Consider the following 57,671-nt stretch of genomic DNA (forward strand, 5'->3'; position numbering starts at 1 on the left):
GCTCCATATACTGCTGATACTATACCCCCTAATTGGTCTGAAGCGCCACGGCCACCTATTTCTTCATCATTTTCATATCCTTCATATGGATCAAAGCTCCAGTTACTTATATTTCCAATACCTACAGTATCTATATGTGCATCAAAAGCAACTAATTTTTCCCCATTTCCCATAAATCCAAGAATATTACCCATTGGATCTATATCAACCTTATCAAAATCAAGTGCTCTCATCTCTTCTGCAATTCTATTTATGACCTCTTTTTCTCCACAACTTTCTCCTGGAATTCTAATAAGGTCACGTAAAAATTTTGTCATTTGTGGTAAATAAGCTTCTGAAGCTGCTTTTATCTTATTAAAATCCATTTTTATCCCTCTTTCCTAAAATTATTATGATATATTTTAATATTATGTCTTTCTAATTAATATGATGGGTATTCTCCATCCCATACTATATGACGATATTTATCAGGATCAGTATCTCCTTCTGTACTGAATAGCAATATTTTTGAATTTTCATCAAGTTTTAACTCTCTTCTTAAATCTGAGTATTCTTCTCTTGTAAGAATAGCATTAAGTAATCCAATAGTTACTGCTCCTGATTCACCAGAAATTACTCTTTCATCTCCTCTAAGTGGATTTCCAAGTATCCTCATACCGCTAGCAGCTACCCAATCAGGACATGCTGCAAATACACTGCTGTAAGATTTCAATACTTCCCAGCCTATTATATTTGGTTCTCCACATGCAAGTCCCGCCATTATAGTTGGCATGTCCCCACCAACTGTTCTTGGATTTCCATCCCCTGCTTCAGCTGATTTATAGAAGCAAGCTGCTTCATCTGCTTCAGCAATTAATGTTATTGGCACATTATTCTCAAATACAGATGCAAAAAATCCCTGTACTGCACCAGCAAGGGAACCAACTCCAGCTTGAATAAATATATGTGTAGGCCTTTCTACTCCATATTCCTGTAATTGCTCTAGAGCCTCATATGCCATAGTCCCATATCCCTGCATTATCCATGTTGGTATTTCCTCATATCCTTCCCATGCAGTATCCTGAACTACAACCCATCCATACTTTTCAGCCTGCTCGGCAGTAAATCTAACAGCATCATCATAATTCATGTCTAAAATGGAAGCAGTTGCTCCTTCTTTTCTGATATTTTCAAGCCTTGTCTGTGATGATCCCTTTGGCATATATACCACAGACTTTTGTTTTAACTGATTTGCAGTCCATGCAACTCCTCTTCCATGATTACCATCCGTTGTAGTTGCAAAAGTAATCTCTCCTAATTCCTTTCTAACTTCCTCAGATGTCAACTTTTCAAAGCTAAGCTCAGAGATGTCTTTTCCTATTCTTTTAGCAAGATACTTTGACATTGCAAAGGAGCCTCCAAGTACCTTAAAAGCATTAAGTCCAAATCTATAGGACTCATCTTTTATATATATACCTCCAACTCCAAGCTTTTTTGATAAATTATCTAAACTCACTAAAGGTGTTCTTGAATACTGTGGAAAACTTTCATGAAATTTTTTTACTCTTCCTATTTCTTCCTTGCTTAAAAAAGATAGTTCTGCTTTTTTATCTACTTCTATTGTATTAGCTTTCCATTTTACCTTTTTGCTCATTGTTCTAATTTATTCCTCCTCTCGTAATTCATGTATATTTTCCGAAGCAACTAATGTGCCAAATTCATATCCATTTGAAAACTCTTATTTTTTATGCTAATACAATATACTTATAAACAGCAGAAAAGCAGGCGCATAGGCCTGCTTTTCTAGTATTATATAAAAATATAATGAAACTATGAAGTTGAAAAATTTTAAAATTATCACAGTTAAACAATTATCATAATGATATTTCTTATCATTATGATAATTGGAACCTTAGCAAACATTCTATATATATTATTTATAATTATCATTTTAATAATCAAAATTCATAAGATTATTTTTACAAGTTAGGTATTAATAAGAAAAGTAAACAATAATTTAAAAATATCTATAAAAAGTGATTTCACACTAAATTTTTATAATCCCCTGAAAGCTCAATACCAGCACAGGAGCATTCACCTTTAAAAATTATACAATCTTTTTTCTTATTATAAAGATTAACGATTAGACTTCCTTGTAAGCTTTCTCTTGCTATAGGCACCATACTATTATCACTCGGTGCGTATAGATCCATAAATGTTCCTTCTTTATTTAATACTTCAACTTTAAGAAAATAATCTTTATTACTGGCTTCTAAAAATAGCTTTTTTTCTTCAAATTTAATTGAAATAGTGCTTCTATTTATAGTGGTAAACTTATAGAACTCACCATTTACGTACATTCCTATTAAGAATCCTGTAAAACTAGTGAATAAAAACGGTACATGACCTATAGAACATGAAAGAGATACCTCTCCATCTTCAAAGCAGTTTCCTTGAATCCAAATATAAGAATACGGAAAAGCCTTTCCCCAGTTCTTCTCCACATATAGCTTTCCTCCCGTAAAATCCACTATCCTATGATTAATCCTAAGGCTTCCAACGATATTTCCATGAAGAGCACACACTTGGCTATAACATTGCATAAAGTTCAAATAGTTATAAAAGCCCATACTACCTGGATTAATAAAACTATCTGGCCATTTTACAATATCTTTAAAATATAAAGTTCCAAAAAAACTATCTTCTTTGCAATTTATATTTAACTTCATTAAAAGCGCCCCCCTCAGTAAATCCTAAAAACTATTTTTATCCCATTTCAAGGCTTTTATACTCTTAAATTTCTCATTCTCCACCTTTTTACTAAAAAATATACACCCTTAACCTTAACCGCTAAGAGTGTACATTTTTATAGGTGGTATAAAATTATTGTTGAATTTTGAATGAACTCTTTAAAGATACTGTTCTATTAAATACTAGTTTGTCTTCAGTAGTATACTTAGGATCTACATTGAAATATCCATGTCTAACTAATTGGAACTTATCATTAGGCTTTGCATTCTTCATAAATGGTTCAACAAATCCTTGAGTTATTTCTAAGGAATTTGGATTTATATTATCTAAGAATGTTTTTCCTTCTTCCTGTTCCTCATCTAAGATTAAGGAATCATACAATCTAAATTCTGCTGGAACTGCATGCTGTGCGCTAACCCAATGAATTGTACCTTTAACCTTTCTTCCAGTAAAGCCAGTTCCGCTCTTTGTTTCTGGATCATAGGTACAGTGAATTTCTTTAATGTTTCCATTTTCATCTTTTATAACTTCATTACATTTAATAAAGTAAGCATTCTTTAGTCTTACTTCATTACCTGGGAATAGTCTGTAATACTTCTTTGGAGGATTTTCCATAAAATCTTCAGCATCAATATACAATTCTCTTGAGAATGGAATTTGACGTTTTCCTAGTTCAGGATTATCTTGATTGTTTTCAGCTTCTAACATTTCAACCTTACCTTCTGGATAGTTAGTTATAACTACCTTTATTGGTCTTAATACTCCCATAGTTCTTGGTGCCTTAATTTTTAAATCCTCTCTTATAAAGTGCTCTAGCATAGCAACATCTACTAAGCTGTTGCTCTTTGACACCCCAATAGCTCTGCAAAAATTTCTGATAGCTTCTGGAGTATATCCCCTTCTTCTTAAGCCTGATATAGTAGGCATACGAGGGTCATCCCAAGCATCAACAATTCCCTCATCTACAAGCTGCTTTAATTTTCTCTTACTCATTACTGTATTAGTCAAGTTCAATCTTGCAAACTCGATTTGTTGAGGTTGGTTTTCCATCTCACATTCTCTCACTACCCAATCATAAAGAGGGCGATGGTCTTCAAATTCTAGTGTACAGATTGAATGAGTAATTCCTTCGATTGCATCTTCAAGAGGATGGGCAAAATCATACATTGGATATATACACCATTTGTCTCCTGTATTGTGATGAGTTGCATGAGCTATTCTATAAATTATAGGATCTCTCATGTTTATATTTGGAGATGCCATGTTTATTTTAGCTCTTAATACCTTTTCTCCATCTTTAAACTCACCATTTTTCATTCTTTCAAAAAGCTCTAAATTCTCTTCTACTGTTCTGTTTCTATAAGGACTTTCTTTTCCAGGTTCAGTTAAAGTACCTCTGTATTCTTTTATCTCTTCTGGTGATAAGTCACATACATAAGCTTTTCCCTTCTTTATTAAAAGAAGAGCTCTTTTATACATTTCTTCAAAATAATTTGAAGCAAAATATAGTCCATCCCACTCAAATCCTAGCCATTTAACGTCTTCTTTAATGGATTCTACATATTCTGTATCTTCCTTTACTGGGTTTGTATCATCAAATCTTAGATTTGTTTTTCCATTGAACTCATCAGCTAACTCAAAATTTAAAGTTATAGATTTTGCATGACCAATATGAAGATAACCATTTGGCTCTGGTGGGAAACGAGTAATCACTTCTTTTCTTTTTCCAGATTTTAAATCCTCCATAACAATATTTCTTATAAAGTTAGATGAAGCATTATTGTTTTCCATTTTTTCACCTTTCTTTCATTTGACTATCTTATGGTTTTTATGTACTTTTTATCGTATACATTTTAATTATATAAAATCATAACCCTATTAAAACACATTTCTTTTATTTTATATGTAAAATTGCACATTATATCTAATTATACAATAAAACTTAAATTATGGCACGTGATTTTACAAAAAAGATTTGGCTAATTATATATCTTTATAAGTATTTCCGTATTAATATGTATATATTTTATAAGACTTTTTTACAATAATTAAGGCTATGTTTTTAATTTTTTAAACATAGCCTATTTTCTTAGATTTTATTTTTTGTGACGCTGTTCAGTATAAGTGTAGTTTCCATTAGAAGCCTTACGTTCTATATCTTTTAATTTAGCTTTAACATCAGCTAATTCAGATTGTATATCAGATAATATCTTTTTCATTTCTTCCATATTTTTTTCTCCTTTCTTTTTAAAAAACTTGTTGTATTTAGTCTCTTTATTTTATTATATATTATTCATTATTTTAAATCAATAATAATTATTTGTTAGTATTTATTATTGACAATATGTATATTTTTATTTATAATAAAAGCATAAACTTATTGTTTAAGTTTATCTATTACAATATAATTATTCCCAATTTGAATCAATGCGCTTTATAAATTGAAGTATAATAATCCCCTTTAACCTTAATAAAAAAGTTAGGTATGCTTAATGCTGTACCTAACTTTTTTATCTTATTTACTCAACACCTCTATATATTTTTTCATATAAACTGGCAAATCCATAGGACGTCTACTTGAAACTATATTTCCATCTACAACTACAGGTTCATCTAGCCAAGTTGCTCCTGCATTTTCCATATCATCCTTAATTCCCGGCGTGCTAGTAACATTTTTTCTATTTAAAATCTTAGCTGAAATAGAAACCCATCCAGCATGACATATTTGCCCTATAACCTTGTTCTGTTCATTCATTTTGGCTACAATTTCTAGTACTTCTGGAAACCTTCTTAGCTTATCTGGTGCCCATCCCCCTGGAATTAAGATACCATCATACTCTTCCACATTTACCTCTGAAAAAGAACAATCTGAATATGCAGGAACTCCATATTTCCCAATATATTTCTCATTAGCTTTTTCTCCTGCAACAACAACTTTTACTCCTTCTTCTCTTAATCTTAAAATAGGATACCATAGTTCTAAATCCTCGAAATCATCATAAATAAGACTAAGTACCTTTTTGTTATCTAACATTTTCATTCCCCCTATGTTTATACATATCCTACAAGTCTTTATATTAAGCTTTTATTATTCAATATAATTATATCATACAAAGCTTTCTCTTACTATTTTTTACAGATGCAATACTCATTAATTTATGGTATAATATCGCGATGATTGTAAAATACAGTAGAAGGATGGTAATGACGTGATCACAGTAACTAATGTAAGCTTAAGATATGGCGAGAGAAAACTTTTTGAAGATGTAAATTTAAAGTTTACTCCTGGCAACTGCTATGGTGTCATAGGAGCTAATGGCGCTGGGAAAAGTACATTTTTAAAGATATTATCTGGAGAAATTGAACCAAATACAGGTGATGTAAGTATTCCAAATGAAATTAGAATGTCTGTTTTAAAACAGGATCATTATCAATATGATGATTATGAAGTTTTGGAAACAGTTATAATGGGAAATTCAAGACTCTATGAGATCATGAAAGAAAAAGAGGCCCTATACGCAAAGCCTGATTTTACAGATGAAGATGGAATAAAAGCTTCAGAGCTGGAATGTGAATTTGCAGAATTAGACGGTTGGGAAGCTGAAGCTGAAGCTTCTTCACTGCTTCAAGGATTAGGCATAGGAACAGACCTTCACTATAAAAAAGTTTCTGAATTGACAGGACCAGAAAAAGTTAAAGTACTTCTTGCACAGGCACTATTCGGAAAACCTGGAATATTAATATTAGATGAGCCTACTAACCACCTTGATATAAAGTCTATTAACTGGCTTGAGGAATTTTTAATCAATTTCGAAGGTACTGTTATAGTTGTATCTCACGATAGGCATTTTTTAAATAAAGTTTGTACTCATATGGCTGATGTTGATTTTGGTAAAATTAAACTGTATGTTGGAAACTATGACTTTTGGTATGAATCAAGCCAATTGGCTCTTCAAATGGCTAAGGATCAGAATAAGAAAAAGGAAGAAAAAATCAAAGAATTACAAGATTTTATTGCAAGATTTAGTGCCAATGCTTCTAAATCAAAACAAGCTACTTCACGTAAAAAGCTTTTAGAAAAGATTACCTTGGATGATATTCAACCATCTAGTAGAAGATATCCTTATGTGGGCTTTAAGCCAAATAGAGAAGTTGGAAATGATATTCTTATGGTAGATGGATTATCTAAAACCATAGATGGAGAAAAAGTTCTAGACAATGTTAGCTTTATGCTCTCCAAAGGTGATAAGGTTGCATTTATAGGAAATGAGCTTTCCATAACTACATTATTTAAAATTCTAACTGGTGAAATGGAACCAGATGAAGGAAAGTATAAATGGGGAATTACTATTTCTACTGCTTACTTCCCTAAAGATAACTCTGAATTCTTTAATAATGTAGATTTAACTTTAGTAGATTGGCTTCGTCAATTCTCCGAAGAAAAGTCAGAAAGTTACCTAAGAGGTTTTCTTGGAAGAATGCTTTTCTCTGGTGAAGAGGCTCTAAAGCAAGCTAAAGTTCTATCAGGCGGAGAAAAGGTAAGATGCATGCTTTCAAAGATGATGCTTACAAATGCTAATGTACTAATTCTCGATCAACCTACAAATCACCTTGATCTTGAATCCATAACAGCCTTAAACAATGGACTTCGTGATTATAACAGCAATATTTTATTTGCTTCTCACGACCATCAATTTATACAAACTATAGCAAATAGAATTATTTCTATTTCACCATCTGGAATTGTGGATAAGAGAATGACTTACGATGAATATCTTGAAAGTATAGTTTAAAAATGAAAGAACCCAATTTAGGGTTCTTCTTTTAAAATGCTAAAAACTTTTCATTTAACCAATATTCAATTTATTTTTAAATTCTTCAAAATGTATTTTCAATGAATCATAGTCGCCCTTTTCTATTAAGTCTCTTCTTATCAGAGCCGAGCCTACCCCTACTGCATTTACTCCTAGATTAATATATTTACTTGCATTTTCCATATCTACGCCGCCTACAGCCATAATCTTTACATTATCCAAAGGTCCTTTAATCTGTTTTATATATTTTTCACTTACTGCCGATACTGGAAATAATTTTACCATACTGCATCCTAAGTCCTGAGCAGTTATTATTTCTGTATTGGTTAATACTCCTGGAATAATTAAGACTCCTTCTGTATTAGCATACTCTATTGCATTTATTGAAAGATTAGGTGTTACTAAAAATCTTGCTCCAGCTTCTATAGCTTTTCTTGCATCCTCTTGATTTTTAATCGTACCAGCACCTATATTAGCTACCTTATCAAATTCCTTTACTGCTTCTTTAATATATTCTAGAGCATTCAAAGTACTCAAACTGATTTCTATATTAGTTATTCCGCTTTCAATCAAAGTCTCAATAGTTTTCATATTTTGTGAGAAGGAAAGTTCCTTAAGTATTGCTATTATTTTCTTTTCTTCAATTGATTGTAGTATGTCTTTATACATATAATTCTCCTCTTTTATTTCTGATTTTTACATATTATAAATCAACAGTAAGTTCATATTCAATATTTTTTTGTGATGTTGTATCGTATTATGAAACCAAGTTTCATAATATAATGCTTAAAAAATGCTTCATATAATGAAGTATTTTTATCAGGTTTTAAAAATCCTCTTATTTTCACACTGCAAGAACAGTGCAAGATATAATTTATATTCTAAAAATATTTTTATATTGGTATTATATATTTTTCTTCGAACTTTTTCTATATCTTTTATTTTTTTCATACTTTTCTGAATTTTATATTATTATTTATAACCTAAATTTATAACCTAGGCAAAACCTACCCTTTTAAAGTATGGTTTTCCCTAGGCTGCGCCATCCATCATTTTATTCAGAATTAATATAAAACTTTTACTTACTCTTTTCAATTTTCTCAGCTAGCTCGTTTAAATAAACCCATCTTTCCATTTTTTCTTCTAACTCTTTTTCCACTTCTTCTTTTTCCTTCAACAAGTCCTGTAAAGTTCCATAATCAGAACTCGCCTCATCAATTTTCTTTTCCAATTCCTCTATCTTTTCTTCTAGAGCAGCAATTACAGAATCTATTTCTTCGTACTCTTTTTGTTCCTTATAGGAAAATTTTAATGGTTTTTCCCTTTTTCTTTGAGAATTATTTTTATTTACATTCTTTGAAATTTTATTACCTTTATCTTCTTTTTGTTCAATTCTTGAGGCTGCACTTTCCTTAAAGTCAGAATAATTTCCTGTATACTGAACTATCTTTCCATTTCCTTCAAAAGCAAATATCTTTTCCGCCATTCTATCTAAGAAATATCTATCATGAGATACAGTGATAACTGCTCCTTGGAAGTTTTCAAGATAATCCTCTAAAATTGTAAGAGTCTCTATGTCCAAATCGTTGGTGGGCTCATCAAGAAAAAGCACGTTTGGTGCTTCCATTAAGACTCTTAATAGATATAATCTTCTTTTTTCTCCACCTGAAAGCTTAGATATAGGAGTCCATTGAGCAGACGGCGGGAATAAAAACCTCTCCAGCATTTGTGAAGCTGTTATCTTATCTCCATCAGCAGTTGTTAAAAACTCCGCAGCCTCTTTTATATATTCTATAACTCTTAAATTTTCATCCATATCTGAAGATTCTTGAGAATATAATCCTATCTTTACTGTTTCTCCTATTTCAATTTCTCCATTGTCTGGCTCTATTTTTCCACTTAATATATTTATAAGCGTAGATTTACCCATGCCATTTGGTCCTATTATACCTACTCTATCATTTCTCAAAACAATATAGCTGAAATCATCTATTAATTTCTTATTACCAAATGTTTTGCTTATATGACGAAGCTCAATTACCTTCTTGCCAAGACGACTGCTGCCAACTGATATATCAAGTTTTTCATTAGATATGTTTACTTCCTGCTCATTTAGCTTTTCAAAGCGTTCTATTCTTGCCTTTTGCTTTGTAGTTCTTGCTTTTGCTCCTCTTTTAATCCATGCTAATTCCTTTTTTAAAAGACTTTGTCTCTTTTTTTCATTAGCTGCTTCTATGCTCTCTCTTTCTAGCTTTTTCTCTAGGAAAATGCTATAGTTTCCTTTATAGGTATAAAGATTTCCATTGTCCAATTCTATGATTTCATTAACCACTCTATCTAGAAAATATCTATCATGAGTAATCATAAGGAGAGCACCTTTTCTTTTGTTAAGATACTGTTCCAGCCAATCAATAGTATCATTATCAAGATGATTTGTAGGCTCATCTAAAATCAGTAAGTCAGAAGGATTTATTAAAGCTGATGCTAAGGCTATTCTTTTTCTCTGTCCACCAGATAAAGTTCCTACCTTTGCTTTAAATTCTTTAATACCAAGCTGTGTAAGTACTGATTTTGCTTCACTTTCTAAGCTCCAAGCGTTGAGTGCATCCATGTTATGTGTAAGTTTCATTAATTTTTCACTTGATGTTTCTGGACTTTCAACAGCTTCTTCATACTCTCTTATGACTTTCATAATTGGAGAATTTCCTTTAAAGACTTGCTCTAAAACTGAAGCTTCGGGATCAAAATATGGATTTTGAGAAAGATACTCAATTCTTACAGAGTTTCCTTTGATTATCCTTCCCTCATCACTTTCCTCTACTCCTGCAATAACCTTAAGCAGTGTACTCTTTCCTGTACCATTTATCCCTATTAGTCCTATTTTATCTCCTTCATTAATTCCTAAACTTATATTATTAAACAGCTTTTTTTCACTATAACTTTTTGAAATATTTTCTGCACTTAAAAGATTCATAGTACTCCCTTTCTCTATACGAAATATACATTTTTTAAACATACATTTTATTTTATAACATATAGAGAAAAAATTAAACTGCTACTTTTCAATTATTTCAATGCTATCTCCCACTCTTACCTTTCCACCTTTTAGTACCCTTGTAAATATTCCTTCTCTTGGCATTATGCAATCTCCAACTAAATTTCTAATAGCACATCCTTTATGACATTCCTTACCTATCTGAGTAACTTCTTGAATTGTTTCTCCAATTTTAAGCTTAGTTCCTACAGGAAGTTTCCATAGATTTATTCCTTCAGTGGTCAGATTTTCAGCAAACTTTCCTGCATCTAAACCTTTTGCTCCCATTTCTTTCATCTTATTAATACTTTCAATTCCAAGTAAACTAACTTGTCTATGCCACTTTCCTGCATGAGCATCCCCTTCAATACCAAAATCCTCTATAAAATTTCCTTCTGGAATTCCTTCCTTTGGAACTCCCTTTTTCTTACTAATATTTACTGCTAATACCTTTGGCATTTATATTTCCTCCCCTTTCCTTATAAATTCTCCTGATTTGCCACCTGTCTTTTTAACAAGTCTTATATTATCAATAACCATTCCTTTATCAATGGCTTTACACATATCGTAAATAGTTAAAGCTGCTATAGAAACTGCTGTTAATGCCTCCATTTCCACCCCTGTCTTACCAGTGGTTCTCGCTTCTGCCTCTATGTTAATAGCTGAATTATCTTCATCTATTTTGAAATTCAAATCTACTCCATTTATAAGTATATTATGGCACATAGGAATTACATCACTCGTTCTCTTAGCTCCCATTATTCCAGCTACTTGAGCAACTGCTAATACGTCTCCTTTTTTCATCTGTCCTTCCTTAACCTTAATTAAGGTTTCTTTATTCATTCTTACAGTACCTCTTGCAACAGCAACACGCTTAGTATCATTTTTTTCTCCTACGTCCACCATTCTTGCTTTACCATTCTCATTAAAATGCGTAAACTCCATAATTTCCTTCATCCCCCTATCTGGACCATTTCTCTATTTACAGGAGTATAATCATCTTTATTTATATGATGTTCTTTCGGCTTAATTTCTACTGCCTTTGTTATAATAGGCAAAATGTCCCCTCCCTGCCTTAATACAGCTTTTATATCTATCTCCTCGTTAGAATGAAGACAGGGTTTAATTTTCCCATCTGCTGTAAGTCTTAATCTATTGCAATTTGAACAAAAATGTGAACTTATAGGATTAATTAATCCCACTCTTCCTTTTGCATTAGGAAGTTTGTAGTGTTTAGCTGGCGCTGATTTGTCTTTATTATCTATTGGTATTAAGTTTGGATTTCTATTTAGAACTATGGTATTTGAAATGAAATGCTCTTGAGACCACTTACTGTTATCGCCAATTGGCATAAGTTCAATAAATCGTATATCTATTTTGTTTTTTAAAGTAAGATTTATAAAATCTTCAATTTCATCATCATTAAAACCTTTAATAAGCACTACATTGAGTTTTAAAGGAAACAGACCTGACTCCTTAGCTGCTTCTATTCCCCAGAATACATCTTGAAGATTTCCTCCTCTTGTTATGTACTCATATTTATCTTTATTAAGAGTGTCTATACTTATATTTACCCTTTTTAAACCTGCCTTCTTTAAATCAGCAGCATACTTTTTTAGCAATATTCCATTAGTTGTTAGTGCAATCTCATTTATCCCTTCAATATTTGATATTTTCTCTACAAGCTTCACTATACCTCTTCTAACTAAAGGTTCTCCCCCAGTAAGCCTTACTTTGTTTATTCCTATCTGGGTTGAAGTTGCAACTATTTTCTCAATCTCTTCCAAGGTTAAAATACTAGAATGACATTTCTTTACAATGCCTTCTTCTGGTATACAATATCTACATCTTAAATTACATAGATCTGTAACTGATATTCGTAAATAATTTATTTCTCTTCCCTCTCCATCTAACACCAAATCCCCTCCAGTCTAAACCTTATCAATTAGGTAATATTTCTACATTCAAGTATTTAATTCCTTTCTATTTTTCTAAATTAATCCATTTATGTATTGATTTTATACTATCCCTATATTAATCTTATTACTAAACAAACAAATTTTTTAAAGGTGGTGTTACCATTGTTTAAAGTTGGTATATTAACTGCTAGTGATAAGGGTTATTTAGGACAGCGTGAAGATACAAGTGGTAAGGTTATAGAAGAGATTATGACAAGCAATGGCTATGATGTTGCTTATTATAAAATTCTTCCTGATGAAAGAGAAATGCTTTCTAAAGAACTCATAAAAATGTGTGATATTTTGAAATTAGATTTAATTCTTACTACAGGTGGGACAGGCTTTTCTCCAAGAGATTGGACTCCTGAAGCTACTTTAGATGTAATTCATAGAGAAACTCCTGGCATATCTGAAGCTATGAGATACTACAGCCTTAAAATTACACCAAAAGCAATCTTAAGCAGAGGGGTATCTGGAATCCGTAACAATAGTCTAATCATAAACCTTCCTGGAAGTCCAAAAGCAGTTAGGGAAAATCTTGAATGTATACTTCCTGCATTAAAACACGGCTTGGAAATTTTAAAAGGAATAGCATCAGAATGTGCACGCAAATAGATTTCTAGAAGAGATATAAATGAAACAGCCCCAATTAAAAAAAGTGGAGGATTAGAGACACTTAAAGGCTCCACTCTCCACTTTCTATTTTCACTTTCTCCATGCTGCATAATGCCGCTTTAATGCTCATATAGTCCACTTCCTCTGGAAGAGCATCTTTAATAGGTCTTAATTTTTGTCCTCCAATCCTTTTAATGGTTTCATAGATAAGATCTTTATATTTGATAGGAATAAAATCTTCTAGATTAACTTCTAAACCTTCTAAATAGGATTTAATAATATGATCTTGCACAGTTGTTATTTTTAATTTTCTTTCTTTACATATCTCATCTAAGTTTTTGCCCTCTTTATACATATTGAAGCTTATTATATGACTTGGAAGCTTTTCTTCAACTTCTATAGATTCCTCTTGATTTACAGGCTTAATTCCATTTTCTTCAGCATATTTTTTAATTGCTTCTAAAAATTCCTCACCATATTTTTCAAACTTTACCTCTCCAATTCCTTTAATTTTAAGCATAGATGCAGAGTCTTGAGGTAAATACTCGCTGAGTTCACGTAAAGTACTATCTGGAAATATGATATAAGGAGGAACATTTTCTCTCTCCGATATGCTCTTTCTAAGCCTTCTAAGAACTTCAAATAAAGAGTTATCCACCTTTTGTTTTTTAATCTTTTTATGCATCTTTTTAAAAACTTTTTCATTGCCTCTAAGAACATTTAATGCTCTCTTTGTTAATCGTAATACTGGATACTCACTTTCTGTAAGAGTCATATAAGCTTCTGCAATAAGTACGTTTATCATGTTTTTAATTTCTTTTTCACTGTATTGTTTCATAATCCCATAAGTAGATAGCTTATCAAAGTTTAACTCTAGTACTTTTTTGTTTTTTGACCCTTTCAGTACTAATGCCACAAGAGTTACACCGTATCTCTGATTCATTCTTGCAACACAAGAAAATATCTTCTGAGCCTCTATTGTAATATCTACAGCCTCCGTATCATCTTTACAAGAGCTGCAATTATCACATTTATCTTTGAAATCATGTTCTCCAAAATAATCTAGTATATAGCCTCTAAGACATCTTTCAGTGTGGCAATAATCAGCCATCATCTGAATTTTTCTATATTCCCTTATCTTCCTCTCAGGAGATGTTATATTCATATCTGCTAAATATTTTTGCAATACTACATCTTGCTCTCCAAATAAAAGGATACACTCACTAGGCTCTCCATCTCTTCCTGCACGACCTGCTTCTTGGTAGTAGGCTTCCATATTTTTAGGCATATTATAGTGAATAACGTATCTTACATTAGACTTGTCAATTCCCATACCAAAGGCATTTGTAGCTACTATGATATTTATATCATCATATATAAAAGCTTCTTGATTTTCTTTTCTTTCCTTTTCCCCTAATCCAGCATGGTACTTGCCTACCTTAAAACCTTTTTTGTGCAGAAGTTCATATATGCTGTCAACTTCTCTTCTAGTAGCAGCATATATTATTCCTACTTTATCCTTGTTATTCTCTACATAATCCAATATATAATCTTTTTTGTCCACACCTTTTACCACAGATAAGTAAAGATTTTCCCTATCGAAACCAGTTACGTATACTTCTGGATTTATAAGCTCTAATAGATTAACCACATCCTCCTTGACCTCTTCTGTGGCTGTAGCTGTAAAAGCAGCTACAATAGGTCTATTAGGCATGGTTTTTATAAACCTTGCTATTTGCCTGTAGCTTGGTCTAAAGTCGTGTCCCCACTGAGATACACAGTGTGCTTCATCTATAGCAACTAAAGAAATATCCATACATTTTAGAGTCTGAGAAAATACTTCTGATTCTAGCCTTTCTGGAGCAATATATAATAAATCATACTGTCCATATTGCGCTTTAAGAATTGTATCTTCAACTTCTAAATCACTCAAAGTACTATTAATATAAGCTGCTTTTATGCCTATACTGTTCAAAGAATCCACTTGATCCTTCATAAGAGAGATAAGTGGAGATATAACCAAAGTCAATCCGTTTAATATAAGGGCTGGTATTTGATAGCATATAGACTTTCCTGCTCCTGTTGGCATAATAGCAAAAGTATCCCTCTTGTTTAAAATGCTTGTTATACTTTTTTCTTGTCCTTTTCTAAACTCCGAATATCCATAGTACTTTTTTAACAACTCTTTTGCTCTCTCTAACAAAATTCATTACTCCTTTTAAATACATCAATAGTCTTATTTAATAATTTCTAGCCAAATTTTTATATATCTATGCTTTTACACCTATAATTTTAAACATGACATAAAAAATAAACATACTTATTTTTATGAAACAAGTATGTCTATTTTTTTAAATACTAACACTACTAGTTGCTAGTACTATCCTTATATCCTTGTGGATTAGCCTTATGCCAATTCCAAGCGCTTTGTATTATTTCTTCTATATTTGTATGTTTAGGCTGCCATCCTAGTATGCTTTTAGCCTTTTGTGATGAAGCTATAAGTATGCTTGGATCTCCTTTTCTTCTCTCTCCTATTTTTGATGGTATAGGGTGTCCTGTTACCTTTCTTGCTGTCTCTATTATTTCCTTTACAGAATAACCTTCATTGCTTCCAAGATTAAATATATCGCTCTTTCCACCATTTACCAAATACTTTAAAGCCAGTATATGAGCATCAATTAAATCTATTATGTGAATATAATCTCTTATACATGTACCATCTTTAGTATCATAGTCATCTCCAAAAATAGTTATAGAACTCCTCTCACCTAGAGGTACTTGTAATACTAAAGGTATAAGATGGGTTTCATGTCTATGATCTTCACCAATGCCTTCTTCATTGTTAGCACCTGCAACATTAAAATATCTCAAGGATACATAATTTATATTATAAGCTACATTAAACCATTTCATCATCTTTTCCATAGCAAGCTTTGTTTCACCATAAGCATTGGTTGGATTTGTAATACAGTCCTCTGTAATAGGTATTTGAGTTGGCTCTCCATAAGTGGCTGCAGTAGATGAAAATACTATGTATTTTACGTCATAAGCCTTCATTGCCTCTAAAAGCACCTGAGTTCCGTATACATTATTGTCATAATATTTTATAGGATTAGACATAGATTCACCTACTATAGAGTTAGCTGCAAAATGCATTACTGCATCAAAGTTCTCTATTTCAAATATTTTAAATAACCTCTCTCTATTTCTTATATCCTGTTTGTAGAATTTAACTCTTTCTGGCAAAGAATTTAAGTGCCCCGTCTGAAGATTATCTATTACAACTACTTCATATCCACTATTTAGCAATCCCCTTACAGCATGGGATCCAATATATCCAGCTCCTCCTACTACTAAAACTTTCATAAACATTTCCCCCTTTACCATATACTTTTTAGATGAAATTTCTTATGCGTATTTTATTATACCTGTATGTGCATATTTTATTATACTTATATAGCTGCTTTTTAGTATTGGAACTTACCACTGTCTTAATAACTATCTAATTAATAAATTTCATCATACAATAGCAATGTTAGTATTTTATATACTATATTTATATTATACCTTACAAGATAATACTTTACATTAACAAAAAAATAAATTTAGTATGATTTTTTAATAGCTTTACCTTTGAACATTTTGTATAAACTTATTATGGCTAATGCAAAAATTCCACCAGAAGTATCAATTAAAACATCTCTAAACCTACCCTCTCTACCTGGAATAAATATCTGATGTATTTCATCTGAGCAAGCATATAGAAAAGTTGCTATTAAAGAAATAATAAGAGCTTTTCTTAAATAAAAATCATCTCTTAGAGCATTAAATATAAGCAAATATAGTATAAAGTATTCTGTAAAATGAGCAATTTTTCTTACAATAAAGTCAGCAAGTTCTCCTAAAGTACTATTTAAATCTATGCCTAAGGTATTTACTAAATTTATTATAAAATCACTTTTTTCAGTTGATACATCTGCTGGATCATTTGAAAATGAAAATATAACTACCATCCAAGCTGCTGCTAATATCCATCTAAAATAATTTTTTCTTTGTTTCATAGTTTCTCCTTTCATATAAGTGATAGCCAAATCATATATTAGATTTTTCTTTACTATTCATAGGTATTTAGACTTATATTATTATATCAAAATAATAAGTTCTTTTTAACTATAATTAATAACCCTTCCTTAGGATTACTTTAAAAGTTATATAAATCACAATTCTTCTAAAATTCTATTATAGGATAAAGTTATTAAAAAATTCTTAAGAAATTTTTAATATTTCTGGTGAGTTATTTGTAAAAAACTCTTTGTAAAATAATTCTATAGTCACGTGACTTTAAAAGTGAAATCATTTATAAAAAAGGAGGAATAGAAATGATATAATACTAAAAGAAAGGATGGGGAAGATATGTCAAAATATAACGTTTTGGTAGTAGATGATGAAAACGAAATAAGGGATGCCATAGAAATTTACTTAAAATGTGAAGGCATAAACGTATATAAAGCAAAGGATGGAATAGAAGCTTTAGAATTGATTTCTGAAAAAGATATACACCTTATAATATTAGATATCATGATGCCTAGAATGGATGGTATAAAGGCAACATTTAAGATTAGAGAAAGCAAAAACATTCCTATAATAATGCTTTCTGCTAAGTCTGAAGATAGTGATAAAATACTAGGTCTTAATGTAGGCGCTGATGATTATGTTACAAAGCCCTTTAATCCTCTTGAATTAGTTGCAAGAGTTAAATCTCAGCTTAGAAGATATATGAATTTGGGCAGTGGAAAAGAAAGCTCCGATGAAATTGTAGTAAAGGGTCTTTCTTTAAGCAAAAGTACTAAATCTGTGAAAGTTGATGGTGAAGAAGTTAAGCTTACTCCTATTGAATACAAAATCCTGGAACTTCTAATGGAGAATAAAGGGAGGGTATTCTCTATAGAAGAAATCTATGAAAAAGTTTGGAAAGAGCCTTCTTATAAAGCTGAAAATACCGTAGCTGTGCATATAAGAAGAATACGAGAAAAGATAGAAATAAATCCTAAAGAACCAAAATATTTAAAGGTGGTGTGGGGTATTGGGTATAAAATTGAAAAATAAATATTTAAATAAAGCAGCTTTAATACTTACTGTATATCTATTCGGTTTTTCATTCATATTGGCTATTGACTTTGTTGGACATACAGAATACCTAAAGTCTGACTCTTACTTTGGTAGTTCTTTATTTAAAAATGATTTATCCAGCTTCTTTTATAATCTAAAATCTTTCCACATAGATTATAAAGATTATGAAAAAAAATCCAATTATGATAAGTTAGGCATAGAAACAATTAATGATATAAAAACAAATTATAATTCTCAGTTAAAAGAAGAACAAAATAAAATCAATAATGATTACATTTATTATATTGGTAATGAGAGTAAAATAAAAGATAATACCGTAATTAAGGCCCTAACTGAGGAAAGAGATAAAAAATTAAAAAAACTGGAAGAGGAATTCTCTCTTAAAATAGATGAAGAAATAAAAAGACAAGTAGCTGATAAAGATATGGAGTTTAATGCTCTTAAAAATAGCTTATTTGAAAGAGAAGATATAAAATATTACATTAAAAATATTAGCACTGGAGAAATATACTCTAACATAAAAAATATTACAGATATCAGTGCCTATATAAAAGATAAAGCCTTATACAGCATAGAGTTTCCTAGAAATCTTAATTTCCGCGATCCTTTTTTATCTATAAATAATGAATTTAAATCTTTAAATTTAGAAGGATACTTCATAATTCCCAAAGAATTTAATGGATATAGTCAAATGATTGCTAATTATAATTACTATAATTCTATAAGAGAAAGAGTTATTATAGAAGGAGCATTATTTGTGATCTGCATTGGAGTTGCAATACTTATATCTTTGTACTTAAATAAAAATAATGAATTGTTTATTGAGCCTATTAACACCTTTATTAAGTTTTTAAAAATAATCCCTTTAGATTTGCGAATTTTAATATTTATATTTTTGCTAACTATAACTTTGAGCTACTTATCAAGTATATCCTTCTTTTACTTTCCAATTAATATAGATCATTTTTTTAAACTTACTATTACCTCCATATTAACTTTGTATGTTTTGTTAAGCCTATTAGACTATATAAACCTTATAAAAAATAAAAAAGAAATTAAAATTGAATTTAAAAAAAGTATGCTTAATAAATTCGTAATTCTCCTTAAGGAAAGCTCTGCAAATAAAAGCATTTTATTCAAGGTAATTTCAATATTTATTTTTACATGCTTATTTTGTATGTCTGTAGCTGTTTTTATTTTAGGAATATCCGGGTCATCTACAGAAATTGTATTAATATCCTTAATTTGTATACTTGTGTATATCATAACTATCCCTTATTACGTGTTAAAAAAAGTTTCTGTTTTTAATAATATATTTGAAGGTTCTGAGGAAATTGTGAAGGGAAACTTAAATTATGAAATAAAAACAAAAGGCGCAGGTCACCTATCAAGGCTTGCTAACAATATAAACAATATGAAAGAAGGATATAAAAAATCTCTAGAAGAACAGATAAAAAGCGAGAGATTAAAATCTGAGCTCATAACAAATGTATCTCACGATTTAAAAACCCCTCTTACCTCTATTGTAAATTATGTAGATTTACTAAAAAAAGAGGATTTATCCAAAGAGGAAATTCAAGGTTATGTAGGGATACTAGATAGAAAAACTCAAAGACTTAAAGTTCTTATAGAAGACCTTTTTGAAGCTTCAAAGCTTGCTAGTGGCTCCATAAAACTTAACATAGAAAAAGTAGATGTTGCTGCTCTATTAAGGCAGACTCTTGGAGAATTTGATGAAAAAATTAAAGCATCCTCATTAAAATTTAAAGTAAATATACCGAATCACAAAGTTTATGCTCATTTAGATGGTAAAAAAACCTGGAGAGTCTTCGAAAATCTCATAAGTAACGCTCTAAAATATTCTATGCCTAATACCAGAGTATATATTGATCTTGTGGATTATAATGGTAAAATCACCATGACAATAAAAAATATTTCTTCCTACGAAATGAACTTCAATGTAGAGGAAATCTTTGAAAGATTTAAACGTGGAGATGCATCAAGAAACACAGAAGGCTCTGGTCTAGGACTTGCCATTGCAAAAAGTATATTAGAACTTCAAGGCGGAAAACTCAACATAGAAATTGATGGAGACCTTTTTAAAGCAATCGTTGAGATTTAATAATTTTATATTTTGTTTATAATTAGTTTATGTAAATTAGAGATGTCTCCTCTATAATAAAATTGTGAAGGCCTTCATAAAAATTAAAATTATACCAAAAGGGGTTTTTATAATGAAGTTTAGTAAGAAAACTACTATGATTTTAAGTTTCGCACTGGGAACTGTAATGTTTGCTACCACTGCTATTGCAGAAATAGCATCTAAAGGTGGATATGATTTATTAAAAGATTCTTTAAAATATACAGCAGAAAGCGTATCTACTACACTTTCAAGCTACACTATGGATGCTTCTTTTATAGTAAAGGCAGATGGAACTGTTATTTCATCTGATACTTCTACTAATAAATTTGATGCTTCTCGTCAAGCTTTGGAAACTACTTCAAAAAGTATCTATGGAAAAAATAAGAATGATTATTACTCTTACTCAGATAAAAATGTTCGTATAACTAAAAATGCTAATGCACCAATTTATTATGTAACTGAATTTACGTCGCCTCAAGAAGTACGCTCCTTCACAAATCCGTTTAAAGAAGAAGGTGCTGATGATATTGAGAGAATAGCAGATATTCTTGTAGGAAATCTAAAAGAAGCTGTTGTAGTAAAAGAAAACTCTGATGGCAGCAAAGAACTATCTGGTTCTTTAGATGAATCACAAATACCTGCTTTAATAAATGCTGTAGTATCCCTTCAAACAAAAAATACATTTAAATATAATAAAGATATGGATACTACTATACCTAAAGTTAAAAAAGATGTCTTTATAAAAGATGTTACAGGAAAAATGCTTATAGACAAGAATGGATTAATGCAAAGCATAACTGGCAAAGGTACAATTTGTGGTAAAGATGATAATGGTAAAGATCACACCTTAACCTTTGAGCTATCTGTAAAATTATACAATATTAATTCAACTAAAGTTACTAAACCTGACCTTTCTGGTAAGAAGGTAGAAAAAGACATCGAAATTGACCGCAGCAAATTAACCAATCCTAAAAAATATATAGGAAAATACAAGACTGATATTTTAATAGAAAAAGGAGATAAATTTGAAAAAATAGGTGAAAGAATTGTAGAAATCACTTCAATAAATGAAACCAGCGTTTCTGGAAAATATTACGAACAGTCTGTGCCAGGTTATGAAGATTATTTCTTAAATAAAAAGAGCTTTACTTTTAGTGGAACATTCGAAAAAGATCATCCTAGTGCATCTTATACAGCTACTGATGCTGATGGAAATACTGTGAAAGGTAATATATATATTGATCAATGGTCTGGAAAAATAAACTTCAATATAGACGGATCTAGAAATGAAAAAGTTTTATTTGACACCCAATTTAGTAGAGTGTTTGAATAATAAGAACTTTAGTAAGTAAAATTCTTAAATTAGGCGGCAGAACCTTCTTTCTAACTTAGGTTCTGCCTCTAACATAATGTTTTTGGGGGTATTAGAATGGAAAAAGTTATTGAGATTAAAAATCTCACTAAGATATATAAAAACGGAAGAGGTATAACAAATATAAGTTTAGATATACATAGAGGAGAAATTTTTGGATTTTTAGGTCCTAATGGAGCTGGAAAAACTACGGCTATGAAAATTATGACTGGGCTCATAAAGCCTGATAGCGGTGATGTTAAAATCTTAGGCAACAGCATTTTAACAAACTTTGAAAAAGCTATGGAAAAAGTCGGCTGTATTATAGAAACTGCTGAGTCCTATCCCTATTTGACAGCCTTTGAAAACCTAAAACAATTTTCAAGATATTATAAAAATGTTGATACTAAAAGAATAGATGAAGTCTTAGAGCTTGTAGGTCTCTTAAAATACAAAAATGAGAAGCCTAAAAAGTTTTCTCTTGGTATGAAACAAAGACTTGGAATTGCAGCAGCCATATTATCAAAACCAAAAGTAATTATATTGGACGAGCCTCTAAATGGACTTGATGTTGAGGGTATGATTCAAATAAGAAACATTATAAAGAACCTTGCAGAAATAGAAAAGACCACCTTTTTTATATCAAGCCATCTTATTCATGATGTAGAACTTACCTGTACAAAAGTAGGTATATTATATAATGGTAAAATGTTAAATGTAGATACTACTGAAAATATTTTAAAAAATTATGTTTCCCTTGAAAATTATTTTATTAGTGAGGTAGAGAGAAATGGCAGGATTTAAAGCAGCTTTAATTAATGAATTAGAAAAATTATACAAAAAGAAAAAGGTTATGGTGGCAGCTTTAATGTCACTTATTTTCGTTATTCTAGGACAATTATCTGTCGTGATTCTACGCAGTGGTTTTGGAGTACGTGGAGCTTCTAGCAATGAATTTCCTCTTCTTGTACTTTCTGTAGTCGTTAATTCTATACTTCCATTATTTACTACTCTTATAGCCATTGATAGTTTCTCTGGAGAGTTTTCTCAAAATACTATAAAGATTACAATTACAAGACCAGTTACAAGATTGAAATTTTTTACTGCAAAAGTTATTGCTATAATGATTTTTGTATTAGTAAATCTTCTATTTGTAATGATTATTTCAACTATAACTGGAGTAGTATTTAATTCAAATTCTTTTACATTACATAGTATTATTAGAATATTGATTTCTTATTTAGTAACCTTAATTCCTATGACAGTGCTTGCCCTAGTTATTGTACTTCTCACAAATATATTAAGAAATGGAATAAGCATATTTTTTGCATCTATTATAATTTTTATTGTTTTTAAAGCTCTTGGAATCATATTTTCTAGTTACTCTAGTTTATTTTTCACAAACATGTTAGATTGGTACAGGCTATGGATTATGAGCAATGTATCCTTCCTAAAAATTTTCCGCCAGTCTTTATTAATGCTTAGCTATATTATTCTACTATTTACAGGAGCATATTATTTATTTGATAAAAAAGACTTTTAATATAAGGTGAAATTATGAGTATAAAAAAAAGATTGATTATTTATAACAGCATAGCTATTATAACTCCATTTATTCTAACTGCAATTGCATCTTTTATCTTTATAACTTTACATCATGAAATTTTTATCTCAAATACTGAATACACTACTTTAACAAATTTGAAAGATTTAAAATACGAACTTACATGTATAGCAATTATATTTTTTGTATCCTTTATTCTAACTAATCTTATTACATCCTATCTATTTTCAAAAAGGATACTAGAACCCATATCTCAATTAAAAAATGCTGTATCTGAAATCAGTCTTGGTAATTTAAACCTTGAAATTACAGAAGATGGTGATGATGAAATTAGAGAACTTTGTGCAGATTTTGAGAAAATGCGAGTCCAGCTAAAGGATTCCGTACGCATAAGAAGAAAGTATGATGATAATAGAAAGATGCTGGTTTCTAGTATATCCCATGATTTAAAAACTCCTATAACCTCTATAAAAGGATACGTGGAAGGAATTTTAGACGGAGTTGCTAATACAGAGGAAAAAATAGACGCTTATTTAAAAACTATTTATTCAAAAGCTCAACTTATGGATACTATGATTGATGATTTACTTTTATACTCTCGATTAGATTTAAATCAGGTTCCGTTTAACTTTGAAAAAACTAATATTGTTGATTTCTTTCAGTATTGTGTTGATGAAAGCATCTTTGAACTTCAAAAGAGTAATATAGAAATTTCTCTCCAAAATGACTTAAAAGAAGCAAAACATGTTATGCTTGATAAAGAAAAGATGCAAAGAGTTATACTCAATATAATAGATAATTCTCGCAAATATATGGATAAAGAAAAAGGACAAATAGTCATAATGCTGAGAGAAACTACCTCCAGCATTATTATTGAAATAAAAGATAATGGTTCTGGTATTGATAAAAACCATTTAAATAGAATATTTGATAGATTCTATAGAGCTGATGCAGCTCGTACTGAAATAAAAGGCAGCGGACTTGGGCTTGCTATTTCAAAACAAATTGTAGAAGGTCATAAAGGTAAAATCTGGGCTATAAGTCATGAAAACTTGGGTACTAGCATAATAATATCGCTGGCTAAGCTATCATAAAGGTGGGAGGATATTATGAAAAAAATTTTAATTATTGAAGATGATCTAAGCATTGCTGAGCTTCAAAAGGATTATTTAGAACTTTCAGGCTTTGAAGTTACTATATGTACAGATGGTTTGCAAGGTTTAACTGCTATAAAAGAAAATGAGTTCAATTTAATAATTCTTGATATTATGCTTCCAAAACTAGATGGATTTAGTATATTGCGAAGCATACATGAAGATAAAGATATACCCATATTAATGGTTTCTGCTAAAAAAGAAGAAATAGATAAAATTAAAGGTTTAACTCTTGGAGCTGATGACTATATTACTAAACCATTTAGTCCCGGGGAACTAGTTGCTAGAGTAAAATCCCATATTGAAAACTACGAAAGGATAAAGAATAAATTTGGTTCAAAGCCTAAAAATAATATATTAACCATACGTGGCCTTAAAATAAATAAAGATTCAAGACAAGTATTTATAAATTCTAAAGAAGTATTTCTATCACAAAAGGAGTTTGATTTGCTTCTATATTTAGCAGAAAACCCAAACAGAGTATTCAGCAGGGAAGAATTATTCGAAAAAATCTGGGGCCTAGATGCAATTGGAGATACCGCTACTGTTACAGTTCATATTGGGAGAATAAGAGAAAAAATTGAATCTTCCCCTTCTAATCCTCAATATATAGAAACAGTTTGGGGAGCAGGATATAGGTTTAGAGTATGATCAAAAATCAAAGCTTAAATTTTAGGAAATCCTAAAATTGTTAAACTTTCTCTAGCATAAAATATATTTTTGTTCTAAAATATTAATAATTAGATAAATAAGGAGGGCTAATCAATGTTTTCAGAAAAAGTAATAAATAATCTTAACAAATCATCTTGGATAAGATTAATGTTTGAAGAAGGCACAAGGCTTACAGAGAAATATGGGGCAGATAAGGTTTATGATTATAGTTTAGGAAATCCTTATGGAGAACCTCCAACAGATGTTATAAATTCCTTAAAAAATCATATATTGAATGAACAAAAAGGACTACATAAATATATGAACAATGCAGGTTATCCTGAAGTTAGAGAAAAAATAGCTAAACATTTAGAAAAAGAAAGCGGCGTTGAACTTTCTAAAGATAATATAGTGATGACAGTTGGAGCTGCTGGAGGACTAAATGTAGTTTTAAAGGCACTTCTTAATCCTGAAGAAGAGGTTATTGTTTTTGCACCATACTTTGTTGAGTATAATTTTTATGCTGACAATCACGGTGGAAAAACGGTAGTTGTACCTCCTAACACTTCAACCTTTGAACCTGACTTGGAGGCTTTTGAAAAAAGCATCACCTCAAAAACAAAGGCTATAATAATTAACAACCCTAACAACCCAAGTGGGGTTGTTTACAGCGAAGATACTCTTAAAAAGATAAATAATATATTATTAGAAAAAGAAAAGGAATTTAAAACAACTATATTTGTTATCTCTGACGAACCTTATAATAAGATAGTATATGATAATATTAAGCTTCCAAAGATGCTTTCTATATTCAAAAATGCTATTATAGTAAATTCCTTTAGTAAATCTTTAGCTCTTGCTGGAGAGAGAATTGGTTATATTGCCACAAGCAGCAATATACAGAATGTTGATATCCTTGTAAATGCATTAACCTTCTGCAACCGTACTCTTGGCTTTGTAAATGCACCTGGACTATTTCAAAAGGTTGTTGCCGATGCTCTAGAAGCTGAGGTTGATGTAAGTGGTTATCAGAAACGAAGAGACTTTCTATATGAGAATCTAACCAGATTAGGATTTGAGTGCATAAAGCCTCAAGGTGCTTTTTATCTATTCCCTAAAGCACTATTAAATGATGATGTAGAGTTTATAAAGAGAGCATTAAAATATAATCTTCTTCTTGTCCCAGGCAGCGGATTTGGATGTCCTGGTTATTTCAGAATGTCCTACTGTGTAGATTTTGATATGATTGAAAGGTCAATACCAGCCTTTGAGCAATTGGCTAAAGAATTTACGCAGCACTAAATTAAGAAATAAATTGTAACAATATTTAATATTGAACCTTCCGTATTAGATTTGCATTTAGGAAAGCTTCTAACGCTTGTTCATTGCTTTCTACAATGCAAATCTAATACTCCAGTTCAATATAAAAAGATTATTAATATTTTTTAAAAAGGTTGTTTTAGCATAAGAAAACTAAAAACATCATACACATCATATATTAGGACTGCCTTTTTAAATGATGAACATTTTTCGTAAAAAGTTTATTTGTCACCAACTAGAACTTCACTAAGATCTTCTGGCGCAGATTCCAGTCCTAAAAGCATAGCCTCTAGCTTATTAAAATCATAATTTCTCTGCTCATAATTATTAAAGCTGTCCTTTTTATTCTCCCAATTGTTATATGTATTTTTAAAATTGTTTTTATTACTATTAATACTATTTCTATAGCTAGATTTATTATAGTGTTTTTTAATTAAAGAATTTAATTTTTCATGGATATTAATTTTCCCATTTGAATTATCTTCATCTTTATGATTATTATTTAATTCATATATATTAAATATTTTGCAACGTAAAATATTTCTACGTAGAAGCACCGTAGGTGCAGTGGAGAAGTTGAGGCGCCTATAGGCGCCTCAACTTCTCCACTGCACTTTGCTCTTCTAATAAAATTTTAATTATAGCTCATCTGCTAATTTGCCTAATAATTTAGCAGTAGAATTGAGCTGTTCAATGGACACAGCCATTTGCTGTAAAGCTTCTGACTGTTGGTGTGATATCTCTTCAACATTAACTACTTTATCATTAATTCTTTTTATTGATGATGAGATACTTTTTATAATATCCTCTATTTTCACCATAGATTCGCTAGATGACTTAGATAGCTTTCTAATCTCTTGTGCAACAATATTAAATCCATTTCCATAATCCCCAGCTCTAGCAGCTTCAATAGATGCATTTAAGCCTAAAAGATTTGTTTGAGAAGATACTCCTTTTATAAAGCTTACTATATTATCTGTATCGTGAGCTATATCGTTAGCCAAATTTGTTTCGTTTAGTATTTCACCATTTTTATCAGCTAATTTTTGAACTGCAGATGAAATCTGATTGGCCACTGTTTCCATGCTTGTTAACGCTGTTATTAATCCCTGTGTAATATTGGTCACAGCATTCTTTTTAGAAAGACTTTTCCCAATGGCTAAGGATCCTATTACAGTATTTCCTTCTTTTATTGGAATCATATATGATTTGAAAGCTACTCCAATGAAATCTTCAGGAATAACTTTTACTTCAATTTCCCCCACTTCCATAGCTTGTCTTACAAATTTCCCAACTTCAGCTCCTTCTTGTATTTTAGCATCTATCTCCTTACTTCCTTGATAATATAATACCTTTTCCCTATCAGTAAGCATTATTTCTATGTCATTATCAAAAAATGTATCAATATAAGGTATACAATTATAGACTTCTTCTAACACATCACTTGAAAAATATTTGTTTTGCATATTCTAGCTCCTTTTTATGTTGTCTAATTTATATATTATATTATATAAGAATATTGAATAAATATAAACATTAAGTATCTTAAATAACGAATGAAGAACGAATATAAATTTCATTTAGCAGTACATTGATTAAATATTTAAACATCACGCATGGGATTTGCATTGTAGAAAGCGTTGAACAAGCAATTAGAAGCTCTTTTATTTCTGGGTTTAAAACACCGTAAGAACCTTCTATTGTCTGAACGTCAGTGAGTTTAGAAGGTTTAGGGGTTTTAAAGCCAGAAATATTAGAGCTTCTTTGCATAGTGAAGCTTTCATAAATGCAAATCCCATGCGTGATGTTCTTATATTATGTACTTTATCTCCTTATTATCAAATATAGAGCTTATCTCCTTTGTAAAAAATTCTTTCATATCTTGTAATTGTTCTTTAGTGTATACGAATTTCCCATATCCAAACTGCCCATACTTATAGGTTCTATCTTCATCTGTCATAGGAAGAGTTGTTTCTGGGAATACTTGTTGTATTATGTTTTTAGCCCTTGTGGTGTATCTATAAGATATTACTTCAAAGGTCACTGGGTAGTTTAAGTTCTTTGGCAATCTACTATTTAATTCTAACAACAGATTTTTATATTCTTCTTTCCAATTATCATATAAAAATACTGGAGCTATAATAAACCCAGTTGGATAACCAGCTTTTGCTACCTTCACACTAGCCTCTATTCTCATATCCATGGATGCTGTTCTATTTTCATAATCATTTATGACTTTAGCTGTATTTAGAGTAAATCTTATCTCTGTATTGCCATTATGCTGTGCATTAAGGAGAGTATCCACATCACTATATTTTGTAACAAATCTAAACCTTCCTCTTTCTGTTTTACCAAAAAACTCTATAGTCTTTCTTAATGAATGAGTATAAGGCTCTACAGGAACTGGATCTGAGGTGGCAGAGCCTTCAAAAATAGTGATATCTGGAAGCCTTTCTTTCATATATTTTTCAGCTCTATTAAGTATATCATCTATATTCACGTTAACCTTTAAATAAGGTCTATCCCCTAAATTTGTATTTAAGTAGCAGTATTCACACTGTCCTACACATCCAGATATTAAAGGCAGCTGATAATGTGCTGATGGTTTGCAGGATTGGAACTTAAATCCTTTCTTTATTCCAACAACTAAAGTTCTTTTTCCTTCCCTATAAAATTCATATAAATTATCTCCTGGAATGTTCTGTTTTATTTTATTTGAAGATAGTTCTATTATCTCTATTTTGGGATTATCTTTAAATTCTTCATATATATTTTTGCCTATTTCATAATCTAAAGAGCCTTTTTCAAATAGTATCCTTCTTGGAATAAACATAGCTGTATTTCCTTTCCTATATAGTTCACTATTTTTATTATGTTTTATAAAATTATAACTATACTTAGTATATCCAATCTTTAATTTATAACTAAAATTGATACTATTTTATCAACTTCTTCATAAATATATTTTTCATAATAGGTAAAACTATATGCATAATCATATTCATGGAAAGGAGTTTTTAATATGCAACTTACTAATAAAGAACAAACTTTAATTGAGGATAATTTAAATTCAGAATACTTATGCATAAGAAAATATGAACAATATGCAGCCATGGCTTCTGATCAAAGCCTAAAGCAAGTATTCACAGATCTTGCAAACAAAGAAGTTCAACATGTAAATACTCTTAAAGGAATATTATCCCAAGGCGGTGTAAATTGTCAAAACATATTTGAAACTTATACTAAGCCTCAAGGTGATTTATCAAATATGCAGAATAACCTTGGAATAACAGATGCACAGCTTTTAAATGATGCTCTAAGTACAGAAAAACACGTTTCAAGTTCTTACAATAATGCTGTTTTAGAATCAGTAGATCCTAATATAAGAAAACAACTTCAGCATATACAACAGGAAGAACAAAATCATGCTGAAACTTTATTCAAAGAAATGCAATCTAGAGGATGGTATAAGGTAAAATGAACTTATAAGAACCTCAAAGGTATCTTATTATTGGTACCTGTAAATTGAAAATTTAAAACATTAAATATTAAAAAATGGAGATACCTTCGTATCTCCATTATATTTTATAAAATTATTAGCTATTTTATAATCCAAAATACCGCTGCCCTGATTTTGACACCTATCTCTCGATAGGTGGGTGTCCTCACAGATACTTTATCCATCTTGCCATTTTTCTTGGTCTTATAGATGAAACCGCATCTAAATCTCGAACTCCCGTATAAACAATGTAGGTTCAAAATAAGAGCTCCACGAATATTCCAGAAATATTTATTATTTATTCTTACTAAGTATTATTACCTTTGAATATTATTATATCAAATAATCTATACTTTTCAACAGAAAATTTCATCCACATTTCTGCCTTCTTTAACCTTTTTAGTGTTTTGAACTTTTAAATACACCATAAACCAACTTATAAGAAGAATTCCTTTTATAATACTTGAAATGCTTATGCTCCACCAAACTCCATTAAGGCCCAAAAGATTTGGTGAAGATAAAATCAAAGCCATTGGTATTCTTGAGCCTGTAAAGATTATACTTACTAAAGAAGGAGGCAGTGTTTTACCCATACCATTAAAAGCTCCTGATGTTGCTATTTCGATGCACATAAATAGCTGAGACACACCAAGTATTCTAAGATAAGCTACACCATATGGCAGAGTTTTCTCTTCTGGTATAAAGAAAGAGAATATAGGTGCTGCTCCAAAGATTAAAAGGAAAGTAGCAAATATACCTATTATACTTACAGTTAGGATGCCTATTTTATATCCTTTAACAATTCTGTCCCATTTCTTTGCACCATAGTTTTGACCCACAAAAGCACTTATGGCTGTTTGAAAACCTTCTGCGGTCATCCAGGATATAGATTCAATTTGTGAACCTACCTTTTGTACTGCAATAGGTACTTCTCCCCAATCTGCAATTATTCTAGCAATGACCATAGCAAATATAGTAAATAGTCCATTTTGAAGAGCTACAGGAAGGCCATATTTAAATATGCTCTTCATATTTTCTATGTCTAAGTTTTTAAAAGAAAAACTTCTAAGCAATCTGAATTTTTTTGCAGACATTATAAATAATGTAGTTACTACTACCTGTGCAAATACTGTAGCTATTGCAGCTCCTTTAACACCTAAAGCTGGAATAGGCCCAACACCAAATATAAGTACTGGATCAAGTATCATATTTGCAATAAGCCCTACTACATTAAATCTAAAAGGTGTCTTACTGTCCCCTGTTCCATTGTAAATTCCAGTAAATACAGGATTTATAAAATAAAAGTTTATTCCTGCTGCTACTATAACCAAATAGCTAATTGCCATATCTATGACATTTTTATTTGTAAGATTAAAAAGTCCCACAAGCTGTTTTCTAAATATAATTAAAAAGGCTCCATAAATTAATCCTAATCCTATGTTAAGAATAATGGTATTATTAGCATATTTCTTTGCTGATTCCGTATCACCTTTACCTATAGACTGGGAAATTCCTATTTCTGCACCAATTCTTGATATCAAAATAAAAGCCATGGCAAACCAAGTAAAAAAACCTGCTGTCCCTACCCCTGCAACAGCACTACTTCCTAGTCTTCCTATATATATCATGTCCGTCATATTGTAAGCCATTTGAATAAAAGATGTCCCCATTATAGGAAGCGCCAGTTTTATAAGAACAGGCAATATCTTACCTTCTGTTAAATTATTCTTCATCTAAGCCATACCTACCTATCTATATTAATAATTTTTATCTTCAACTTTTAAGTCCTATTTATTATATATCAATATTTTAAACTATGCTATAGATTTTATTTTTATGAAATCGGTTTTATTAATGCAATTTTTAGTATATATGAAGAATAACTTTTATTACTTACCTTATCTATTCCTTGACTTTAATTAGAAAATACTGTATAAATAAATCAATATATGCCATAACAAATATTGCTAGATTTATGTATTTTTAAAAAAGGAGTAATTAAAATGAGATTTAAAAATAAAGTCTTATCCTTTATATTAGCATCACTGATTACAATCTCTATTACAGGCTGCGCACAGAAAGTCGGCAAAAGCTCATCTAAGGATAAAAAAACTTCTTCAGTAACATTGACAATATCAGCAGCAGCTAGTTTAACGGAAACTATGGAAGAGTTAAAAACTTTATATGTAAAGGATTACCCTAATGTGAATATTGTATATAACTTTGGTTCTTCTGGCTCACTGCAGCACCAAATAGAACAAGGGGCAGAAGTAGATATATTTCTATCTGCTGCTCAAAAACAAATGGATAACTTAGAAAAGAAAGGACTTATATTAGAAGACAGTAGAATAAACCTTCTAGAAAATAGCGTTGTGCTTATAACTCCTAAGGATGTTACTAATGTTACAAGCTTTAAGGATATAACAGGAGATAATATAGAAAAGTTAGCTTTAGGTGAACCTGAAAGCGTGCCAGCAGGGGAATATGCAGAAGAAGTTTTTAAAAATTTAGGAATCCTTGACAAGATTAAGTCTAAATCTGTATATGCTAAGGATGTAAAAGAAGTTCTAGCTTGGGTAGAAACTGGAAATGCTGATGCTGGAGTAGTTTACGAGACTGATGCTAAATCATCTAATAAAATAACAATAGCATCAAAGGCTCCTTCTGATTCCCATGAGCCAATTTTATATCCTGCTGCTATTATTAAATCTTCTAAAAACCTTTCTGCTGCAAAAGATTTTATGAACTTTTTACGTAGTGATGAAGCTAAAAAAGTCTATGAAAAATATGGTTTTACATTTGTAGAAAAATAATATACTGTGAGGTTCATATCATAACAAAAGACACTTATTAATAGGAGTGAGGCAACTTGAACTCTGATTTATCGCCTTTAATTATTTCAATTAAAACTTCCTTGGCTTCCACCATTATTACCTTCTTTCTTGGAATTTTTGCTGCATGGTTTATGACCTGTAAAAAAAGAAGATATGAAGGGTTATTGGATGCTATATTTACTCTTCCTATGGTTCTTCCCCCTACTGTTTTAGGCTTTTTTCTTCTTTTAATATTCGGTAAAAACGGGCCAATAGGGCAATTGCTTTATAAGTTTAATATAAAAATAATATTCTCTTGGTCTGCTACGGTTATTGCAGCAGCGGTTGTATCTTTCCCTTTGATGTATAAAACCACTAAAGGAGCTTTTGAACAAATTGATGCTAATATATTAAATGCTGCCAGAACTTTAGGAGTATCCGAATGGAGAATTTTTTGGACAATCACTCTTCAACTTGCATGGCCTGGTGTAGCTTCTGGCACAATATTATCCTTTGCTAGAGCTCTTGGAGAATTCGGTGCTACACTTATGATTGCTGGAAGTATTCCCGGAAAAACTCAAACCATTCCACTTGCTATATTTTTTGCAGTGGAATCTGGAGATATTAATAAGGCTCTATCTTGGGTAATATCCATAACAATTATTTCCTTTACGGTGATAATTCTTACAAATATTTGGACTAATTATCAAAAGAAACTTATATCATCAGGAGGAAGAAAATAAAATGAAACTTTTTTTAGACATAAAAAAGAATTTTCCAGATTTCTCTCTAGACATTAAATTAGAAACAGAAGATCCCATTTGGGGTCTCCTTGGTCCATCAGGTTCTGGAAAAAGCATGACTTTAAAATGTATTGCAGGTGTTATAAAGCCTGACTATGGGAAAATCATATTAAATAGCAGAGTTCTCTTTGATTCTGAAAAAGGAATAAATATGCCTATAAAGAAAAGAAAGGTAGGATTTCTTTTTCAAAACTATGCCTTATTTCCTCATATGACTGTTGAGGAAAATATCTCCTACGCTCTTAAATCATTAAAAAACAAGGAAAGAAAAGAAATAGTAGAAAAGCAGCTAGAAATGATGCATTTAAAAGGGCTAGAGAAAAGGTATCCATCTCAACTTTCTGGTGGACAGCAGCAAAGAGTTGCTCTTGCCCGAGCCCTTGCAGTAAATCCTGAAATTTTACTTCTAGATGAACCATTTTCTGCACTGGATGATCATTTAAAAAAACAAATGATTGCTCAAATGTCAGATACATTGAAAAACTATTCTGGTATCACCTTATTTGTAACTCACAATATGAAAGAAGCTTTTCAGTTATGCAATAATCTTATCATAATAGACAATGGTAAAAGAATAGAATGTGGAAATAAAAATCGCATATTCAAGTCTCCTTCTACTGTAACTACTGCTCATCTTACAGGTTGTAATAATATTGTTCCAATAAGAGTTATTAACTCAAATTTAGTTGATGTTCCAGAATGGAAATGTAAATTAAAAGTAAATAATATAAATGATCCTAAAGTAAATTATATGGGAATAAGATCTCATGATTTAGAATTATTTAAGGACACAGGAGAAAACGTGTTTTTATGCTGGCCTGCCTATATTGAAGATAATCCTTTTAGTAAAATTATCTACTTAAAATTAAATAATCCTCCTTTAAACAATGTTGATTATAATCTTCAATTAGAATTATCTTTGGAAAAATGGACACGCCTTAAAAACACTTCTTTACCATGGAAAATTAATATAAATCCAGATAAACTGCTTTTATTAAAATAAAAATAATCTGCAAATCAAGCATAAATTCAAAATAACATATTTATAATATACTAATTATGCATATATGAGGAGGATTAATACATGAAAAATGTATTCTTTTCTACTATTTTAAAAATGATTCCAATAATCTTATTAGTGTTACTTGGATTTATTATAAAAAAACTTAAGTTTGTAACAAAAAACTCTATTGAAGATATAAAAAAGTTAGTTCTTAACATTGCCCTACCATGCCTTATTTATACGGCCTTTTATAAATTGAATCTTGAAAAAAAATTTTTAGTAATAATATTAACTATATCTATAATTAATATTTTAATGCTGTTTATAGGAAAACTAATAGGAAAAGCTTTTAATATACAAAACCCTTATTTTCCTCTTTTGTTTAGCACCTTTGAAGCTGGAATGATGGGATATTCCATGTTTACAGCTGTATATGGAGATAATGAGCTAGGCAAGTTCGCTATTATGGATTTAGGACAAACATTTTTTGTATTTTTTATATGGATGCCTCTTCTTATGAGTAAATCTAATAAAAAAAAAATATTAAGGATATACTAAAATCCTTTTTCACTTCTCCAATAGTCATTGCGATTTTTTTAGGTATATTTACAAGCTTAATTTCATCAGAAAGCCTATATGATAGCAAAATATTTTTGTCTTTATTCGATATTGTAAATAAGCTTGCTAGTTTAACCGTACCTTTAATAACTATTATTATAGGCTATGAATTAGAAATAAACTCTTCTTATATAAAGCTTCCTATTATAACTATAGTTTGCAGAATGACCTTATTAATATGCTTTTCACTAGTAATAAACAAATATATTATATCTAACACGTTAAATCTTCCTGAGATTTACAAAAATTCACTCTTCACCATGTTTATACTACCTCCATCCTTTACAGCACCTTTATTTATCAAAGATGATAATGAAGAGAATAGACACTATGTTGTAAATACCCTATCTATTGGCATAGTTCTATCTATTGTAATATTTACATTTAGTACAATATTTTAAAATCTTATATAAAGAGCCATAATATATACTTAAAAGTATTATATTATGGCTTTTCCTTATTCTCTCTGTTGTATAATAGTTGGCGTACTCATATATTTATCTTGGGATACTGTTTCCGTCTTAATCAACTTTCCATTTTCATAAACCTTTTTTATAAGTTTAGATCTATATCCTGTACGTCCCTTTTTTACTATTTCTCCATCCTTCAAATTTGTATCTTGTACATATTTTATAGGTGAATCTATACGTTCTATTATTTTAGAAATAAGTTCTACTTTTTTGTTGCTCTTTGTTCCAAACAAATCAAAGGTAATAGTATTTTCACCAGTTTCTGCATGAATGTATATATAAAAATCCTTATTATTCCTAAATTTAAAGTCCTTTGATCCCCAGCTTACTGCTGCATCCCTGCTTAAAGGCACATAGTTAACAGTCAAACTATGATTATTTCTCTGCACAACTTCCAAATCTGATAAAAGCACCGCGTTATATAAAGTACTAGATACCTGACATATTCCTCCTCCTAATTCTGACTCTATATTTCCATTTATATATACACCAGCTTCATCAAACCCTCTTGCCTTTGTTCTCTCACCTACAACTTTATTAAAAGAAAATACTTCTCCTGGTGCTACTATAGTGCCATCGATTATACTTGCAGCTAAGCGTATGTTTTTGCTTCTAGATTTATTATTAGAGTTAAATCTAGTTGTAAATGAAGCAATATTTTCTTTAATACCCTGCTTTTTTAGTATCTCTTTCGTAATCTTAGGCTTCAAATCCTTATAATGCAGGGTAAACTCCCTTTCATCTCCTAACATATTAGAGCAGATTTCATTATAAAGTTTTTCCTTATCAAATTCATATCCATAGGTTTCTGATATAATTATAATTCTTCCATCTTTATATTTGTATTTTGCATTTTGGGGTTTAGGCAATTTAGACTCATCAAATACACTAAGGGATTTACAAAACTTTTCATAATCTATTCCATGAGTTAAGTCATATTTTCTTCCATACTTTTTTATGTTTATATATTCCTTTAATTTTTCTATTGGATTTAAATCATTATATAATATTAAAGAAATTTTCTTTTTAACTTCTTCTTTATTTGAATAATATCCTAAATCCTTTAATTTAAAATTATGGCTTTGTATATCTCCATTATAAGGAAAACATATATTTATATTTTTATTCTCTATCTCCTCTACCTCTCTATCAATGAGCTCCTCTACCTCTTTTATTGTCTTTCCACTTAAATCAACTTCTTTAAAATAAACATTTTTAGGCAGCTTTTTATCCTTTTTATTTACAGTTTCTGAAAAAGCATAAGAAGGAAAAACACACATGAAACATAATAAAATAGAAAAAATAATTGCTTTCTTTAGCATTAATCTATCCTTCATAAAATCTGCCTCCATTGAAAAATAATCTTCTATAAATATTTTCACGTAAAAGAGCAAATTTTATTACAGAATAATAATGCCATTTATTATTTATCTTCAGTAAAACTGCAGTAGCCTACTTCATCACATCTTCTTTTCATATCATCCCACACTTTTTCATCATTTATTGATTGTAGAGCTGATGGATATAAAATATAGTTTTCCTTAAATATATGATCTCTAAGATTGAATATTATATATTTTGATACTTCATCAAGAGTTTTCTTAAAAGTTTTAAAATCAAGTTTAGGTGCAAACTCCGCTATATTCTTTAATTGCCTTTTTCTTTCTCTTAAATCATCATGTTCCATTCTCATAATTCTTGTAGGGCCAGTGATTTTTCTATCTTCCATTTCTTTAAATAGTACATCTTCTTCTCTTTTATGATGTTTTTCTGCATCTAGAATTTTCTCCGCTACCATAATTAATTTTTTAAATTCTTCCGCATTTGGATCATATTTTTCCATCTTTTGAATTTTAAAATTTAATTTTTCTAATTCTGTTAAAAACCCAAGCAACTTTTCATGTTCTCCTATAAAGGTATGAAGTACATGTCCCTTGCTTATTTGAGTTTTAATCTTATCCAGTTCATCCTTTAAAACCTCCATATGAATATCACATAAATGTCTTAAATCATGAGGATTCATACCTTCTTCTATTAAATTCTGCTCTGCTATTGATAATTCAAGCGGATTTATATTTGAAACAATTTCTAATGCTTCTTTTCTTAGATCCTCTGTCACCTCTTCAGTATTTAGTCTTTTTAAAATCTCAGTTAATTTTTCTATCTTTTTATTTTCTACATTTTTATTTTCCATTTTTATTCCTCCTGCCTAAAACATTTTAAATAAAACGCTGTTTTCTAAATAAATATGAATAAATAAGTCCTTCTCTAAATTATGAAGCTTATCATATACAAGCTTATAGGTTGTGCAAGCACCCTGTGGAGCCTTGAAATCTCTTGTAACTTTCTCCATTTCCTTTAATATATCTCCTGCATCATCATGTTCACTTTCTGTATCTTTAATAAAGTTCTGTATCTGTTCTAAAAGTTCTTCTTTCTTTGTTTCTTCAAATTCAATTATAAGTGGAAATAATTCTTCCTCTTCTTTTACAAAATGCTCTTCTAATTCAATTTTTAAATTTCCAAAGAGCCTGTGTACCTTTAAAAGTTCTTCTTTATGATGTTTAAAATGCACCTTTAAAATTTTAAACATAAGCATATCTATTTCTCTAAGTTCTTTTTTTGTATAATCATGATGAGTTCTTAGTATATGCTTAATTAAATCAGAAGCCTTTTCCTTTCTCCAGTCTTTGTATTCTGTATTTGAATTTATAAACTTATTATACTCATTGTTAAGTTCTTCTATAATTTTATTGCTGTCTAAGCCTTTTTCTTCTAACGCTTCTTTTAAAGTATCATGTCCGCCACAGCAGTAATCTATTTTGTATCTATTAAATATCTCACTTGAATCTGGAAATATTGAAACTATCTCCCCAAGTTTTTGGTTTAAATTTATTATTTTTTCCATTATTAAATCCCTCCTAATAAAAAACAGATTAAAAGTTAGAGTGTTAAAGCAGCATAGTCAAGTTAGTGTTTATGGTATTAAAATAAGTTCTGAAGTAAATATAGCTGCTCTTTTTATCTTGTTTATATCTTCTTCTTTTGGTGAAAATCTTATTCTTAATGGGAAGTGTATATCAGTCATTCCTGTAGATTTAATTATCTCTGATGTATTTAATACCTTCATGTTCGTTGTATTTAAATAGTCATGAATCACTTCGATAGCTTCACCACTCCATCCATAAGATCCAAAAGCTGCTGCTACTTTTCCTTCTAAATTCATATTTTTAAGTTCTTTTAGTATATCTTCAAGTTTTCCAATCATGTCTCCATATCTTGTGGAACTTCCAAAGAGTACAGCATCTGATTCCTTAATTTTTTCTAATACTTCTTCCTTAGAAAACCTTTTTATATTCATAACTTCAACATTTATATCGCTTTCTTCAAAACCTTGTTGAAGTATTTCAGCCATCTTTCTTGTATTTCCTCCCATAGCAGAGTATACAATTACTGCTTTCTTGTCTTTATCTGTATTTTTACTCATTTCATCATATATTTTTATGAATTTCTTAACATCTTCTCTTATAATAAATCCATGGGATGGAGCTATCATGTCTATTTCTAAATCTTTAATTTTTTCTATCATTTCTTGAACATATCTTCTGTGAGGATGCATTATTAGCTTGTAATAAGTTATAAAATCCTCTGTAATATCTTCTTCAGCTAAATCATTAAAATATTTATAATTAGCTACGTGAGTGCTGAATATATCACATGGAAATAAAATTTTATCTTCTTCACAATAGGTTACCATGGTTTCCTCAGTGTGAAGGTAAGGTGTTTCTATAAATCTTAGAGTCTTTCCTCCTATGTCTAATGTATCTCCATCTTTAACTACCATAAATTCTCTATTATGCAGCTTGTACATTTCCTTTAACTCATCTACAGCAGGTTCTGTGCATACGATAACTGCATTTTTTGCCCTTGCAGCTAAAGCTCCAAGTCCACCTGAATGATCTGGCTCTGTGTGATTTATAACTATATATTCAATTTTTTCTAAATCCATTAAAGACTTTAGATTTTCTATAAATTCTCTTCCAAAACTTATATCTACAGTATCAATAACTGTTGGCTTCTCAGTCATTAATAGGTAACTATTGTAAGTAGTTCCTTTAGTTAAGGTTAATCTATGAAAAGGTACATCTCTATCATCAATTTTTCCTACCCAATATATATTTTCATTTAACATAACTTTGTTTTCCATTATTAATTCCTCCTTAAATTCTCTCTTTTGTATGCCTTTATTTTATAGATATCCATATGAAAAAAATATGATTCAAATCAAAGTTTAAAAAAATCATATTAAATTTTTGATGCAAATTTAGCTGAGCCTTGATAAATAAAATATAAAAGACCTTCTACCTCCGTAAGTTACAGAGGCAGAAGGTCTTCTTCCGCGTTTTCATTCTGTGATTAGCTAGTCTACATATTCACTTAGAACATCTTTATTCTTTATTATAATAGTCTTATTTCCTATTAACTCTATAAGCTCTAATTCTTCAAATTTTTTAAGCTTCCTGCTGATAGTTTCTCTCGTTACCCCACAGTAATTCGCCATTTCTTCTCTATTTACAGGAAGACTTATTTTTATTCCTTCTTTGTCTTTAACTCCATACTTTTCACTAAACTCTACTAACATATTTGCAATTCTAACTTCCGCATCGTTAGTGGCAAGACTTTGAGCTAAATTTTCTGTTTCTGCTAGCCGCCTTGTTACTTCCCTAAGTATTTTCAAGGAAATTTCAGGATTGCTCATTATTATTTTATTCATATCGCTTTGGGTTAAAGTACAAATCTTCACATTGGATATAGCATAAGCATCAAAGTTATAAGTTGCGCTTTCACTAAATAGATTTAATTCTCCAAAAAAATCTCCATCGCTTAATATATGCATTATTTGCTCTTTTCCATCTTTAGTTATCTTTGATAGCTTAACTTTTCCCTCATTTATAATAAATAGAGTATCGGATTCTTCCCCTTCATGGCAAAGAGATTCTCCCTTTTTATAACTTTTATGCCCTGTCATATTTACAATTTTTCTTAGTTCTTCTTGTGAAAGAGCTGAAAATATAGGCACTTTGCTTGCACAAAGGTTATGGCGGCATCTACCGCAACTGCACTCTTGCATAAACTTCCTCCTTCATAAAATAAGTTACTACTTACATACATCAATCCAAGTTCCTCTAGTTACATTTTGCAATTCATCTATTGCAATCTTAACTGCTGCATTTGGAGCTCCTCCTGCTGGATATACATAATCATACTGTTTAAGTGATTCATCCAAATATATATCAAGAGGATTTTTAAGTCCAAAAGGACATACTCCTCCTACAGGGTGGCCTGTTATTTCAAGTACTTCCTCACTGCTTAACATTTTAGCTTTAGTCTTGAAATAATCCTTATACTTTCTATTATCTATCTTTGCATCTCCTTTTGATACTATAAGAATATTCCTATCCTTTAATGCTAAAGCCATAGTTTTTGCAATCTGTCCCATTTCTACCCCTATAGCTCTAGCAGCCAGTTCAACTGTGGCTGTACTCTGCCCCATTTCCATGATTTCAAGTCCTAAGTTTTCTTCTTTAAATTGTTTTTTTACACTTTCTAAACTCATAAATATTGCCCCCATTTTTATGTTTTGTAAAATAATTTTATTATATTACAAAGGGAGAAAAATGCAACACTTCGCAATTTATTTCTACTCCCACTCTTTCCAAATATCTGGCTCATATCCTACTGTTGCTTGTTTTCCATTTCTAACTATTGGAGTTTTATAAAGCTTCGGATTATTTAACAATATTTCTTCCTTAACGCTGTCATTTCTAATGTTCTGAAGATTTGATTTTTCGTACTCCTTTGATTCTTTGTTGATTAAATTGTTTAACCCACCTACTGCTGACTTTACACTTTCTAATTCTCTTTTACTTAAACCCTTTATATTTAAATCAATGAATTGATAGCTTATTCTTCTTTCCTTAAAGTATCGTTCAGCCTTTTTTGTGTCAAAACATTTTTTAACTCCATAAATTTGAATGTTCATTTTCTCTTATCCCCTACCATTTCAATATCGTGAGCAAAGCCTTAATTAACTTGCATCGTAAATCCTAAGCAAGTATCGTATGCTCAATTAAAATCTTAATACCAATTATAATAAGAACTGATCCTCCTAATATCTCTGCATTATTTTTAAATATGCAGCTGCACTTTTTTCCTATTAATACACCTATAAAACATACTATAAAGGTTATTGTTCCTATTATAAATATAGATTTTATGATGTCTATCCCAAATGCAACAAAGCTTATACCAATTATAAGGGCATCTATACTTGTGGCTATTGCTAGGATAACCAGTTCTCTATTTCCTATTGATTCTTCACTACTTTCTTTAACAGGACAATCTTCATCTTTGGACTTTACAGCCTCATAAATCATTTTTCCTCCTATTGATCCTAACAGCATGAATACAATCCAATGATCTACTTTTGATATATAATCTTGAAATCTTATTCCTAACATCCATCCTATTAGAGGCATAATAGCCTGAAAAAGTCCAAAAAATCCCCCTATTCTTAAGGCATCTGCTATTGTAACTCTTTTTAAAACCATACCATTAGTTACTGATACCGCTAGCGCATCCATAGACACACCAAAGGATATTAAAACAATGGTTATTAAGCTCAATCCATACATCTCCTTCTAAGAAAATGCCAAGCAATTATACTATATTGAACATATCGTATGAAATTTGCTACTTGGCGCATGAACCATTCACTAGAAATAATTTGTCATCACTGGAATCACATTTATAACTGGTACCTCATAAGGATGTACTTTTTTGATTGCTTCTATAGCTTTCCCAATTACTTCTTTTTTACAAGTGAATTCTACTTTTATTTCTTCCGCCTCACAGATCTCTCCTACTTCACCTAGATAGGGATTTGTGCCTTCCAGCGGTCTCCAAGAGCCTATAACACGAGATGTGGACATACAATTATCATATTTGCCATCTATGGTAAGTGCACCTATTTTATTAAGCTCAAAACGCAACTTATTTACATATTCCTCCGGTATAAAAGTTTCCACTTTAAATAATTGAAAATCCATGTTGCTTACCTCCTTTCTCTAAATATTTACTCTATAGGTAAAATCTCTTTTAGCAAAGAGTATCCATTATATACTTTTATCTTTGCTAAAACTTCTCCTTTTCTCGCAGCCTCTTCTAAAGTTTTTCCTGTGTTTTCAGGTATAAAATACTTATCTAGCGCATAATCTATCCTAATCCCCTTCACTTCTATTTTATAATTGGCATTTTCTTTTTTCTGAAGCTCTTCCTTATCCAGCTCTTTATAAATAGGATATCTATATTTACCTTTAATGAATACCCCACTATTTGGCTTTTGTAAAGTGACCTTATCCACCATATAAAAATCCTTGTATTTTTTTAATACTACATATAAATCTTTCTTTTCTAATCCTTTAAAATTTTCATATTCATTTCCATTTTTCATAGCTAAGATTTCATCTTCTACTTTCTCTAAAGGTACTTCACTAATTTCATAATCAAGCTGTACATAGTCGCCTCTAAATACATCTCTTGGATCAAAAGGTTTTGTTTTTATGAGTATTTCTTCTCCAAATGTATTTGCCATTAAAGGTTTTATAGTCATAGAAAGCAATGTAAAAAATGGAATTAGAAATGCTATCAAGTATTTAAAACCTCTCTTTTTAATTATCTTTTTCATTTAAGATACCTCCCGACTTCTTTCTAAGCTTCTCAAAATAATATCCGAATCCTAAGAGAATAACTCCACCTATAACAAAGAATAAGGATTTTGGCATAAAATCATATAGAGTATCAAAATAGTATCTTAAAATTAAAGCGCAGATAAATATGAGAGGAATTAGCAGTCCTTTTTTTACCAAGACGAGAAGATAGAGTAACAAGATGACAGCTATACCTCCCGACTTCTTTCTAAGCTTCTCAAAATAATATCCGAATCCTAAGAGAATAACTCCACCTATAACAAAGAATAAGGATTTTGGCATAAAATCATATAGAGTATCAAAATAGTATCTTAAAATTAAAGCGCAGATAAATATGAGAGGAATTAGCAGTCCTTTTTTTACCAAGACGAGAAGATAGAGTAACAAGATGACAGCAAAACTAATAGCTGCGAAGTTTCCATTGTTTATAAAGCTTAGATTTTCCCAAAGATGCTTTGAAGTTAAAAATAGTCCGCTTATGCCTGATACAATAAGTCCTTGAAGCTTAAATATATCTAAATTCAACTTATGCTTTATATAATACATGGATAATCCTAATAAAAAGAATATTAATGCTATATATAAACTATTTAAGTCTATATAATTAAAAAAATATAAACCAAAGTTTAAAGCTATTAAGTTATTGAAAAAGGTTATAACTCTAGAGTAATTGAAATATTTATTGCCTGCATAAAAAATAGCTGTAATAACTAAAGCCAAAATAATTATATTATCATTAAAACTTCCATTTATATATACCAGAAATAAAAAATGGGAAAATATAAATATGATTTCTTCCTTTAATATAAGGCCTACAGCCAAAGCACCTATAGACCATAATAAAAATGCTTCTGTAAATTCTCCACCATAATTAAAGGTTTGCCCTATTAAAAATATCCCTGCTCCATAAGCTAAAACACTGAGATATAATAATGCCTTTGACGTTTTAGAATACTCTTTTTCTAACTTAAAGGCTGCAAATATAGAAAAACCTATTACAGATTCAATAATTATCACCTTAAATACTTTGCTGATATATATCCAGTTACTTGCTACAAAAGTCAAAATTCCAAGTCCAATCAATATAGCTCCTACAGTAACTAATATTTTTATAAAATTGATATGCTCCTCTTCCTCATAGAATGTCATCATATCATCTAACTGCTGCTTAGTAATTAGCCCTCTATCTTTTTGGCTATTCAACTCCTCTAAAAGAAATTTATAATAAGGTTTACTCAATTTCTTCTTCACTATCTCTTCCTCCTTTTAAAAGTTCATGGAACTTTTCTAATATATATTCTTTGTCAAAGGAACTATACCATCTTCTATTATTTCCATCGATTATTCTATAGTGAGAACTTATTATATTTTTCTGAATCTTAAATTTTCCATCAACTTCAATATCCCTCCAAAATACCTTTCCACCACCTGTTAAATTCTTAGGAGTATCCATATTCTTAAACACTATAGTCTCTACTAGCTCTATAGGCTCTTCTCCTATAACCATTTTTAATATCTCACTTTCTCTAAAAAGACCGCATACTGCTAATACCAATGTCCAAGAAGCTTCTGTTCTTTCCTTTTCTATTTGAATTAAGGTCTTCTTTGAAATCCCCAAAATTTCTGCCATTTTATCCTGAGAGAAATTATACTCGCTTCTTATAAGCCTCAACTTTTTTGACACTATGCTTGTTAACTCTTCTCGAGTTGAAATCCCCATCTTTTCACCTCTCTCCCCTTAATAGTATATGTAATTTTTATATATTTAGTGTAATTTTACACCATTTTTATGTATTCTGCAACCATGCAAAAATAAAAGTTGCACATATACATCATATTTTATTTTCTATAAAGTTTATTATTTAATTCATGAATTTTTCAATTAGGCCATTTGAAGATAAAATGATTTAATGGGGAGATGATTTGGTATTGCATTTAGAAAAGCTTCACTACGAAAAAAACTCTAATATTTCTGAGTGGAGGCGCCGAGGCGCTAAGTTTAGCTGTTAGGCTGCTGCAAAATCCATAAAAGTTCTGTATAAAATCAAAAGCCATGCATAAATGAGGAAATACATTTCATTATATGCATGGTTTTTATTTATAATAGTTTATAAATACTCGTTTTGTAATAGTCAGTTTCTTAGATACTTGGATCTTTTTCTCCACTTCTACACTTAATAAAAATGCTGTGCATTTTTATTATATCACGCTTCTCTATGCGCTTAGCTCTCTTACTGAATCTAGTTCGCTATTATATACATCCAAATTTAGTTCATTTTCAGAATTTGACATTATTATAGTAGCTATCGCATCTCCTGTTACATTAACAGCAGTTCTTAACATATCAAGCAATCTGTCTACACTTAATATCAATGCTATTCCTTCTACAGGAAGTCCAACCTGTTGAAGAACCATTGATAACATTACAATACCTGCTCCAGGAACTCCTGCTGTTCCAATTGAAGCTAAAGTAGCTGTTAATACTACCATTAACATTTGATACATTGTAAGATTTACTCCTACTAATTGAGATATAAATATAGTTGCAACTCCTTGCATTATAGCAGTACCATCCATATTAATAGTAGCACCCAATGGTATAGTGAAGCTTGCTACAGATCTAGATGCACCAAGTTTTTCTTCACAAGTTTCAAGACTTACAGGAATTGTAGCATTACTGCTTGAAGTACTAAATGCTACAAGCATAACAGGCCAAAACTTTTTAAAGAACTTTATAGGATTAACTCTTCCAAGTAACTTAAGTGCAGACCCATAAACTATTAAAGTTTGTAAAATTAGTGATATTATAACTGTCATAAAATATTTTAAAAGAGGTAGCAATGCTCCTATTCCTTGGAACATTATAACTTTTGATATCAATGCAAAAACTCCAATAGGTGCAGCAAGCATAATAACTGTTATCATTTTTAAAAGTACTTCATTTATTTGAGATATCATATTTAATAATGGTTCACCTTTTTTACCAATTAAGGTTATGCACATTCCAAATAATATAGCAAAAACTATTATTTGAAGCATATCACCCTTTACCATAGCTTCAATTGGATTGGTTGGAATCATATTTACGAACATATCCATAATAAAAGGTGGCGCTGCGGTTTCAACTTTTTCAGCTGCTTGTATACTTAAATTTGTTCCTAATCCTGGCTTTATAATATTAGCAACTCCCATTGCTAAAGATATAGCTAAAGCTGTAGTAAAAACATAATACATTATAGTTTTTACTCCCACTCTTCCTAACTTCTTTATATCTCCAATGCTAGCAACTCCGCATATTAAAGAACACAATACCAAAGGTACAACTAGCATCTTTATTGCCCTTAAAAACATATCTCCAAGAGGAGATAATATCCACTTACTTATTCCTTCATTTATTGTCGTTGAACAAAATGAATTTGCAATTATTCCAAATATTACTCCAGCTACTAATGCGATTACAATCTTTACAGCCAATGATGTTTTTTTGCCTTTCATTATTCACCCAACCCTTTCACATGAATTTATATAAAATTAATATTCATATTCTACTAATATTATACCAATTCAAAACATATTATTCAAGAAAAACGAATTATTATTTTTAAATTCTTGCATATTATATATTAAATGCGAATTATTCTAAGACAACTTATTCTTAACGCCAAGTTGTATGTATTATTGTAAAATCTAAAAAAGGTAGGTTTTGCTAAAACCTTTACATTAACTGATTCTCTTTAAACCTTGCAATATCTATACGCTAATGCTATAATAAAATTATAAAATAAAATATATGTGCTAGGGGTGCCTTTGGGCTGAGAGATGACTCTGTTCATTAACCCTCTAACCTGATCTGGATAATGCCAGCGTAGGAAAGCAGTTACATAGTACTTGTAATCTACTAGCCGTAATCCTACATTACGGCTTTTTTGATTATAGGCCTACTGCAACTTCCTTAGCACAAATTTAAAGGAGGTTCTTTTTTATGTCATTAAAAGAAAATATTTTAACTCTAATCAAAAGTCCCACTTCAATTATTGCACTTGTAGGTTTATTAATCATAATAGGAGTGCTAATAAAGGCTAAAAAAATCAAACTTAATTCAAGAATTATAGCTATTATTGGTGTATCTTTAGGTTTAGCCATGGTACTTAAGGTATTTAGAATATACCACTTACCTCAGGGGGGAAGCATTACCGCTGGAAGCATGGTACCAATATTATTAGTTGCATTTTTCTATGGTCCTGAAATAGGATTTTTAACAGGATTCCTATATGGACTTCTTACTCTTTCTCTCGACCCATATATCTTGCATCCTGTTCAAGTTTTATTTGACTATCCACTGCCATTTATAGCTTTAGGACTAGCTGGATACTTTCCAAATAGAAAAATACTAGGTTCCATTGTGGCCATCTTTGGAAGATTTTTATGCCACTTCATTTCTGGATGGGTCTTCTTTGGAAGTTTTGCTCCTAAAGGAATGTCCCCATTTATATATTCGCTTACAGTAAATGGTCTATTTATCTTAATAGAAGGTGGAGTTGCCATTGCTATAATGTCATTACTGCCAGTAAAAAATCTAAGGACAATCTTAAATAGAGGAAACAAAAACTTTGCTCAATAGAATGATATTTTAATAAACAATTTGGTAGTATAATTAAGTAGGTATAATTTTACGAAAGGAAGAAATTTTATGTGGGCAATTCTGTTATCCTTATCAATAGGTGCAGCTATAGGATATTTTTTTAAGTTATCTCATAAGCAAAAGAAAATTAATAGTAAAGTTCAGCAATTTGGAGTGATATTTTTGCTTTTTTCTATGGGAATCTCTGCTGGGGCAAATAAATCTGTAGTTAAAAACTTAAAAAATATAGGCGCTGTATCTATTACCTTTGCCATTTTAACTTCTTTATTTAGTATTATTTTGGTGTTTATAGTGACTAATAAATTTATGAAAGAGAGGGATTCTAAGTGACAATTATTATACTTACAGCAGTTATAGTCGGGATGCTCTCTGGATATCTTATAGTCCCTGAAAGCATTGCAAATAATATGGATACGCTCAGTACTATCGCTCTAAATATTTTAATTTTGTCCGTTGGAATTGATGTGGGTTCCAATAAATCTCTCATAAAAGATTTAAAGAATACTGGTTTTAAGGTATTGCTAATTCCATTGTGTATAATCTTAGGGAGTTTTATTGGAGGCATTATAACCGCTTTAATTTATCATATTCCAATGAAGTCTGGCTTATCTATAGCCTCTGGTTTTGGATGGTATAGTTTATCTGGAGTGATGTTAGCAAATCTAGATGGAGTTAATATTGGCACCATAGCTTTTCTTACAAATATATTCAGAGAACTTATTGCAATAATGCTCATTCCTATTATTGCATCTAAATTAAATCATTATACTGTTATAGCTCCAGCTGGTGCCACTTCTATGGATACTACTCTTCCTCTTATATCTGAAGTTACATCTCCTGATATAGCTATAATATCATTTTTAAATGGAGCAATATTGAGTTCTCTCGTTCCAGTACTTATAACTTTTTTCTATAGCTTCTGATATCTATATTTTTTAATACTAAAATTCAGCTAATCTTATTAAATATGTTTACCCCTTAAATTTAGTGGTATAATAAATAATGAAACTTAAATTTAGGGGATATTTGTAATGAATTATATAGTATTTGATTTAGAATTCAATCAAGGATATAGCCATGTAAAAGGTGATAAAAGTGCAATAAACAAAGACTGTCCTTTTGAAATAATTCAGCTTGGAGCTGTTAAATTAGATAAAGATTTGAACATCATTTCTACTTTGGACAGACTTATAAAGCCAGATATATATCCTGCTCTTCATCCTCTTGTAGCAGAGCTTACAGGGCTTACCATAGAAGAGCTTAATAAGGCAGAACCTTTTGAAATTATATATGAAGAATTTATGGAGTTTTTAAAGGGTGATAGAAGCATTTTATGCACTTGGGGCATGACAGATATTAGAGAGTTATTTAGAAATATACTTTATTATAAACTAGACAGTTCTAAAGTTCCAAATGAGTACATAGATCTTCAAAGTTATGCCTCTAAATATCTTAAACGTAAAAAAGGCTTTAGCATAGGTCTTGGTGCTGCAGTGGCTTTACTGGATATTCCTTTTACAGAGGATTTTCACAACGCTCTTGCAGATGCTTCTTATACGGCAGAAGTCTTTAAAAAAATATATAGCAAAAATATTAAACCTAAAATATGCACTTTTTATAGAAATAAAAAAGACAACAAGCTGAAGAAAAGAAAGCAGGCTGTTGACTATGATGGTCTAATCAATCAGTTTGAAAAAATGTTTAATAGAGAAATGACGGAAGAAGAAAAGTCCATGATTAAATTAGCCTATATTATGGGTAAGACAAATCAATTTCAAAATAAATAAAAGTATCTAAGGATATTACTATCCTTAGATACTTTTATTTTCTCCAAAATGTTGGCACTATAAGCAACAATATTGGATAAATTTCAAGTCTTCCAATTATCATATCTAGAGACATTACTATCTTACTTAAAATAGAAAAATCCGAAAAGCTTCCCATAGGTCCTACCATTCCAAAACCTGGGCCTATATTTCCTAAAGTTGCTGCTACAGCTGAAGTTGAAGTTACCATATCAAAACCATCTAGTGAAACTATAAATACACTAACAATAAATATAATGATATATATGAAGAAAAATCCTCCTATGCTCATTAAAGTTTCTTCATCTATAGACTTTCCACCAACCTTTACAGTATATACTGCCTTTGGATGAACAATCTTTAAAAATTCCCTTTTTATAACCTTAAAAAGCAATAATATTCTAATATTCTTAATTCCTCCTGCCGTAGATCCTGCACAGCCTCCAACAAACATCAGACTTAATAAAATCATTTTACTAAAAGTTGGCCATAAATTGAAGTCCGTAGTGGCATATCCTGTTGTTGTTATAATAGTAGCTACTTGGAATGAAGAATGTCTTAAAGATTCACCTATTGTTTTAAAAATATTTCCATGGAGATTTAAGGTTATCAGTGTAATAGAGGCAAAAACAACTGCAAGATAAAACTTAAGTTCCTCATCTTTAAAAATCTCTTTTATATTTCCTTTAATAGCTTGATAATACAGCGAAAAGTTTATACCACATGCCAGCATAAAAAATGTAATAATAACCTCAGCATATATATTATTATAAGCTCCAACGCTTAATGCCTTACTGGAAAATCCTCCTGTACCAACTGTTCCAAAGGTGTGAATTAATGAATCAAACAAAGGCATACCAGCTATTTTAAGTAATATAACCTCTATAATTGTAATTATTGCATATATTCCATATAAAATCTTAGCTGTTTGTCCTACCTTTGGCACTAATTTTCCTGGGTTTGGTCCTGGACTTTCCGCTTTCATTATTTGAAAAGTCCCTGCCTTTGCAGATGGTAGTATAGCTAATGCCATAACAAGTACTCCCATACCTCCAATCCAATGAGCAAAGCTTCTCCAAAATAAAAGTCCATGGGGCATGCTTTCAACATCTTTCAATATACTAGATCCAGTAGTTGTAAGACCTGATACTGCTTCAAAAAAAGCATCTACAAAAGATGGAATAGCTCCACTTATTACAAAAGGAAGAGCTCCGAAAAATGAAGCAAGCAGCCATCCAATAGCTACGATGGCAAAACCATCTCTAGCATAAATGTTTCTCCTTTTGGGCTCGATTCTAGCGACTACTAATCCAACTATAAACAATATTGCAATTGTAATTAAAAAAGCTCCTTCATCATTTCCTCCATTATATATTAAGGCTACTATGAAAGAGGGAATCATTGCCAAGCCCTCACATATTAATAATCTCCCCAAGCTTTTTAATACCATTCCATAGTTCATTGTGTTTTCCTCCATTTGAGCCAGATATTAAATCTTCTAATTTATTTATATTCTTATCCTTAGATATAACGATAACTCTATCTCCTTCTTGAATGCTATCCTCGCCATGAGGGATTATAATTTTCTTTTTCCTAACTATTGTTGCAATTATAACATCTTCTTTAAATTTTATTTGTTTCAATGGTATATTTAAGATTTTATTTTCATGATTTGCAATGAATTCTAGTATCTCAACTTTTCCATCAACTATTCTATATAAGGACTCTATATTATTTCCCCTTACATACTTTAGAATCTGATTTGCAACTATAATCTTAGGTATTATTACATTATCAAGCCCCAAACTATTAACAATGTTTGAATAGTTTGCTCTGCTTATTTTTGTAATAACCTTCTTTACTCCATTTTGTTTAGCTACTAAGGAGGATAGAAGATTTTCTTCATCTATGCCTGTTACTGCAATAAATCCATCCATATTCTTTATGTTCTCAGACAATAAAAGCTCTTCATCTGTTCCATCAGCATTAATAATAAGTGCTTTTGGTAAAAGCTCTGAAAGGGTTACACATCTTTCTCTATTTATTTCAATAATCCTTACATTTACTCCCATATCTAAAAGCATACTTGCAAGATAGTATGAAATTCTTCCTCCACCGAGTATCATAATATTTTTTAATTTTTGCGGCAAAACTCCTGCCATCTTGCTAAAATTATAAATACTTGAGTACTTTCCAATTACATGAATCTTATCATTTTCTTCTATTACAAACTTTCCATTTGGTACTATGACCTCTTCTCCTCTTACAACTATTCCAATCAATATAGGAAACTTGAATTTGCTTAATATATTTTCTAAGGCTTGACCAACAATAGGCATATCTCCAGTAATTTTAAATTCAACCATTTTTACCAAACCTTTTGCAAAACTTTCCACATTTGCTGCTGAAGAAAAGTTAATACACTGCGCGATCTCATCGGCAGCTGCCATCTCAGGGTTTATAACCATTTCAAGTCCAAGTTCTTCTTTTAATAAAGAAAGCTCTCTTGCATAGTCTGTGTCTCTAATTCTTGCAATAGTGTGAGCAGCTTTTAACTTTTTTGCAGTAAGGCAGCACACTATATTTACTTCATCGCTATTGGTAACAGCAATAAGCAAATCTGTTCCCCTTACTCCTGCTTCTAACAAAGTACTTGTACTAATACCATTTCCTCTTATGCACATTACATCTAAATTCTCTTCAGCTCTTTTCAGCGCATCCGGATTTTTATCAATAATTGTTATATCGTTTCCTTCATTTTCTAAGCTTTCTGCTAAATTATAGCCTACTTTACCTGCTCCAATAATTATTATCTTCATAATAGCCTCCTATTTAATTAAGTAGCTAATTTATTAATAGCATATTAAGCATAACCTTTTAAGTTATTTTTATATAATAAAATTTATTACTAGGCAAGTGATAACCAAAAATAAGCATATCTGTAAACATGAGGATTATCACGCACCTAGTATTCTAATAATTAATATACATCAATCACTTATAAAAATCGATATACTTTTGTGTCCTTTTATATGTTTATATTGTTTTATTATTACTTTATTTACTATTATCTTTAAATTATTAAATATTTCTTCAAAAATCGAACTATTGCAAGAGATTAAGACATAATATAAATTATTTTAGGCTGTGTTTAAGAACAACTGTATTTAACCCATAATTTCTTGAAACACAGCTATTGCCTTAAATTTCCATAATAATTGGAAGAATGATAGGTCTTCTCTTTGTTTTTTCAAACAAAAATTTTTCTACAGACTTTTTCATATTGGATTTCAAAACATACCATTCAATAATTCTATTATCTAATGATTTGTTCAGCTCTTTTTTTACAATACTCTTTACTTCTTCAATTAATTTCTCTGACTCTTTTGCATATACAAAACCTCTTGTTATTACATCAGGACCTGCTATTACACTATAAGATTCTCTCTCTAATGTAACAACTATAGCTAGCATACCATCCTCGGCTAAATGCCTTCTATCTCTAAGAACTATAGTTCCTACATCTCCAACTCCAAGTCCATCAACATACACAGCTCCAGTAGGAACTCTTCCTGCTATCTTAGCTTCATTATCTGATAGCTCTAAAACCTGACCTGTTTCTAGAATAAATACATTGTTTCTATCCATGCCTAATTTAACCGCTAAATCAGCATGATGCTTTAAATGTCTGTATTCTCCATGAACAGGCATAAAGAACTTTGGCTTAGCTAAAGTATGGATTAACTTTATTTCCTCCTGATATGCATGGCCTGATACATGAACTTCTTCTAAATCATCATATATTACCTCTGCACCCTTTCTAAACAACTCATTTATTACTCTTGATATAAGTTTTTCATTTCCTGGAATTGGAGATGCAGAGATTAGTACCAAATCCTTCGGCTCAATTTTAATCTTTCTATGATTAGAAAATGCTATTCTAGCAAGTCCTGCCATAGCTTCTCCCTGGCTTCCTGTGGTTATTATAGTAATCTGCTCATTAGGGTATTTATTTGCTTCATCTATATTTATCATATATCCATCTGGTATATGAAGATATCCTAAGTTCATTGCTACCTCTGAAATATCTACCATACTTCTTCCACTAAATGCTATTCTTCTCCTATTTTTTACAGAAGCATCTATTATTTGCTGCATCCTATGAATGTTTGAGGCAAAGGTTGCTACAATTACTCTCCCTTCAGCATTTGAAAATATTCTAGCCAGAGTTTCACCTATGGATTTTTCTGAAATAGAATGTCCTGGACGTTCTACATTTGTACTATCAGCCATAAGGAGTAATATCCCCTCTTTTCCTAAAGCCGATATACGTTCTAAATCCATTACTAATCCATCAATAGGCGTGTAGTCTACTTTAAAATCTCCAGTATGTAGTAAAGTTCCAATAGGAGTGTGTACAGCAATACAGCATGAATCTGCTATGCTGTGAGTATTTCTTATGAATTCAATTTTTAAATTCTGCAGCTCTATTATATCTCCAGCTGATACTACATTTAATTTGCAATCTGAAAGTATACCATGTTCTCTTAACTTATTTTCTACTATTCCTAAAGTAAGCTTTGTTCCATAAAGAGGTGTATTTAATTGTTTTAATATATAAGGAAGCGAACCTATATGATCCTCGTGTCCATGAGTTATAAAGATTCCTTTTACTTTTTCCTTGTTATTTAGTAAATAAGTTATATCAGGAATTACTAAATCTACACCATACACATCTTCATCGGGAAAAGATATACCACAGTCTATTACAATAATCTCTTCTTCATATTCAATAGCTGTTATGTTTTTACCAATTTCCCCGAGCCCTCCTAAGGGGATTACCTTTACTTTACCCTTATCCATATTTTATTCTCACCTTCATCCTTAAAAATTATATTATTTCTATTTACTTTATTTTGGCTTATAAGTGAGAATTTAATTCCTACTTAATGATAAATAAAAAAACTTCAGTCAGAGTTTTAACCCTGTCTGAAGTTTTTTTATCTACATTATTTTTATAGTTCCATTTCCTTTACATCATCAGGAACTATTAAATCTGCATCTGTAACTTTAAGAACATCTTCTACTGAAACACCTGGAGCTACTTCTTTTAATACTAATCCTTTTTCAGTAACTTCCATAACAGCTTTTTCAGTGATTATTAAGTCAACAGCTTTTGCTGCAGATAATGGTAATGTGCATTTCTTTAAAATTTTAGATTGTCCTTCTTTATTTGTATGAGTAAGAGCCACTATAACTTTCTTTGCTCCTACTAATAAGTCCATCGCTCCGCCCATTCCTGGAGTATACTTTCCTGGTATCTTCCAGTTAGCAATATTACCTTCTTGATCTACCTCTAAAGCTCCTAAAACTGTCATATCAACATGTCCGCCTCTAATAATTACAAAAGAATTAGATAAATCAAAAGCTGCTGAACCTTTTAGCATTGTAATTGGCTCTCCACCTGCGTTTCCAAGGTCTGGATCTGACTCTCCTTTTCTAGGAGTTTCTCCAAATCTAAGTCCTCCATTTTCTGTCTGAAGTATTACATCTACTCCTTCTGGTATGTAGTTAGCTGATGCTGTAGGAATACCAATTCCTAAATTAATTACCATTCCACTTTTAAATTCTTTTGCTATTCTTCTTGCGATAAGTTCCCTACTATTCATAATCGCTATACCCCCTATCTTAATTTGTTTTTAGATGCCCAAAGTTCCTCTAGATCTTGCTTTCTTTCCTCAAGAGATTTACCTTGAACAATAATATCAACAAAAATTCCAGGAGTTCCTACATTATTGTAAGGGATTTCGCCAACCTCAACTATTTCATCCACTTCTGCAATAACTAAATCTGCTGCTGTTGCTATTACTGGATTTGAGTTTAATGCAGTTCCTCTATACTCTATGTTTCCATATTTATCTGCTCTATATCCTTTAATTATTGCTACATCTGCCTTTAATGGCGGATATACTAAGTATTCTTTTCCATCTATAGTTATTTTCTCTCTACCTTCTTCAACTTCTGTTCCAATTCCTGTAGGAGTAATTATTCCTCCAAGACCTGCTCCTGCTGCTCTTATTCTTTCAATCCAAGTTCCCATTGGATTAAATTCTACTTCTACTTCTCCTGCATTGTATTGTCTTACGAATTCTGGATCTGTTCCAATGTGAGTTCCTATAAACTTTTTAATTTGCTTATTTAGCGTAAGCCTTCCTAAATCTCTTCCACCACCTGGATATCCTCCAGCAACAGCGATTAAAGTTAAATCCTTAACACCACTATCTGCGATCTCATTGATCATCTCAAGTGGAATACCAACTCCAAAGAATCCACCTATCATAACTGTTGTATTATCTTTAATATTTTTTACAGCTTCTTGTTTAGTTTGAATAATAGCCATATCTACACCCCCAATTAATAAACTCTTTACTAAAGCTTATTATAATATATTGTTAAATTTTTGTCCAACTTTTTTTAAAGGTTTTCATTCAAAACATGTATCAAGTTGAAAATATATTTCTTCATCTTCTAAGCTTTGTTTTATTTCAAAATTTGCAAAATAAATGTCTAGCAGCTAAGTTTTTAGCTGCTTAGACTTTTTATATATTTAAAATCATTTTTTAAAACTACTGAAACTCCACATTTTCTAGAACATATAATAAAGATTTCCTGAAGGGTATTCCGCATCACATGTTACATCTATTCCTAGTTTCCTAAATGTCTGTTCATCATTTCCACTTAAAATCGTAGTTGAATGAGCTTGACATCCTTTTAGCATTGGAAGCTTTTCCATAGCTACTTGAGCTGTTGGATTAGTTGCTGCTGAAATACTAAGTGCTATCAATATTTCTTCGCAATTTAAGGCTACATTTTTATCTCCTAATATTTTAGATTTTAGGTTTACAATCGGCTCAAGTATAACTGGAGAAAGAAGATATATTTCATCAGATATATTAGCATAATACTTAATAGCATTTAACACTGCAGCAGCTGTTCCTTCCATCAATTCAGATTTTCTACCAGTTAAAATTGTTCCATCTGAAAGTTCTAGCGCTACAACAGGGCAAACATCATTATTTTTGCAAGAATCCTGTCTTAGCTTGTGTGAATATTCTCTTGCAGGAATAACTACCTTTCTATCCTCTGGCTTTAAGTTAAGTTCTTCCATAATAAGCTTTATTCTTTGATATGCATCTTTATCTACATACCCTTTTTTGTATTCACAAATTGTCTTAAAATATCTTCTTATTATCTCCTGTTTTGAAGCTTCTTTTATAACTTCGTCATCTATAATCCCAAAGCCTACTCTATTAACTCCCATATCTGTTGGAGATTTGTATATGGATTCCTTTCCAGTTATTTTCTCTATTATTTTTTTAAGCACAGGGAACAACTCAAGATCACGATTATAGTTTACCGCAACTTCATTATAAGTATCCATATGAAAAGAGTCTATCATATTTACATCCTTAAGATCTACCGTAGCAGCTTCATAAGCTATATTTAAAGGATGCTTTAAAGGAATATTCCATACTGGAAAAGTTTCAAACTTTGAATAACCTGCGCTTCTTCCTCTTTTATATTCATGATAAAGCTGACTTAGACATGTGCTAAGCTTTCCACTTCCTGGTCCTGGGGCTGTTACAACAACTATTGGTTTTGTAGTCTCTATATATGGATTTTTTCCATATCCTTCATCGCTTACTATTGTATCTACATCTGTTGGATATCCTTTTGTTGGTTTATGAATATATACTTTTATCCCTCTGCGCTCTAGCTTAT

The 57,671-nt window shown here is 30.7% G+C and carries 57 protein-coding genes, 1 other RNA gene and 1 riboswitch (2 of these 59 running past the window's edge); of the genes, 20 read left to right on the plus strand and 38 right to left on the minus strand.

The features are described 5' to 3' along the window. The 6 genes from ACFWTK_RS08820 to ACFWTK_RS08845 all read right to left on the minus strand — a co-directional run. On the minus strand, positions 1–365 hold the 5' portion of the coding sequence (locus ACFWTK_RS08820) for a YgeY family selenium metabolism-linked hydrolase (RefSeq protein WP_415875645.1). Its footprint begins 952 nt before the window's first position; only the first 365 of its 1,317 coding nucleotides appear in the window; the start codon lies at positions 363–365; its stop codon lies beyond the left edge, outside the window. Between the two features lie 56 nt (positions 366–421). Next, on the minus strand, positions 422–1,633 hold the full coding sequence (gene dpaL, locus ACFWTK_RS08825; RefSeq protein ID WP_415875646.1) for a diaminopropionate ammonia-lyase: 1,212 nt from the start codon (positions 1,631–1,633) through the stop codon (positions 422–424). Between the two features lie 388 nt (positions 1,634–2,021). Next, entirely contained in the window at positions 2,022–2,708 is a 687-nt protein-coding gene (locus tag ACFWTK_RS08830; RefSeq protein WP_415875647.1) for a tocopherol cyclase family protein, read from the minus strand. Between the two features lie 154 nt (positions 2,709–2,862). Beyond that, the gene (locus tag ACFWTK_RS08835) at positions 2,863–4,521 is read right to left on the minus strand and encodes a glutamine--tRNA ligase/YqeY domain fusion protein (protein ID WP_415875648.1); all 1,659 of its coding nucleotides are present in this window, start codon (positions 4,519–4,521) and stop codon (positions 2,863–2,865) included. Between the two features lie 305 nt (positions 4,522–4,826). Next, complete coding sequence (locus ACFWTK_RS08840) at positions 4,827–4,958, minus strand: hypothetical protein (RefSeq protein WP_415875649.1); 132 nt, start codon at positions 4,956–4,958, stop codon at positions 4,827–4,829. A 287-nt stretch (positions 4,959–5,245) separates the two neighbouring features. Beyond that, positions 5,246–5,764: a type 1 glutamine amidotransferase domain-containing protein gene (locus tag ACFWTK_RS08845; protein ID WP_415875650.1), complete on the minus strand. Its 519-nt coding sequence runs from the start codon at positions 5,762–5,764 to the stop codon at positions 5,246–5,248. A 175-nt stretch (positions 5,765–5,939) separates the two neighbouring features. On the opposite strand from ACFWTK_RS08845, the gene ACFWTK_RS08850 reads away from it, so the two are divergent. Further along, positions 5,940–7,523 carry an ABC-F family ATP-binding cassette domain-containing protein gene (locus ACFWTK_RS08850; protein ID WP_415875651.1) on the plus strand — a complete coding sequence of 528 codons (1,584 nt, stop codon included), beginning with the start codon at positions 5,940–5,942 and terminating at the stop codon, positions 7,521–7,523. A gap of 54 nt (positions 7,524–7,577) precedes the next feature. Here ACFWTK_RS08850 and ACFWTK_RS08855 read toward each other — a convergent pair whose 3' ends face one another. The 5 genes from ACFWTK_RS08855 to moaA all read right to left on the minus strand — a co-directional run bounded on the left by ACFWTK_RS08855 (position 7,578) and on the right by moaA (position 12,494). After that, positions 7,578–8,213, minus strand: a complete 636-nt coding sequence (locus ACFWTK_RS08855; RefSeq protein ID WP_415875652.1) for a bifunctional 4-hydroxy-2-oxoglutarate aldolase/2-dehydro-3-deoxy-phosphogluconate aldolase — start codon at positions 8,211–8,213, stop codon at positions 7,578–7,580. Positions 8,214–8,622: 409 nt separating this feature from the next. Continuing rightward, the gene (locus tag ACFWTK_RS08860; RefSeq protein WP_415875653.1) at positions 8,623–10,518 is read right to left on the minus strand and encodes an ABC-F family ATP-binding cassette domain-containing protein; all 1,896 of its coding nucleotides are present in this window, start codon (positions 10,516–10,518) and stop codon (positions 8,623–8,625) included. 81 nt (positions 10,519–10,599) lie between these two features. Continuing rightward, positions 10,600–11,037: an MOSC domain-containing protein gene (locus tag ACFWTK_RS08865; protein ID WP_415875654.1), complete on the minus strand. Its 438-nt coding sequence runs from the start codon at positions 11,035–11,037 to the stop codon at positions 10,600–10,602. Then, positions 11,038–11,523, minus strand: coding sequence for a cyclic pyranopterin monophosphate synthase MoaC (moaC, locus tag ACFWTK_RS08870; protein WP_415875655.1), 486 nt, complete (start codon positions 11,521–11,523; stop codon positions 11,038–11,040). 8 nt (positions 11,524–11,531) lie between these two features. Then, positions 11,532–12,494: a GTP 3',8-cyclase MoaA gene (moaA, locus tag ACFWTK_RS08875; protein WP_415875656.1), complete on the minus strand. Its 963-nt coding sequence runs from the start codon at positions 12,492–12,494 to the stop codon at positions 11,532–11,534. 165 nt (positions 12,495–12,659) lie between these two features. On the opposite strand from moaA, the gene ACFWTK_RS08880 reads away from it, so the two are divergent. Beyond that, on the plus strand, positions 12,660–13,151 hold the full coding sequence (locus ACFWTK_RS08880; protein ID WP_415875657.1) for a MogA/MoaB family molybdenum cofactor biosynthesis protein: 492 nt from the start codon (positions 12,660–12,662) through the stop codon (positions 13,149–13,151). A gap of 61 nt (positions 13,152–13,212) precedes the next feature. On the opposite strand, the gene recQ is transcribed toward ACFWTK_RS08880, so the two are convergent. The 3 genes from recQ to ACFWTK_RS08895 all read right to left on the minus strand — a co-directional run bounded on the left by recQ (position 13,213) and on the right by ACFWTK_RS08895 (position 17,215). Continuing rightward, positions 13,213–15,354, minus strand: coding sequence for a DNA helicase RecQ (gene recQ / locus ACFWTK_RS08885; RefSeq protein WP_415875658.1), 2,142 nt, complete (start codon positions 15,352–15,354; stop codon positions 13,213–13,215). Positions 15,355–15,518: 164 nt separating this feature from the next. Further along, positions 15,519–16,520, minus strand: a complete 1,002-nt coding sequence (galE, locus tag ACFWTK_RS08890) for a UDP-glucose 4-epimerase GalE (protein ID WP_415875659.1) — start codon at positions 16,518–16,520, stop codon at positions 15,519–15,521. A 239-nt stretch (positions 16,521–16,759) separates the two neighbouring features. Next, positions 16,760–17,215 carry a VanZ family protein gene (locus ACFWTK_RS08895; protein WP_415875660.1) on the minus strand — a complete coding sequence of 152 codons (456 nt, stop codon included), beginning with the start codon at positions 17,213–17,215 and terminating at the stop codon, positions 16,760–16,762. A gap of 352 nt (positions 17,216–17,567) precedes the next feature. Here ACFWTK_RS08895 and ACFWTK_RS08900 point away from each other — a divergent pair, with 352 nt between their 5' ends. From ACFWTK_RS08900 to ACFWTK_RS08935, 8 genes are all read left to right on the plus strand, one after another. Further along, positions 17,568–18,260: a response regulator transcription factor gene (locus tag ACFWTK_RS08900; RefSeq protein WP_061858827.1), complete on the plus strand. Its 693-nt coding sequence runs from the start codon at positions 17,568–17,570 to the stop codon at positions 18,258–18,260. Further along, complete coding sequence (locus tag ACFWTK_RS08905) at positions 18,238–20,406, plus strand: sensor histidine kinase (RefSeq protein WP_415875661.1); 2,169 nt, start codon at positions 18,238–18,240, stop codon at positions 20,404–20,406. The genes ACFWTK_RS08900 and ACFWTK_RS08905 overlap by 23 nt, the downstream gene beginning before the upstream one ends. A gap of 112 nt (positions 20,407–20,518) precedes the next feature. Then, the gene (locus tag ACFWTK_RS08910; RefSeq protein WP_415875662.1) at positions 20,519–21,760 is read left to right on the plus strand and encodes a hypothetical protein; all 1,242 of its coding nucleotides are present in this window, start codon (positions 20,519–20,521) and stop codon (positions 21,758–21,760) included. 96 nt (positions 21,761–21,856) lie between these two features. Further along, positions 21,857–22,582: an ABC transporter ATP-binding protein gene (locus tag ACFWTK_RS08915; protein WP_415875663.1), complete on the plus strand. Its 726-nt coding sequence runs from the start codon at positions 21,857–21,859 to the stop codon at positions 22,580–22,582. Next, entirely contained in the window at positions 22,569–23,321 is a 753-nt protein-coding gene (locus ACFWTK_RS08920) for an ABC transporter permease (protein WP_415875664.1), read from the plus strand. Before ACFWTK_RS08915 ends, ACFWTK_RS08920 begins: the two co-directional genes overlap by 14 nt. A 14-nt stretch (positions 23,322–23,335) precedes the next feature. Further along, complete coding sequence (locus tag ACFWTK_RS08925; protein WP_415875665.1) at positions 23,336–24,436, plus strand: sensor histidine kinase; 1,101 nt, start codon at positions 23,336–23,338, stop codon at positions 24,434–24,436. Between the two features lie 15 nt (positions 24,437–24,451). Then, on the plus strand, positions 24,452–25,147 hold the full coding sequence (locus tag ACFWTK_RS08930) for a response regulator transcription factor (RefSeq protein ID WP_273092393.1): 696 nt from the start codon (positions 24,452–24,454) through the stop codon (positions 25,145–25,147). Positions 25,148–25,261: 114 nt separating this feature from the next. Next, a complete protein-coding gene (locus tag ACFWTK_RS08935) occupies positions 25,262–26,449 on the plus strand; it encodes a pyridoxal phosphate-dependent aminotransferase (RefSeq protein ID WP_415875666.1) in 1,188 nt (395 codons plus the stop codon). A gap of 239 nt (positions 26,450–26,688) precedes the next feature. On the opposite strand, the gene ACFWTK_RS08940 is transcribed toward ACFWTK_RS08935, so the two are convergent. The 3 genes from ACFWTK_RS08940 to splB form a co-directional block, all read right to left on the minus strand. Continuing rightward, a complete protein-coding gene (locus tag ACFWTK_RS08940; RefSeq protein WP_415875667.1) occupies positions 26,689–27,024 on the minus strand; it encodes a hypothetical protein in 336 nt (111 codons plus the stop codon). A gap of 81 nt (positions 27,025–27,105) precedes the next feature. Continuing rightward, positions 27,106–27,933: a methyl-accepting chemotaxis protein gene (locus ACFWTK_RS08945; protein ID WP_415875668.1), complete on the minus strand. Its 828-nt coding sequence runs from the start codon at positions 27,931–27,933 to the stop codon at positions 27,106–27,108. Between the two features lie 344 nt (positions 27,934–28,277). After that, on the minus strand, positions 28,278–29,300 hold the full coding sequence (splB, locus tag ACFWTK_RS08950) for a spore photoproduct lyase (protein ID WP_415875669.1): 1,023 nt from the start codon (positions 29,298–29,300) through the stop codon (positions 28,278–28,280). Positions 29,301–29,489: 189 nt separating this feature from the next. On the opposite strand from splB, the gene ACFWTK_RS08955 reads away from it, so the two are divergent. Next, entirely contained in the window at positions 29,490–29,948 is a 459-nt protein-coding gene (locus ACFWTK_RS08955) for a spore coat protein (RefSeq protein WP_415875670.1), read from the plus strand. 124 nt (positions 29,949–30,072) lie between these two features. On the opposite strand, the gene ssrS is transcribed toward ACFWTK_RS08955, so the two are convergent. Then, positions 30,073–30,257, minus strand: a non-coding RNA gene (ssrS, locus tag ACFWTK_RS08960) — 6S RNA. Positions 30,258–30,322: 65 nt separating this feature from the next. Further along, positions 30,323–31,699: an MATE family efflux transporter gene (locus ACFWTK_RS08965; protein ID WP_415875671.1), complete on the minus strand. Its 1,377-nt coding sequence runs from the start codon at positions 31,697–31,699 to the stop codon at positions 30,323–30,325. Positions 31,700–31,969: 270 nt separating this feature from the next. On the opposite strand from ACFWTK_RS08965, the gene modA reads away from it, so the two are divergent. The 5 genes from modA (at position 31,970) to ACFWTK_RS08990 (ending at position 35,604) form a co-directional block, all read left to right on the plus strand. Further along, a complete protein-coding gene (gene modA / locus ACFWTK_RS08970; RefSeq protein ID WP_415875672.1) occupies positions 31,970–32,779 on the plus strand; it encodes a molybdate ABC transporter substrate-binding protein in 810 nt (269 codons plus the stop codon). Positions 32,780–32,835: 56 nt separating this feature from the next. Next, positions 32,836–33,522 (plus strand): molybdate ABC transporter permease subunit, encoded by a 687-nt coding sequence (gene modB, locus ACFWTK_RS08975; protein ID WP_415875673.1) that lies wholly within the window; start codon positions 32,836–32,838, stop codon positions 33,520–33,522. A 1-nt stretch (position 33,523) separates the two neighbouring features. Further along, positions 33,524–34,585, plus strand: a complete 1,062-nt coding sequence (locus ACFWTK_RS08980; protein WP_415875674.1) for a sulfate/molybdate ABC transporter ATP-binding protein — start codon at positions 33,524–33,526, stop codon at positions 34,583–34,585. Between the two features lie 81 nt (positions 34,586–34,666). Then, entirely contained in the window at positions 34,667–35,143 is a 477-nt protein-coding gene (locus ACFWTK_RS08985) for an AEC family transporter (protein WP_415875675.1), read from the plus strand. A 95-nt stretch (positions 35,144–35,238) separates the two neighbouring features. Continuing rightward, entirely contained in the window at positions 35,239–35,604 is a 366-nt protein-coding gene (locus ACFWTK_RS08990; RefSeq protein ID WP_415875676.1) for a hypothetical protein, read from the plus strand. A 56-nt stretch (positions 35,605–35,660) separates the two neighbouring features. Here ACFWTK_RS08990 and ACFWTK_RS08995 read toward each other — a convergent pair whose 3' ends face one another. From ACFWTK_RS08995 to ACFWTK_RS09055, 13 genes are all read right to left on the minus strand, one after another. Then, positions 35,661–37,010: a VanW family protein gene (locus tag ACFWTK_RS08995; RefSeq protein ID WP_415875677.1), complete on the minus strand. Its 1,350-nt coding sequence runs from the start codon at positions 37,008–37,010 to the stop codon at positions 35,661–35,663. Positions 37,011–37,096: 86 nt separating this feature from the next. Further along, positions 37,097–37,867 carry a DUF438 domain-containing protein gene (locus ACFWTK_RS09000; RefSeq protein ID WP_415875678.1) on the minus strand — a complete coding sequence of 257 codons (771 nt, stop codon included), beginning with the start codon at positions 37,865–37,867 and terminating at the stop codon, positions 37,097–37,099. A 15-nt stretch (positions 37,868–37,882) separates the two neighbouring features. Continuing rightward, a complete protein-coding gene (ric, locus tag ACFWTK_RS09005) occupies positions 37,883–38,581 on the minus strand; it encodes an iron-sulfur cluster repair di-iron protein (RefSeq protein WP_415875679.1) in 699 nt (232 codons plus the stop codon). 69 nt (positions 38,582–38,650) lie between these two features. Then, positions 38,651–39,880, minus strand: a complete 1,230-nt coding sequence (locus ACFWTK_RS09010) for an FprA family A-type flavoprotein (RefSeq protein ID WP_415875680.1) — start codon at positions 39,878–39,880, stop codon at positions 38,651–38,653. Between the two features lie 213 nt (positions 39,881–40,093). Continuing rightward, positions 40,094–40,804 carry a Crp/Fnr family transcriptional regulator gene (locus ACFWTK_RS09015; RefSeq protein ID WP_415875681.1) on the minus strand — a complete coding sequence of 237 codons (711 nt, stop codon included), beginning with the start codon at positions 40,802–40,804 and terminating at the stop codon, positions 40,094–40,096. 27 nt (positions 40,805–40,831) lie between these two features. Then, complete coding sequence (locus tag ACFWTK_RS09020) at positions 40,832–41,290, minus strand: YbaK/EbsC family protein (protein WP_415875682.1); 459 nt, start codon at positions 41,288–41,290, stop codon at positions 40,832–40,834. A gap of 84 nt (positions 41,291–41,374) precedes the next feature. After that, positions 41,375–41,716: an arsenate reductase family protein gene (locus ACFWTK_RS09025; protein WP_415875683.1), complete on the minus strand. Its 342-nt coding sequence runs from the start codon at positions 41,714–41,716 to the stop codon at positions 41,375–41,377. A 64-nt stretch (positions 41,717–41,780) separates the two neighbouring features. After that, positions 41,781–42,359, minus strand: a complete 579-nt coding sequence (locus tag ACFWTK_RS09030; RefSeq protein ID WP_415875684.1) for a manganese efflux pump MntP — start codon at positions 42,357–42,359, stop codon at positions 41,781–41,783. A gap of 90 nt (positions 42,360–42,449) precedes the next feature. Then, positions 42,450–42,782: a divalent cation tolerance protein CutA gene (gene cutA, locus ACFWTK_RS09035; protein WP_415875685.1), complete on the minus strand. Its 333-nt coding sequence runs from the start codon at positions 42,780–42,782 to the stop codon at positions 42,450–42,452. Positions 42,783–42,808: 26 nt separating this feature from the next. Further along, complete coding sequence (locus tag ACFWTK_RS09040; RefSeq protein WP_415875686.1) at positions 42,809–43,420, minus strand: GDYXXLXY domain-containing protein; 612 nt, start codon at positions 43,418–43,420, stop codon at positions 42,809–42,811. Further along, positions 43,404–44,693, minus strand: a complete 1,290-nt coding sequence (locus ACFWTK_RS09045; RefSeq protein WP_415875688.1) for a DUF2157 domain-containing protein — start codon at positions 44,691–44,693, stop codon at positions 43,404–43,406. The genes ACFWTK_RS09040 and ACFWTK_RS09045 overlap by 17 nt, the downstream gene beginning before the upstream one ends. Next, positions 44,674–45,162 (minus strand): helix-turn-helix transcriptional regulator, encoded by a 489-nt coding sequence (locus ACFWTK_RS09050; protein ID WP_415875689.1) that lies wholly within the window; start codon positions 45,160–45,162, stop codon positions 44,674–44,676. Before ACFWTK_RS09050 ends, ACFWTK_RS09045 begins: the two co-directional genes overlap by 20 nt. A gap of 494 nt (positions 45,163–45,656) precedes the next feature. Then, positions 45,657–46,940, minus strand: coding sequence for a dicarboxylate/amino acid:cation symporter (locus ACFWTK_RS09055; protein ID WP_415875711.1), 1,284 nt, complete (start codon positions 46,938–46,940; stop codon positions 45,657–45,659). A gap of 289 nt (positions 46,941–47,229) precedes the next feature. After that, positions 47,230–47,331, plus strand: a riboswitch (TPP riboswitch). Between the two features lie 93 nt (positions 47,332–47,424). Here ACFWTK_RS09055 and thiT point away from each other — a divergent pair. From thiT to ACFWTK_RS09075, 4 genes are all read left to right on the plus strand, one after another. Continuing rightward, the gene (gene thiT / locus ACFWTK_RS09060) at positions 47,425–48,063 is read left to right on the plus strand and encodes an energy-coupled thiamine transporter ThiT (RefSeq protein WP_415875690.1); all 639 of its coding nucleotides are present in this window, start codon (positions 47,425–47,427) and stop codon (positions 48,061–48,063) included. Between the two features lie 69 nt (positions 48,064–48,132). Then, positions 48,133–48,414, plus strand: a complete 282-nt coding sequence (locus ACFWTK_RS09065; protein ID WP_415875691.1) for a LysO family transporter — start codon at positions 48,133–48,135, stop codon at positions 48,412–48,414. Continuing rightward, a complete protein-coding gene (locus ACFWTK_RS09070; protein WP_415875692.1) occupies positions 48,411–49,007 on the plus strand; it encodes a lysine exporter LysO family protein in 597 nt (198 codons plus the stop codon). The genes ACFWTK_RS09065 and ACFWTK_RS09070 overlap by 4 nt, the downstream gene beginning before the upstream one ends. Before the next feature lie 108 nt (positions 49,008–49,115). Beyond that, the gene (locus ACFWTK_RS09075; protein WP_415875693.1) at positions 49,116–49,871 is read left to right on the plus strand and encodes an exonuclease domain-containing protein; all 756 of its coding nucleotides are present in this window, start codon (positions 49,116–49,118) and stop codon (positions 49,869–49,871) included. Between the two features lie 34 nt (positions 49,872–49,905). On the opposite strand, the gene ACFWTK_RS09080 is transcribed toward ACFWTK_RS09075, so the two are convergent. The 6 genes from ACFWTK_RS09080 to ACFWTK_RS09105 all read right to left on the minus strand — a co-directional run. Further along, on the minus strand, positions 49,906–51,351 hold the full coding sequence (locus tag ACFWTK_RS09080) for a TrkH family potassium uptake protein (protein WP_415875694.1): 1,446 nt from the start codon (positions 51,349–51,351) through the stop codon (positions 49,906–49,908). Then, on the minus strand, positions 51,302–52,708 hold the full coding sequence (gene trkA / locus ACFWTK_RS09085; protein ID WP_415875695.1) for a Trk system potassium transporter TrkA: 1,407 nt from the start codon (positions 52,706–52,708) through the stop codon (positions 51,302–51,304). The genes ACFWTK_RS09080 and trkA overlap by 50 nt, the downstream gene beginning before the upstream one ends. Positions 52,709–53,090: 382 nt before the next feature. Beyond that, on the minus strand, positions 53,091–54,752 hold the full coding sequence (locus ACFWTK_RS09090; RefSeq protein ID WP_415875696.1) for a ribonuclease J: 1,662 nt from the start codon (positions 54,750–54,752) through the stop codon (positions 53,091–53,093). A 152-nt stretch (positions 54,753–54,904) separates the two neighbouring features. Beyond that, positions 54,905–55,558: a 3-oxoacid CoA-transferase subunit B gene (locus ACFWTK_RS09095; RefSeq protein ID WP_273092385.1), complete on the minus strand. Its 654-nt coding sequence runs from the start codon at positions 55,556–55,558 to the stop codon at positions 54,905–54,907. 14 nt (positions 55,559–55,572) lie between these two features. Beyond that, the gene (locus ACFWTK_RS09100) at positions 55,573–56,289 is read right to left on the minus strand and encodes a CoA transferase subunit A (protein WP_415875697.1); all 717 of its coding nucleotides are present in this window, start codon (positions 56,287–56,289) and stop codon (positions 55,573–55,575) included. A gap of 246 nt (positions 56,290–56,535) precedes the next feature. After that, positions 56,536–57,671, minus strand: the 3' portion of a protein-coding gene (locus ACFWTK_RS09105; RefSeq protein ID WP_415875698.1) for a DUF1846 domain-containing protein. 376 nt of this gene lie beyond the right edge of the window; 1,136 of the gene's 1,512 nt are visible here — the last part of the coding sequence; its start codon lies beyond the right edge, outside the window; its stop codon occupies positions 56,536–56,538.

This window comes from Clostridium sp. (assembly GCF_047777555.1).
Lineage (GTDB): Bacteria > Bacillota > Clostridia > Clostridiales > Clostridiaceae > Clostridium_H.

Excerpts from the sequence above, each read along its gene's own strand:
- ACFWTK_RS08985 (WP_415875675.1), top strand. The coding sequence starts at position 34,667 with ATGAAAAATGTATTCTTTTCTACTATTTTAAAAATGATTCCAATAATC.
- ACFWTK_RS08865 (WP_415875654.1), bottom strand. The coding sequence starts at position 11,037 with ATGCCAAAGGTATTAGCAGTAAATATTAGTAAGAAAAAGGGAGTTCCA.
- ACFWTK_RS08840 (WP_415875649.1), bottom strand. The coding sequence starts at position 4,958 with ATGGAAGAAATGAAAAAGATATTATCTGATATACAATCTGAATTAGCT.
- ACFWTK_RS09080 (WP_415875694.1), bottom strand. The coding sequence starts at position 51,351 with ATGAACTATGGAATGGTATTAAAAAGCTTGGGGAGATTATTAATATGT.
- splB (WP_415875669.1), bottom strand. The coding sequence starts at position 29,300 with ATGTTTATTCCAAGAAGGATACTATTTGAAAAAGGCTCTTTAGATTAT.
- ACFWTK_RS08920 (WP_415875664.1), top strand. The coding sequence starts at position 22,569 with ATGGCAGGATTTAAAGCAGCTTTAATTAATGAATTAGAAAAATTATAC.
- ACFWTK_RS08895 (WP_415875660.1), bottom strand. The coding sequence starts at position 17,215 with ATGAAACAAAGAAAAAATTATTTTAGATGGATATTAGCAGCAGCTTGG.
- ACFWTK_RS08995 (WP_415875677.1), bottom strand. The coding sequence starts at position 37,010 with ATGAAGGATAGATTAATGCTAAAGAAAGCAATTATTTTTTCTATTTTA.
- ACFWTK_RS08955 (WP_415875670.1), top strand. The coding sequence starts at position 29,490 with ATGCAACTTACTAATAAAGAACAAACTTTAATTGAGGATAATTTAAAT.
- ACFWTK_RS08915 (WP_415875663.1), top strand. The coding sequence starts at position 21,857 with ATGGAAAAAGTTATTGAGATTAAAAATCTCACTAAGATATATAAAAAC.
- ACFWTK_RS08910 (WP_415875662.1), top strand. The coding sequence starts at position 20,519 with ATGAAGTTTAGTAAGAAAACTACTATGATTTTAAGTTTCGCACTGGGA.
- cutA (WP_415875685.1), bottom strand. The coding sequence starts at position 42,782 with ATGGATTTTCAATTATTTAAAGTGGAAACTTTTATACCGGAGGAATAT.
- trkA (WP_415875695.1), bottom strand. The coding sequence starts at position 52,708 with ATGAAGATAATAATTATTGGAGCAGGTAAAGTAGGCTATAATTTAGCA.
- ACFWTK_RS09015 (WP_415875681.1), bottom strand. The coding sequence starts at position 40,804 with ATGCAAGAGTGCAGTTGCGGTAGATGCCGCCATAACCTTTGTGCAAGC.
- ACFWTK_RS09090 (WP_415875696.1), bottom strand. The coding sequence starts at position 54,752 with ATGGATAAGGGTAAAGTAAAGGTAATCCCCTTAGGAGGGCTCGGGGAA.
- ACFWTK_RS08945 (WP_415875668.1), bottom strand. The coding sequence starts at position 27,933 with ATGCAAAACAAATATTTTTCAAGTGATGTGTTAGAAGAAGTCTATAAT.
- moaC (WP_415875655.1), bottom strand. The coding sequence starts at position 11,523 with ATGGAGTTTACGCATTTTAATGAGAATGGTAAAGCAAGAATGGTGGAC.
- ACFWTK_RS09025 (WP_415875683.1), bottom strand. The coding sequence starts at position 41,716 with ATGAACATTCAAATTTATGGAGTTAAAAAATGTTTTGACACAAAAAAG.
- ACFWTK_RS09100 (WP_415875697.1), bottom strand. The coding sequence starts at position 56,289 with ATGGCTATTATTCAAACTAAACAAGAAGCTGTAAAAAATATTAAAGAT.
- ACFWTK_RS08855 (WP_415875652.1), bottom strand. The coding sequence starts at position 8,213 with ATGTATAAAGACATACTACAATCAATTGAAGAAAAGAAAATAATAGCA.
- ACFWTK_RS09040 (WP_415875686.1), bottom strand. The coding sequence starts at position 43,420 with ATGAAAAAGATAATTAAAAAGAGAGGTTTTAAATACTTGATAGCATTT.
- ACFWTK_RS09010 (WP_415875680.1), bottom strand. The coding sequence starts at position 39,880 with ATGGAAAACAAAGTTATGTTAAATGAAAATATATATTGGGTAGGAAAA.
- ACFWTK_RS09095 (WP_273092385.1), bottom strand. The coding sequence starts at position 55,558 with ATGAATAGTAGGGAACTTATCGCAAGAAGAATAGCAAAAGAATTTAAA.
- ric (WP_415875679.1), bottom strand. The coding sequence starts at position 38,581 with ATGGAAAAAATAATAAATTTAAACCAAAAACTTGGGGAGATAGTTTCA.
- ACFWTK_RS09075 (WP_415875693.1), top strand. The coding sequence starts at position 49,116 with ATGAATTATATAGTATTTGATTTAGAATTCAATCAAGGATATAGCCAT.
- dpaL (WP_415875646.1), bottom strand. The coding sequence starts at position 1,633 with ATGAGCAAAAAGGTAAAATGGAAAGCTAATACAATAGAAGTAGATAAA.
- ACFWTK_RS08835 (WP_415875648.1), bottom strand. The coding sequence starts at position 4,521 with ATGGAAAACAATAATGCTTCATCTAACTTTATAAGAAATATTGTTATG.
- thiT (WP_415875690.1), top strand. The coding sequence starts at position 47,425 with ATGTCATTAAAAGAAAATATTTTAACTCTAATCAAAAGTCCCACTTCA.
- ACFWTK_RS08830 (WP_415875647.1), bottom strand. The coding sequence starts at position 2,708 with ATGAAGTTAAATATAAATTGCAAAGAAGATAGTTTTTTTGGAACTTTA.
- ACFWTK_RS08860 (WP_415875653.1), bottom strand. The coding sequence starts at position 10,518 with ATGAATCTTTTAAGTGCAGAAAATATTTCAAAAAGTTATAGTGAAAAA.
- ACFWTK_RS08965 (WP_415875671.1), bottom strand. The coding sequence starts at position 31,699 with ATGAAGAATAATTTAACAGAAGGTAAGATATTGCCTGTTCTTATAAAA.
- ACFWTK_RS08935 (WP_415875666.1), top strand. The coding sequence starts at position 25,262 with ATGTTTTCAGAAAAAGTAATAAATAATCTTAACAAATCATCTTGGATA.
- ACFWTK_RS08930 (WP_273092393.1), top strand. The coding sequence starts at position 24,452 with ATGAAAAAAATTTTAATTATTGAAGATGATCTAAGCATTGCTGAGCTT.
- ACFWTK_RS09050 (WP_415875689.1), bottom strand. The coding sequence starts at position 45,162 with ATGGGGATTTCAACTCGAGAAGAGTTAACAAGCATAGTGTCAAAAAAG.
- ACFWTK_RS09000 (WP_415875678.1), bottom strand. The coding sequence starts at position 37,867 with ATGGAAAATAAAAATGTAGAAAATAAAAAGATAGAAAAATTAACTGAG.
- galE (WP_415875659.1), bottom strand. The coding sequence starts at position 16,520 with ATGAAAGTTTTAGTAGTAGGAGGAGCTGGATATATTGGATCCCATGCT.
- ACFWTK_RS08845 (WP_415875650.1), bottom strand. The coding sequence starts at position 5,764 with ATGTTAGATAACAAAAAGGTACTTAGTCTTATTTATGATGATTTCGAG.
- ACFWTK_RS08980 (WP_415875674.1), top strand. The coding sequence starts at position 33,524 with ATGAAACTTTTTTTAGACATAAAAAAGAATTTTCCAGATTTCTCTCTA.
- ACFWTK_RS09020 (WP_415875682.1), bottom strand. The coding sequence starts at position 41,290 with ATGAGTTTAGAAAGTGTAAAAAAACAATTTAAAGAAGAAAACTTAGGA.
- ACFWTK_RS08925 (WP_415875665.1), top strand. The coding sequence starts at position 23,336 with ATGAGTATAAAAAAAAGATTGATTATTTATAACAGCATAGCTATTATA.
- ACFWTK_RS08900 (WP_061858827.1), top strand. The coding sequence starts at position 17,568 with ATGTCAAAATATAACGTTTTGGTAGTAGATGATGAAAACGAAATAAGG.
- modA (WP_415875672.1), top strand. The coding sequence starts at position 31,970 with ATGAGATTTAAAAATAAAGTCTTATCCTTTATATTAGCATCACTGATT.
- ACFWTK_RS09065 (WP_415875691.1), top strand. The coding sequence starts at position 48,133 with ATGTGGGCAATTCTGTTATCCTTATCAATAGGTGCAGCTATAGGATAT.